Origin of the sequence: Gottfriedia sp. NPDC058432, assembly GCF_042721555.1 — a bacterium.
In the GTDB taxonomy this organism is placed as follows: Bacteria; Bacillota; Bacilli; order Bacillales; family Bacillaceae_G; genus Gottfriedia.
The window spans coordinates 1-57,671 of record NZ_JBHXLC010000026.1; the positions used below are offsets into that span (position 1 = coordinate 1).

43 protein-coding genes, 1 rRNA gene and 1 riboswitch (1 of these 45 running past the window's edge) are annotated in these 57,671 nt (G+C 35.3%); of the genes, 41 read left to right on the top strand and 3 right to left on the bottom strand.

Translation table 11 applies throughout. The features are described 5' to 3' along the window. The 15 genes from rrf to purD all read left to right on the top strand — a co-directional run. Nucleotides 1-93 (top strand): 5S ribosomal RNA (rrf, locus tag ACFWM3_RS20190); the annotation flags it as partial. A gap of 257 nt (nt 94-350) precedes the next feature. Beyond that, nucleotides 351-1,448 carry a PRK06851 family protein gene (locus tag ACFWM3_RS20195; RefSeq protein ID WP_390312713.1) on the top strand — a complete coding sequence of 366 codons (1,098 nt, stop codon included), beginning with the start codon at nt 351-353 and terminating at the stop codon, nt 1,446-1,448. A gap of 177 nt (nt 1,449-1,625) precedes the next feature. Next, nucleotides 1,626-1,751, top strand: a complete 126-nt coding sequence (locus tag ACFWM3_RS20200; protein ID WP_390312715.1) for a hypothetical protein — start codon at nt 1,626-1,628, stop codon at nt 1,749-1,751. A 247-nt stretch (nt 1,752-1,998) separates the two neighbouring features. Next, nucleotides 1,999-2,100, top strand: a riboswitch (purine riboswitch). A gap of 132 nt (nt 2,101-2,232) precedes the next feature. Beyond that, complete coding sequence (purE, locus tag ACFWM3_RS20205) at nt 2,233-2,718, top strand: 5-(carboxyamino)imidazole ribonucleotide mutase (protein ID WP_069032641.1); 486 nt, start codon at nt 2,233-2,235, stop codon at nt 2,716-2,718. Next, complete coding sequence (gene purK / locus ACFWM3_RS20210) at nt 2,715-3,863, top strand: 5-(carboxyamino)imidazole ribonucleotide synthase (RefSeq protein ID WP_390312717.1); 1,149 nt, start codon at nt 2,715-2,717, stop codon at nt 3,861-3,863. The genes purE and purK overlap by 4 nt, the downstream gene beginning before the upstream one ends. Further along, on the top strand, nt 3,860-5,155 hold the full coding sequence (gene purB / locus ACFWM3_RS20215; protein WP_390312719.1) for an adenylosuccinate lyase: 1,296 nt from the start codon (nt 3,860-3,862) through the stop codon (nt 5,153-5,155). Before purK ends, purB begins: the two co-directional genes overlap by 4 nt. Before the next feature lie 115 nt (nt 5,156-5,270). Continuing rightward, complete coding sequence (gene purC / locus ACFWM3_RS20220) at nt 5,271-5,993, top strand: phosphoribosylaminoimidazolesuccinocarboxamide synthase (protein WP_056474748.1); 723 nt, start codon at nt 5,271-5,273, stop codon at nt 5,991-5,993. Further along, complete coding sequence (gene purS / locus ACFWM3_RS20225) at nt 5,981-6,235, top strand: phosphoribosylformylglycinamidine synthase subunit PurS (RefSeq protein WP_056474745.1); 255 nt, start codon at nt 5,981-5,983, stop codon at nt 6,233-6,235. The genes purC and purS overlap by 13 nt, the downstream gene beginning before the upstream one ends. Beyond that, complete coding sequence (purQ, locus tag ACFWM3_RS20230) at nt 6,232-6,915, top strand: phosphoribosylformylglycinamidine synthase subunit PurQ (protein ID WP_331222690.1); 684 nt, start codon at nt 6,232-6,234, stop codon at nt 6,913-6,915. Before purS ends, purQ begins: the two co-directional genes overlap by 4 nt. Then, the gene (gene purL / locus ACFWM3_RS20235) at nt 6,899-9,118 is read left to right on the top strand and encodes a phosphoribosylformylglycinamidine synthase subunit PurL (RefSeq protein ID WP_390312721.1); all 2,220 of its coding nucleotides are present in this window, start codon (nt 6,899-6,901) and stop codon (nt 9,116-9,118) included. The genes purQ and purL overlap by 17 nt, the downstream gene beginning before the upstream one ends. Further along, nucleotides 9,103-10,515, top strand: coding sequence for an amidophosphoribosyltransferase (gene purF / locus ACFWM3_RS20240; RefSeq protein ID WP_056474737.1), 1,413 nt, complete (start codon nt 9,103-9,105; stop codon nt 10,513-10,515). Before purL ends, purF begins: the two co-directional genes overlap by 16 nt. A gap of 85 nt (nt 10,516-10,600) precedes the next feature. After that, nucleotides 10,601-11,638 (top strand): phosphoribosylformylglycinamidine cyclo-ligase, encoded by a 1,038-nt coding sequence (purM, locus tag ACFWM3_RS20245; protein ID WP_056474735.1) that lies wholly within the window; start codon nt 10,601-10,603, stop codon nt 11,636-11,638. Beyond that, nucleotides 11,638-12,201 carry a phosphoribosylglycinamide formyltransferase gene (gene purN / locus ACFWM3_RS20250; RefSeq protein WP_056474733.1) on the top strand — a complete coding sequence of 188 codons (564 nt, stop codon included), beginning with the start codon at nt 11,638-11,640 and terminating at the stop codon, nt 12,199-12,201. Before purM ends, purN begins: the two co-directional genes overlap by 1 nt. Before the next feature lie 47 nt (nt 12,202-12,248). Then, nucleotides 12,249-13,784 (top strand): bifunctional phosphoribosylaminoimidazolecarboxamide formyltransferase/IMP cyclohydrolase, encoded by a 1,536-nt coding sequence (gene purH, locus ACFWM3_RS20255; protein ID WP_056474732.1) that lies wholly within the window; start codon nt 12,249-12,251, stop codon nt 13,782-13,784. Between the two features lie 19 nt (nt 13,785-13,803). Then, nucleotides 13,804-15,069: a phosphoribosylamine--glycine ligase gene (gene purD / locus ACFWM3_RS20260; RefSeq protein WP_390312724.1), complete on the top strand. Its 1,266-nt coding sequence runs from the start codon at nt 13,804-13,806 to the stop codon at nt 15,067-15,069. A gap of 109 nt (nt 15,070-15,178) precedes the next feature. Here purD and ACFWM3_RS20265 read toward each other — a convergent pair whose 3' ends face one another. Next, a complete protein-coding gene (locus tag ACFWM3_RS20265; RefSeq protein ID WP_056474726.1) occupies nt 15,179-15,436 on the bottom strand; it encodes a YgaP family membrane protein in 258 nt (85 codons plus the stop codon). A gap of 221 nt (nt 15,437-15,657) precedes the next feature. Between ACFWM3_RS20265 and pcrB the strand changes: the two genes are divergently transcribed. From pcrB to gatB, 10 genes are all read left to right on the top strand, one after another. Further along, nucleotides 15,658-16,356: a heptaprenylglyceryl phosphate synthase gene (gene pcrB, locus ACFWM3_RS20270; protein ID WP_056474723.1), complete on the top strand. Its 699-nt coding sequence runs from the start codon at nt 15,658-15,660 to the stop codon at nt 16,354-16,356. Beyond that, nucleotides 16,356-18,533 carry a DNA helicase PcrA gene (gene pcrA / locus ACFWM3_RS20275; RefSeq protein WP_056474721.1) on the top strand — a complete coding sequence of 726 codons (2,178 nt, stop codon included), beginning with the start codon at nt 16,356-16,358 and terminating at the stop codon, nt 18,531-18,533. The genes pcrB and pcrA overlap by 1 nt, the downstream gene beginning before the upstream one ends. Before the next feature lie 16 nt (nt 18,534-18,549). Next, nucleotides 18,550-20,550 (top strand): NAD-dependent DNA ligase LigA, encoded by a 2,001-nt coding sequence (gene ligA, locus ACFWM3_RS20280; RefSeq protein WP_390312727.1) that lies wholly within the window; start codon nt 18,550-18,552, stop codon nt 20,548-20,550. A 74-nt stretch (nt 20,551-20,624) separates the two neighbouring features. Next, nucleotides 20,625-21,827 (top strand): CamS family sex pheromone protein, encoded by a 1,203-nt coding sequence (locus tag ACFWM3_RS20285; RefSeq protein ID WP_390312729.1) that lies wholly within the window; start codon nt 20,625-20,627, stop codon nt 21,825-21,827. A 202-nt stretch (nt 21,828-22,029) separates the two neighbouring features. Further along, nucleotides 22,030-23,577 carry an L-glutamate gamma-semialdehyde dehydrogenase gene (gene pruA, locus ACFWM3_RS20290; protein ID WP_056474712.1) on the top strand — a complete coding sequence of 516 codons (1,548 nt, stop codon included), beginning with the start codon at nt 22,030-22,032 and terminating at the stop codon, nt 23,575-23,577. Between the two features lie 249 nt (nt 23,578-23,826). Then, nucleotides 23,827-25,044: an FtsW/RodA/SpoVE family cell cycle protein gene (locus tag ACFWM3_RS20295; protein ID WP_390312732.1), complete on the top strand. Its 1,218-nt coding sequence runs from the start codon at nt 23,827-23,829 to the stop codon at nt 25,042-25,044. Between the two features lie 314 nt (nt 25,045-25,358). Continuing rightward, nucleotides 25,359-25,883 (top strand): deoxycytidylate deaminase, encoded by a 525-nt coding sequence (locus tag ACFWM3_RS20300; RefSeq protein ID WP_056474707.1) that lies wholly within the window; start codon nt 25,359-25,361, stop codon nt 25,881-25,883. A 288-nt stretch (nt 25,884-26,171) separates the two neighbouring features. Then, nucleotides 26,172-26,462: an Asp-tRNA(Asn)/Glu-tRNA(Gln) amidotransferase subunit GatC gene (gene gatC / locus ACFWM3_RS20305; protein ID WP_056474704.1), complete on the top strand. Its 291-nt coding sequence runs from the start codon at nt 26,172-26,174 to the stop codon at nt 26,460-26,462. A gap of 15 nt (nt 26,463-26,477) precedes the next feature. Then, on the top strand, nt 26,478-27,932 hold the full coding sequence (gatA, locus tag ACFWM3_RS20310) for an Asp-tRNA(Asn)/Glu-tRNA(Gln) amidotransferase subunit GatA (protein WP_056474701.1): 1,455 nt from the start codon (nt 26,478-26,480) through the stop codon (nt 27,930-27,932). Between the two features lie 15 nt (nt 27,933-27,947). After that, a complete protein-coding gene (gene gatB / locus ACFWM3_RS20315; protein WP_390312735.1) occupies nt 27,948-29,378 on the top strand; it encodes an Asp-tRNA(Asn)/Glu-tRNA(Gln) amidotransferase subunit GatB in 1,431 nt (476 codons plus the stop codon). 59 nt (nt 29,379-29,437) lie between these two features. On the opposite strand, the gene ACFWM3_RS20320 is transcribed toward gatB, so the two are convergent. Beyond that, complete coding sequence (locus ACFWM3_RS20320; protein WP_335473197.1) at nt 29,438-29,905, bottom strand: formate/nitrite transporter family protein; 468 nt, start codon at nt 29,903-29,905, stop codon at nt 29,438-29,440. A 262-nt stretch (nt 29,906-30,167) separates the two neighbouring features. On the opposite strand from ACFWM3_RS20320, the gene ACFWM3_RS20325 reads away from it, so the two are divergent. The 15 genes from ACFWM3_RS20325 to ACFWM3_RS20395 all read left to right on the top strand — a co-directional run bounded on the left by ACFWM3_RS20325 (nt 30,168) and on the right by ACFWM3_RS20395 (nt 54,375). Next, nucleotides 30,168-31,052: a diacylglycerol kinase gene (locus tag ACFWM3_RS20325; RefSeq protein ID WP_056474693.1), complete on the top strand. Its 885-nt coding sequence runs from the start codon at nt 30,168-30,170 to the stop codon at nt 31,050-31,052. Nucleotides 31,053-31,161: 109 nt separating this feature from the next. Then, nucleotides 31,162-32,535, top strand: coding sequence for a 23S rRNA (uracil(1939)-C(5))-methyltransferase RlmD (gene rlmD / locus ACFWM3_RS20330; protein WP_390312737.1), 1,374 nt, complete (start codon nt 31,162-31,164; stop codon nt 32,533-32,535). Between the two features lie 213 nt (nt 32,536-32,748). Further along, nucleotides 32,749-33,732, top strand: coding sequence for a tRNA dihydrouridine synthase (locus ACFWM3_RS20335; RefSeq protein WP_390312738.1), 984 nt, complete (start codon nt 32,749-32,751; stop codon nt 33,730-33,732). A 354-nt stretch (nt 33,733-34,086) separates the two neighbouring features. Continuing rightward, complete coding sequence (locus tag ACFWM3_RS20340) at nt 34,087-35,004, top strand: N-acetylglucosamine kinase (protein ID WP_056474686.1); 918 nt, start codon at nt 34,087-34,089, stop codon at nt 35,002-35,004. Nucleotides 35,005-35,039: 35 nt separating this feature from the next. Next, nucleotides 35,040-36,167, top strand: a complete 1,128-nt coding sequence (locus tag ACFWM3_RS20345) for a MupG family TIM beta-alpha barrel fold protein (protein WP_390312739.1) — start codon at nt 35,040-35,042, stop codon at nt 36,165-36,167. 26 nt (nt 36,168-36,193) lie between these two features. Beyond that, on the top strand, nt 36,194-37,561 hold the full coding sequence (locus tag ACFWM3_RS20350; protein WP_390312740.1) for a nucleotidyltransferase family protein: 1,368 nt from the start codon (nt 36,194-36,196) through the stop codon (nt 37,559-37,561). A gap of 32 nt (nt 37,562-37,593) precedes the next feature. After that, nucleotides 37,594-38,310, top strand: a complete 717-nt coding sequence (locus ACFWM3_RS20355) for an SIS domain-containing protein (RefSeq protein WP_390312742.1) — start codon at nt 37,594-37,596, stop codon at nt 38,308-38,310. A 442-nt stretch (nt 38,311-38,752) separates the two neighbouring features. Next, entirely contained in the window at nt 38,753-40,693 is a 1,941-nt protein-coding gene (locus tag ACFWM3_RS20360; protein WP_390312743.1) for a BglG family transcription antiterminator, read from the top strand. Nucleotides 40,694-40,861: 168 nt separating this feature from the next. Continuing rightward, nucleotides 40,862-45,184 carry an InlB B-repeat-containing protein gene (locus ACFWM3_RS20365; RefSeq protein ID WP_390312744.1) on the top strand — a complete coding sequence of 1,441 codons (4,323 nt, stop codon included), beginning with the start codon at nt 40,862-40,864 and terminating at the stop codon, nt 45,182-45,184. Nucleotides 45,185-45,284: 100 nt separating this feature from the next. Then, on the top strand, nt 45,285-46,589 hold the full coding sequence (gene celB / locus ACFWM3_RS20370) for a PTS cellobiose transporter subunit IIC (protein ID WP_056474669.1): 1,305 nt from the start codon (nt 45,285-45,287) through the stop codon (nt 46,587-46,589). 51 nt (nt 46,590-46,640) lie between these two features. Further along, a complete protein-coding gene (locus tag ACFWM3_RS20375; protein WP_390312745.1) occupies nt 46,641-47,156 on the top strand; it encodes an RDD family protein in 516 nt (171 codons plus the stop codon). A gap of 29 nt (nt 47,157-47,185) precedes the next feature. After that, nucleotides 47,186-47,494: a PTS sugar transporter subunit IIB gene (locus tag ACFWM3_RS20380; protein ID WP_056474663.1), complete on the top strand. Its 309-nt coding sequence runs from the start codon at nt 47,186-47,188 to the stop codon at nt 47,492-47,494. A 142-nt stretch (nt 47,495-47,636) separates the two neighbouring features. Next, the gene (locus ACFWM3_RS20385) at nt 47,637-47,948 is read left to right on the top strand and encodes a PTS lactose/cellobiose transporter subunit IIA (RefSeq protein ID WP_390312746.1); all 312 of its coding nucleotides are present in this window, start codon (nt 47,637-47,639) and stop codon (nt 47,946-47,948) included. Further along, entirely contained in the window at nt 47,948-49,264 is a 1,317-nt protein-coding gene (locus tag ACFWM3_RS20390; RefSeq protein WP_390312747.1) for a 6-phospho-beta-glucosidase, read from the top strand. Before ACFWM3_RS20385 ends, ACFWM3_RS20390 begins: the two co-directional genes overlap by 1 nt. Nucleotides 49,265-49,878: 614 nt before the next feature. Beyond that, nucleotides 49,879-54,375, top strand: coding sequence for a S8 family serine peptidase (locus tag ACFWM3_RS20395; protein WP_390312748.1), 4,497 nt, complete (start codon nt 49,879-49,881; stop codon nt 54,373-54,375). Nucleotides 54,376-54,527: 152 nt separating this feature from the next. Here the strand turns inward: ACFWM3_RS20395 and ACFWM3_RS20400 are convergent, their stop codons facing one another. Then, nucleotides 54,528-55,946 carry an amino acid permease gene (locus ACFWM3_RS20400; RefSeq protein ID WP_056474653.1) on the bottom strand — a complete coding sequence of 473 codons (1,419 nt, stop codon included), beginning with the start codon at nt 55,944-55,946 and terminating at the stop codon, nt 54,528-54,530. A 672-nt stretch (nt 55,947-56,618) separates the two neighbouring features. Between ACFWM3_RS20400 and ACFWM3_RS20405 the strand changes: the two genes are divergently transcribed. After that, nucleotides 56,619-57,671: the 5' portion of an efflux RND transporter periplasmic adaptor subunit gene (locus ACFWM3_RS20405; protein ID WP_390312749.1), read on the top strand. 222 nt of this gene lie beyond the right edge of the window; only the first 1,053 of its 1,275 coding nucleotides appear in the window; the start codon lies at nt 56,619-56,621; the stop codon falls past the right edge of the window.

Below are 57,671 nucleotides of genomic sequence, written 5' to 3' on the forward strand. Positions count from 1 at the left end.
CACACCCGTTCCCATACCGAACACGGCAGTTAAGCTCTTTTGCGTCGATGGTAGTTGGGGGTTTCCCCCTGTGAGAGTAGAACGTCGCCTGGTAAACAAAAACATCAGCTATTAGGCTGATGTTTTTTTGTGTTCAAATTTGGGAATGTCAGTTCTTATCATGACTTTAAATATGGAGAGAAAATATGTAAGTCTAAAAGATAAGCTTAAGAATCAAAACATGTTCAGATAAAAAATTAAAAAGTTAATTTACTTTTATTAAAAATTAATAAAGTAAATAATAATATTAATGCTGGGCAAACACCCTTAATTATATATCTACATAACTTAGATTGAATGGAGGGAAAAAGATGAGAGGAAAAATACTCAATTACTACGCAGGAGGTAATACTGCAAAAGGGTTTTATAATCTCTATGACTCAGCTTTAGAGGATTTAGATAAACTATTCATTCTAAAAGGTGGTCCAGGTACTGGGAAATCAACATTAATGAAAACAATTGGAGAAATGATTGTAAATAAGGGAATTGATATTGAATATTTACATTGTTCTTCAGACACTAATTCAGTTGATGGCTTAATTGTCCCGAAATTTCAAATAGGTATGGTAGATGGAACAGCTCCACATGTAATTGAACCAAAAGCTCCAGGAGTTATTGAGGAATATGTGAATTTAGGTGTTGCTTGGGATTCTAAGAAATTATCCTTACACAAGGAAGCAATACTATCACTAAATGATGAAATTTCTAAGAAGTTTCAAACCGCTTATGATACATTTGCTGCTTCATTAAAGGCTCATGATGAAATTGAAACAGTTTATATTTCCAATATGGACTTTGTAGAGGCAAATAAACTGACTAACGAGTTGATTGCGCTTTTTTATGGTAGTCACAGCAATACTGAAAAAGTCTCAAAAGTAAAACATAGATTTTTAGGTGCAGCAACTCCAAGTGGCGCGGTTGATTATATTCAAAATTTAACAGAAGATATCGAAAAGAGATATTTTATTAAAGGTAGAGCTGGTTCCGGTAAATCAACAATGTTAAAGAAAATAGCAGCTGCAGGAGAAGAACGAGGATTTGATGTTGAGATTTATCATTGTGGATTTGATCCAAACAGCCTTGATATGGTAATTATTCCGGAACAAGGCATTGCGATTTTTGACAGTACAGCACCCCATGAATATTTTCCTGATCGTGAAAATGATGAGATTATTGATATGTACGAAAGATGCATCACACCGGGAACTGATGAGAAATACGCTGCTGAAATAGATAGAACAACAAAATCATATAAGGATAAAATGAAAGAAGCAATATCTTATCTAGCGGAAGCTAAAGTTCTTAGAGATGAATTAGAAGCGATCTATATTGGAGCTATGGACTTTACAAAAGTTGATAAAATACAGAGTGAATTAATAGAAGAAATTGAAGGTATTATAAAAAATTAGCATTTTTAATTTCGTAAAGGTGTAACCAAATGGGTTCACCTTTTTAATTTTGGAGTAAGAGAATCATTAAAAAATCAATAGTACGTATTTATATATATTTCGTGTTATTATTTAGAATTTTTACGATTAAGAATACCAATAATAAATTTTTCATTTGAATATAAAAATGAAAAAGAAGTGCACACAAAATGGGTTCCAAAAGCAGCTCTACCAAACGGCACGTATTATATCTCTGCTGATGTAGTAACAAAAGATGGGTTTAAAGTAACATCAAATCCAACTAAAGTAACGGTTCATCGATAAAAGTCAAGAATTGAAAAAGCTATCTTACCTATTTATTATAGGGATAGATAGCTTTTTTGTTCTTCATTAATTATTCGCTATTATAAAATGCGAATAAGAATTAAAAAAATTACATTAGCTATGTGTAATTTAATCTAAATAGACAACATAGAATGTGAAAAACTAAGTAAAACACGAACATTAAAATATTTTTTTATAAAATCATTCATATTTTATTGAAATAAATATGATAAATTGATACTATAGAGATAGGAAATTTAGCAAACCTCATATAAGTTTGGGAATATGGCCCAAAAGTTTCTACCTAGTAACCTTAAATTACTGGACTATGAGGGGAAGTTAATCACACGTGTACGTATTTAAGTATACGCCTAAGTAGATTATCTTTCCTCACCATAGAGGGATAAATCTATTTAGGCGTTTTTTGTTTAAAATTTATGATAAACATAAAAAATAGCGAATAAACTTGGGGGATAAGCAGATGAAACCGGTAGTTGGTGTCATTATGGGGAGTACAAGTGATTGGGAAACAATGAAACATGCTTGTGATGTGTTAGAAGAGTTGAATATTAACTATGAGAAACGAGTTGTTTCGGCACATCGTACACCAGATTTAATGTTTGAGTATGCAGAATCAGCTAGAGAACGTGGTATTAAAGTAATTATTGCAGGTGCAGGCGGGGCTGCTCACTTACCAGGAATGGTAGCAGCAAAAACGACACTTCCAGTAATTGGTGTACCAGTACAATCAAAAGCTTTAAATGGATTAGATTCATTATTATCAATTGTACAAATGCCAGGTGGAGTACCTGTTGCAACTGTTGCAATTGGTAAAGCAGGTGCGACGAATGCAGGCTTACTTGCAGCTCAAGTATTAAGTATCCAAGATCAAGAAGTTTATTTAGCATTAGAAACTCGTCGTGAAAACACTACTAAACAAGTTCTAGAAAGCAGTGAATCACTATGAATAGCAAAGTAATTCTACCAGGACAAACAATAGGAATCATCGGAGGCGGCCAACTTGGAAGAATGATGGCGCTTTCAGCGAAAGAGATGGGCTATAAAATAGCTGTTTTAGATCCTACTCCAAACTCGCCTTGTGGGCAAGTATCTGATATAGAGATTACGGCTGAGTATTCAAATATAGAAGCAATTAAACAGCTTGCGAAAGTAAGTGATGTTATAACATATGAATTTGAAAATATTGATGTAAACGCACTTGAGTATTTAGATGAACATTCTTATTTACCTCAAGGCAGTGAGTTATTAAAGTTAACACGAAATAGATTAACTGAAAAAACAGCTATTCAAAATTTAGGCATAAAGGTTGCCCCGTTTCGACTAGTAGAAAATGAAGAGCAATTTTCTGAAGCTGTTACGAAAATAGGTTTACCAGCTGTTTTGAAAACGACAACAGGTGGTTATGATGGAAAAGGGCAAGTTGTTTTAAGATCTGAAGAAGACTTTGTTGAAGCATTAGAACTTGTTAAAAAACAGCAATGTATTCTTGAGGGCTGGGTTCCTTTTGAAAAAGAATTGTCAATAATTGTCGCAAGAAATAGTAATGGAGAGGTAAATACGTTTCCAATAGCAGAGAATGTTCATATAAATCAAATTCTGCATACTTCATCTGTACCAGCAAATACCTCAACATTAGTAATAGAAACAGCAGAGAACTATGCAAAAAAAGTAGCTAGCTCATTTCATCTTGTAGGTGTTTTAGCAATTGAGTTATTTGTAACAGAAGATGAGCAGGTTTATATTAATGAATTAGCTCCGCGTCCACATAATACAGGACACTATACGATGGAGGCAGTTGAAACATCACAGTTTAAGCAGCATATTCGAGCGGTTTGTAATTTACCATTAGGGAATACGGAATTACTAAAACCTGTTGTGATGGTGAATATATTAGGTGAACATGTTGAAGAAGTATTGAATGTAATGCAAAATGATAGTACATTAAATGTCCATCTTTATGGTAAAGAAGAAAGAAAAAAAGGCCGTAAAATGGGACATATTAATATAATGGCAGCATCAACAGAACTAGCGATGCAAAAAGTAAAAGAGTTAGGGATTTGGGAACAAAACCCGGTGGAGGTAAAAATATGATTGAACGTTATTCACGCCCAGAAATGGCAGCAATTTGGACAGAAGAAAACAAATTTAAAGCTTGGTTAGAAGTTGAAATCTTAGCATGTGAAGCATGGGCTGAATTAGGAGATATTCCTAAAGAAGACGTAAAAGTGTTACGCGAAAAAGCTTCTTTCGATATAAACCGAATTTATGAAATTGAAAAAGAAACACGTCATGACGTAGTTGCATTTACTCGTGCAGTTTCTGAAACATTAGGCGACGAACGTAAATGGGTACATTATGGCTTAACTTCAACTGATGTAGTAGACACAGCACTTTCATACTTACTACACCAGGCAAATGATATCTTATTTAGAGACTTAGAGAATTTCATTGGAATTCTTGAAACGAAAGCTAAAGAACATAAGTACACAGTAATGATGGGACGTACTCACGGTGTACATGCAGAACCAACTACTTTTGGTTTAAAACTTGCTTTATGGACAGAAGAAATGAAACGTAACTTAGAGAGATTTAAGAATGCGGTTGAAACAGTTCGTGTAGGTAAAATCTCAGGCGCTGTTGGAACATACGCAAATATTCCTCCATTTGTTGAAGCATATGTTTGTGAAAAGTTAGGAATTCAAGCAGCTCCAATTTCAACTCAAACATTACAACGTGATCGTCATGCTCACTACATGGCAACATTATCTTTAATTGCAACTTCAATTGAGAAGTTTGCAACTGAAGTACGTGGATTACAAAAAAGTGAAACACGTGAAGTTGAAGAATTCTTTGCAAAAGGTCAAAAAGGCTCTTCTGCAATGCCACATAAACGTAATCCAATTGGATCTGAAAACATGACAGGTTTAGCTCGTGTAATTAGAGGTCATATGGTTACAGCTTATGAAAATGTATCACTTTGGCATGAAAGAGATATCTCACATTCATCTGCGGAAAGAATCATCTTACCGGATGCAACAATACTTTTAAATTACATGTTAAATCGATTTGGAAATATTGTTAAAAACCTTACTGTATTTCCTGAGAATATGAAACGTAATATGGACCGTACTTACGGATTAATTTATTCTCAACGTGTACTTCTTGCTTTAATTGAAAAAGGAATGTCACGTGAAGAAGCTTATGACACTGTTCAACCAAAAGCAATGGAAGCTTGGGAAACTCAAGTACAATTTAAAGAGCTTGTAGAAGCAGAGGATAAAATTACTTCTTTATTATCTCAAGAAGAAATTAATGATTGCTTCGACTACAGCTACCACTTAAGTCAAGTCGATACAATTTTTGAACGCTTAGGATTAAATTAATAAATATTGTTTGGCTAAGATTAGAGAAAAAAACTCTTAGCCAAACAATTCAAATAACATATAAAGCATAAATTCTATTGGGTGTTTAAATGAGGATATGGGAGGCATTGTTAGCATGGCAGAGCAAGTAATGTTGTATGAGGGAAAAGCAAAAAGAATTTTCTCAACTGAGAATCCTGAAATTGTAAGAGTTGAGTACAAAGATTCAGCAACTGCATTTAACGGTGAAAAGAAAGCAGAAATTGCTGGTAAAGGTCGCTTGAATAATGCGATTACTAGTTTACTATTTTCAAAGTTAATGGAATCAGGTATTGCATCTCATTTCGTAGAAAAAACATCAGAACTTGAACAACTTGTAAAACGAGTAACAATTGTACCAATTGAAGTAGTTGTTAGAAATATCGTTGCTGGTAGCTTATCGAAACGCATGGGATTAGATGAAGGTGTTAAGTTAGAAAAACCAATCATCGAGTTTTATTACAAACGTGATGATTTAGGTGATCCGATTATTAATGAAGATCATATCGCTGCACTTAAACTAGCAACAACTGAAGATCTTGAAACAATTAAAGAGATTGCTCTCCGTGTTAATGATGTACTAGTAGAACAGTTTAATGCATGTAATGTTCGATTAGTCGATTTTAAATTAGAGTTTGGCAAATTAAATGATGGAACAATTTTGTTAGCTGATGAGATTTCACCAGATACTTGCCGATTATGGGATAAAGATACAAACGCGAAATTTGATAAAGATGTATTCCGTAGAGATTTAGGTAACTTAACAGATGGATACGAAGAAATTTTAAAACGCTTAGGGGGATTATCATGTTCAAAGTAAGAGTATTCGTTACATTAAGAGAAAGTGTTTTAGATCCACAAGGAAATGCAGTTAAAAACGCACTTCATAGCATGAATTTTAGCGAAGTTCAAGATGTTCGTATCGGTAAATATATGGAATTATTGATTGATAAAAATGTTGCAGATTTAGATACTGCTGTAAAAGAAATGTGTGAAAAGTTATTAGCAAACATCGTAATTGAAGATTACCGTTATGAGGTAGAGGAGGTAGTCGCACAGTGAAGTTTGCAGTAATTGTGTTCCCGGGCTCAAATTGTGATGTTGATATGTATCATGCAATCAAAGATGAGTTAGGCGAAGAAGTAGAATACGTATGGCATGATTCAACGAATTTAGATGAATTTGATGGTATCTTATTACCAGGTGGCTTCTCATATGGAGATTACTTACGCTCTGGCGCAATTGCAGGCTTTGCAAACGTGATGGATGCCGTGAAGAAAGCAGCTGCTGAAGGTAAACCAGTATTTGGCGTGTGTAATGGATTCCAAATCCTAACTGAAGCAGGTCTACTACCAGGTACTCTTAGACGTAATGAGAAATTAAAATTTATGTGTAAGCCTGTTGAGCTAGTTGTTGAAAACAATGAATCAATGTTTACAACTGGTTATGAAAAAGGTCAAGTAATTACAGTACCAATCGCACATGGTGAAGGAAATTACTATTGCGATCAAGAAACATACGAATCACTTAAAAGTAATAATCAGATAATTTTCCGTTATCAAAATAATCCAAATGGTAGTTTAGATGATATCGCAGGTATTGTTAATGAAAAAGGAAATGTATTAGGAATGATGCCACACCCTGAGCGTGCAGTTGATGCATTATTAGGCTCAGCAGACGGACTTCAACTATTTCGTTCGATTGTAAGAAACTGGAGGGAAAACCATGTCGTTACTTCTTGAGCCAAATCCAATTCAAATTGAAAATGATAGAATTTATGCCACTATGGGCTTAACTGATGAAGAGTTTCAATTAGTCAAATCAATTATTGGTCGCAATCCGAACTATACAGAGCTTGGATTATTCTCAGTAATGTGGTCTGAACATTGTAGTTATAAAAACTCTAAACCGTTATTACGTAAATTCCCAATAAGCGGTGAGCATGTTTTACAAGGACCAGGTGAAGGAGCAGGTATTGTTGATATTGGCGATGAGCAAGCTGTAGTATTTAAAATCGAAAGCCATAATCACCCTTCTGCAATTGAACCATACCAAGGTGCTGCAACTGGTGTAGGTGGAATTATTCGTGATGTATTTTCAATGGGAGCACGTCCTGTTGCACTTCTAAATTCATTACGATTTGGTGAATTAGAAACTCCAAGAGTTAAATATTTATTTGAAGAAGTTGTTGCAGGTATTGCTGGTTACGGAAACTGTATTGGTATTCCAACAGTTGGTGGGGAAGTAAACTTCGATCCATGTTACGAAGGCAATCCTTTAGTAAACGCAATGTGTGTTGGATTAATCAATCATAAAGATATTAAAAAAGGTCAAGCCCATGGTGCTGGAAATACAGTAATGTACGTTGGTGCTTCAACTGGTCGTGATGGAATTCACGGTGCAACTTTTGCTTCCGAAGAGTTATCTGATGCATCTGATGAAAAACGCCCAGCGGTACAAGTAGGCGATCCATTTATGGAGAAGTTATTACTTGAAGCATGTTTAGAAGTTGTTCAAAATGACGCTCTTGTTGGTATTCAAGATATGGGTGCAGCTGGATTAACATCTTCATCTGCTGAGATGGCTTCAAAAGCAGGAATGGGAATTGAGATGAATCTTGATTTAGTTCCACAACGTGAAGCTGGTATGTCAGCTTACGAAATGATGCTATCAGAATCTCAGGAACGTATGTTACTAGTTGTAGAAAAAGGTAGAGAGCAAGAAATCGTAGACTTATTTGAAAAGTATGATCTACATGCAGTTTCTGTAGGACGTGTTACAGATGATAAGATGCTTCGCTTACTTCATAAAGGTGAGGTTGTAGCAGAATTACCTGTAGATGCTCTTGCTGAGGAAGCTCCAGTATATCATAAACCATCAACTGAACCTGCATATTATGGTGAGTTCCAAGCGATGGAAAACTATATTCCTGAAATTAGTGATTCAAAAGAAACGTTAAAACAATTACTTTCTCAACCTACAATCGCAAGTAAAGAGTGGGTTTACGGTCAGTATGATTATATGGTTCGTACAAATACAGTAGTTGCTCCAGGTTCTGATGCTGCAGTAATCAGAATTCGTGATACAAAAAAAGCTCTAGCAATGACAACTGACTGTAATGCACGCTACTTATATTTAGACCCTGAAGTTGGTGGGAAAATTGCAGTAGCAGAAGCAGCACGTAATGTAATTTGTTCAGGAGCTCGTCCTCTTGCAATTACAGATTGCTTAAACTTCGGAAATCCTGAAAAACCTGAGATTTTCTGGCAGTTAGAAAAAGCAACAGATGGTATGAGTGAAGCTTGTAATGTATTAAGTACTCCAGTAATTGGTGGTAACGTATCATTATATAACGAAACAAATGGTGAAGCAGTTTACCCAACTCCTGTAGTTGGTATGGTAGGTCTAATTGAAGATGTCGAGCATATCACGACTCAAAACTTTAAAACAGCTGGCGATTTAATTTATGTAATCGGCGGAGCAGAAGCTGAATTCGGTGGAAGTGAGCTTCAAAAATTATTAAATGGCAAAATCTTTGGTAAAGCACCAAGTATTGATTTAGCTGTTGAATCTAGTCGCCAAGAGCAAATTCTTGCTGCTATTCAAGCGGGTGTAGTTGCTTCAGCTCACGATATTTCTGAGGGTGGTTTAGCTGTAGCGATTGCAGAAAGCACATTTGGTCCGTCAGAAGTTGGTGCAACTATTACGATTGAAGGAAATGAGGTTGTTTCATTATTTAGCGAAACTCAATCACGTTTCTTACTTTCAGTAAAACCTGAACATAAAGAACAATTCGAAGCATTAGTAGATGCAAAGTTAATCGGTACAGTTACAGAAGAAAAATCAGTAACAGTTCGTAATGAAAATAATGAAACAGTTCTTCATGCTTCAGTTGAGGAACTGAAACAAGCTTGGAAAGAGGCGATCCCATGCTTGCTGAAATAAAAGGACTAAACGAAGAGTGTGGAATATTTGGAATTTGGGGGCATACTGATGCTGCCCAAATCTCCTACTATGGTCTTCATAGCTTACAACACAGAGGCCAAGAAGGAGCTGGAATTGTTGTAACGAATGGGGATGAGCTTGAAGGTGCAAAAGGACTCGGCTTAATAACAGAAGTTTTCAGTAAAGGTCAATTAAATGATTTACACGGAAAAGCTGCTATTGGTCATGTTCGTTATGCAACTGCAGGCGGAGGCGGTTATGAAAATGTTCAGCCTCTATTATTCCAATCGCATACAGGAAGCATTGCTCTTGCCCATAACGGTAATTTAGTAAATGCTTCAAGATTACGTAAAGATTTAGAGATGCAAGGTAGTATTTTTCAAACTACTTCTGATACTGAAGTACTTGCTCATTTAATTAAACGTAATGGCTCTGCTCCAATCAAAGATAGCATTAAAGCATCTTTAAATATGATCAAAGGAGCTTTCGCTTACTTAGTTCTAACAAAAGATGCAATGTATGTAGCGCTAGATCCTAATGGTTTTAGACCATTGGCATTAGCTAAACTAGGTGACGCTTATGTTGTAGCTTCAGAGACATGTGCATTCGATGTAGTCGGAGCGAAATATATTCGAGATATTAATCCGGGAGAATTACTTATTATTTCAGATAATGGAGTCGAAACTGATCAATTTACTTCATCAGTTAATCACACTATTTGTAGTATGGAATATATTTATTTCTCTCGTCCTGATAGCAATATTGATAATATCAATGTTCATGCTGCACGTAAAAATATGGGGCGTGTATTAGCTAAAGAAGCTCCTGTTGAAGCAGACGTAGTAATCGGTGTTCCTGATTCAAGTATTTCAGCAGCAGTTGGTTATGCAGAAGAGTCTGGCATTCCATATGAACTTGGATTGATTAAAAATCGTTATGTAGCTCGAACATTTATTCAACCTTCTCAAGAACTTAGAGAGCAAGGGGTTAAAATGAAACTTTCTCCAGTTCGTTCGATCGTTGAGGGGAAACGAGTAGTAATGGTAGATGATTCAATCGTTCGTGGAACTACAAGCCGCCGAATCGTACAAATGTTACGTGATGCAGGTGCAAGTGAAGTTCATGTCCGTATTGGCGCACCACCATTGAAAAATCCTTGCTATTACGGTATTGACACTTCAACAAGAGAAGAGTTAATTGCTGCAACTAATACAATAGAAGAAATTTGCGAAGAAATTGGCGCAGATTCATTAGAATTTATTAGTCTAGAAGGATTACTAAATGCTATTGGTAGAAATCATGAAGGACCAAATAGAGGTCAATGTACTGCTTGCTTTACAGGGAAGTATCCAACAGTGATCTATGATGAAAATGAATTAGTACATTCTCATAATTAATATTAAAAAACAGAGGCGGTGAGCAAAGTCGCCGCCTCTTTTCAATTGAATCTATTCATAAGGAACTGAAAGGGGAAATCATCACATGGCGAATGCATATAAACAAGCTGGAGTAGATATCGAAGCTGGCTATGAAGCAGTGAACAGAATGAAGAAACACGTTCAAAAAACAATGCGTCAAGAAGTTCTTGGTGGATTAGGAGGATTTGGAGGAATGTTTGATCTTTCCAAATTCAACCTTAAAGAACCAGTTCTTGTATCAGGGACAGATGGAGTAGGAACAAAATTAAAATTAGCTTTCCAAATGGACCGTCACGATACGATTGGCATTGATGCAGTCGCGATGTGTGTGAATGATATTGTGGTTCAAGGAGCGGAGCCTTTATTTTTCCTAGATTACTTAGCAGTTGGAAAGGCTGTACCTGAACGAATTGAGCAAATTGTAAAAGGTGTATCTGATGGTTGCGTACAAGCAGGCTGCGCTTTAGTCGGAGGAGAAACTGCTGAAATGCCTGGTATGTATCCAGAAGATGAATATGACGTTGCTGGTTTTGCGGTAGGAATTGCTGACAAGTCGAAGCTTGTAACAGGTCAAAACATTAAAGCAGGAGATATCTTATTAGGAATCTCATCAAACGGGATCCATAGTAATGGATATTCTCTAGTTCGTAAGGTTTTATTAGAAAAAGGTGGCTTAACGCTTGATCAACACATTGATAAATTAGGTCATACTTTAGGCGAAGAACTACTACGCCCAACTAAAATTTATGTAAAACCAATTTTAAATGTCCTGAAAAAATTTGAAGTAAAAGGTATGGCACATATTACTGGTGGTGGGTTTATTGAAAATATCCCTAGAATGCTTCCAGAAGGAATCGGAGCAGAAATTGATTACGGTTCATGGCCAATTCAACCAATCTTTGATTTATTAGAAGAGACTGGTGAATTGAAGCGCGAAGAAATGTTTAATATTTTTAATATGGGTATTGGTATGGTTCTTGCGGTTAATGAAGAGAACTTACATGACACTATTAAACTATTAGAAGAAGACGGAGAAAAAGTATTTATTATCGGAAGAACAAAAGCAGGTGAAGGTGTTACCTTTGGCGGAGGTTCTCTGTAATGAAGAAGATTGCCGTATTTGCATCAGGAAATGGCAGTAACTTTCAAGCCATTCTTGACGCAACTCTAAGCGGAGAAGTGAATGCTGAAGTGAAATTACTTGTTTGTGATCGTCCAAATGCATTTTGTATCGAACGAGCAAAGCAAGCAAATATTCCATCATTTATATTTTCAGCGAAAAACTATGAATCAAAAGAGCAGTATGAAGGTGAAATTATTGCCCATCTTAAAGAGTTAAATGTCGAATTTATTGTATTAGCTGGCTATATGAGATTAATTGGTCCGACAATTTTAGACTCATTTCCTGGGAAAATTGTAAATATTCATCCTTCATTTCTACCATTATTTCCTGGAAAAGACGCAATTGGTCAAGCTCTCCTAGCTGGTGTCGAATCGACTGGAGTAACGGTTCATTATGTCGATGAAGGAATGGATACTGGTCCAATTATTGCGCAAGAAGAAATTCTAATTGAAAAGGGAGATTCTAAGGAATCACTTGAGCAGAAGGTTCATAGTGTCGAGCATGTTTTATATGTGCAAACACTAAAAAAATTGTTTAGTTAACTAGATTAGATATAGAGCATGAAATCGATTAGATAGGGGAATGTATCATGAAAAAACGAGCTTTAGTTAGCGTTTCAGATAAACAAGGTATTATTGAATTTGTAAGTGGATTAATTAAACATGATTTTGAAGTTATTTCAACAGGTGGAACTTTTAATTTATTAAAAGATGCTGGATTAAATGTAATTGGTATTTCAGAAGTAACTAACTTTCCAGAAATTATGGATGGTCGTGTAAAAACATTACATCCTTCAATTCACGGAGGTTTACTAGGCGTTCGTTCAAATGAAGAACATATGCGTCAAATGAACGAGTTAGGTATTCAGCCAATTGATTTAGTTTGTGTAAATTTATATCCGTTTAAAGAAACAATTATGAAGCCTGATGTTACATTTGAAGATGCAATTGAAAATATCGATATCGGTGGCCCTACAATGCTTCGTTCAGCAGCTAAAAATCATGAGTTTGTATCTGTAGTAGTTGATCCAACAGATTATGAAGTAATTTTAGCTGAGTTAGCTGAAAATAATTCGGTTTCTATTGAAACGAACCGTCGATTAGCTGCTAAAGTTTTCCGTCATACTGCAGCTTATGATTCATTAATTTCTAATTATTTAACAGAGCAAGTAGGAGAAGAAAATCCTGAAAGCTATACTGTTACTTACGAATTAAAACAATCTTTACGATATGGTGAAAATCCTCACCAAAAAGCGACATTCTATCGTGCTCCAATGCCAACAGTTTCATCAATTGCTTATGCAGAACAATTACATGGTAAAGAGCTTTCTTATAACAATATTAACGATGCAAATGAAGCATTAAATATTGTACGCGAATTCTCTAATCCAGCTGTTGTCGCTGTAAAACACATGAATCCATGTGGAGTAGGCGAAGGCACTTCAATTGAAGAAGCTTATGATCGTGCTTATACTGCTGACCCAGTTTCAATTTTTGGAGGAATTATTGCGACAAACCGTGAAGTTGATGCTGCAACAGCTAAGAAAATGCATGAATTATTCTTAGAAATTATTATCGCTCCTTCATTCAGTGAAGAGGCTTTAGAAATCTTAACTAGTAAAAAGAACTTACGTTTATTAACATTGGACTTAGAAACTAAGCCTACGTTTGCACCTAAATTAACGACAGTTCATGGTGGCTTATTACGTCAAGATATGGATACATTTGGATTAGATGAAGCAACAATTACAGTCCCTACAAAACGTCAACCGACTGAAGAAGAGTGGGAGAATTTAAAATTAGGTTGGAAAGTTGTAAAGCATGTTAAATCAAATGCGATTGTTTTAGCAAAAGATCATATGACAATCGGTGTTGGTGCAGGTCAAATGAATCGCGTTGGAGCTGCAAAAATTGCGATTGAACAAGCTGGTGAAAAATCAAATGGCGCGGCATTAGCTTCAGATGCATTTTTCCCTATGAATGATACAGTAGAAGCAGCGGCTAAAGCTGGTATTACAGCAATTATTCAACCAGGCGGATCAATCAAAGATGAAGATTCAATTAAAAAAGCTGATGAATATGGAATTGCAATGGTCTTTACAGGGGTTCGTCACTTTAAACATTAAGAAATAAGGAGATGACAAGATGAAAGTATTAGTCATTGGTCGCGGAGGCCGTGAGCATACAATTGCTTGGAAGGTAAATCAATCGGAGAATGTAACAGACGTATTTGTTGCTCCAGGAAACGATGGAATGATTGATGTTGCAACACTTGTCAATATTGATGAAAGTGACCATGAAGCACTTATTGCATTTGCAAAAAATGAAGAAATTGATTTAACAATCGTTGGTCCTGAAGTTCCTTTAATGAACGGAATTGTAAATGATTTTCGAGCTGCTAATTTAAAGATTTTTGGTCCAACTAAAGAAGCGGCAATTATTGAAGGAAGTAAAAGCTTTACAAAGGATTTAATGAAAAAATATGCGATCCCGACTGCAGCTTATGAAACGTTTACTAATTTTGAAGAAGCAAAAGCATATGTTGAAAAAGTTGGTGCACCGATCGTTATTAAAGCTGATGGATTAGCAGCTGGTAAAGGTGTAGTTGTAGCGATGACAATTGAAGAAGCAATCATCAGCCTTCATGACATGCTACTTGATGAAAAGTACGGCGATGCAAGTGCATCTGTAGTAATTGAAGAATATTTAGAGGGTGAAGAGTTCTCGCTAATGTCGTTTGTTAATGGGAATAAGGTTTATCCTATGGTAATCGCACAAGACCATAAACGTGCTTATGATGGAGACAAAGGACCTAATACTGGTGGTATGGGTGCGTATTCGCCAGTACCACAAATCTCAGAGTCAGTTGTTGAACAATCTTTAAAAGAAATAGTAGTACCAGTCGCAGAAGCAATGATTTCTGAAGGAAGACATTTTACTGGAATACTATATGCGGGTTTAATGTTAACAATCCAGGGACCTAAAGTAATCGAGTTTAATGCAAGATTTGGGGATCCGGAGACTGAAGTTGTATTACCTCGTTTAGAGAGCGAGTTAGCTGAAGTATTGTTAGGAATATTAAATGAAGAAGAGATCCATTTAGAATGGTCAGAGGATGCTGTTGTTGGAGTAGTGCTTGCTGCAAATGGATATCCTGAAGTTCCTGAAAAAGGTGCTGTCATAACTGGATTAAATAATGTAAGTAATGAAACGATGGTTTTCCACGCAGGTACAAAACTTGAAAATAATGAATTTGTTACAAATGGTGGAAGGGTATTAATTATTGCACATAAAGGAAGCTCCATTAATGAAGCTTGCGAAAATGTATATAAGCAAATTGATACGATTCAATCAACAGGCTTATTCTATCGCCACGATATAGGTCATAAAGCAATTAAAGTAAATAATTAGAAAGAAAGGGTCGTCATTAATCATCAATGACGACCCTATTTCTTGTTAAAATAAGAACTAGTGTTCTATTTTTATCTATACAATCTACTCCATTTTTGATAAACTACTTTTATGAAGGTTGAATGCAATCTTCAAATGTATCTCCCTCGTCGTGTTTATCTGCCATAATCTTACATTTCTTACCTAGAGCAGTCATTGGGCAAAAACGTAATACTCCCTCTGCAACTTTCATGGCACCGATTATGATCAAAATGATTACAGAATTACTACATCTTCTGCGTGTAAGCTTTGCTGTGCCGTAAGCTAAAATTGTTAAGCCAGCAGTTATACGTATAAGTGCATTTATTATGCTAATATTTGGTCTCAACAGTAACTCCCCTTATAATAAGTATCAGTGATTAAATCACTCTTTACCATTTTTCCCTTTAATTGTTTCAATATCATAGGAAACAATTAGTATTAATTACTTAAAATGGCGACGTAGGGTTACTTTTCCTTTTTTATAAGATACAATACATTTATATTTTTGATAAAAAGTACTTAATAAAATAGATAAATTAATGTTAAAAAACAATTCCGGAGGACAAAATGTACGATTATTCACAATGGAATCACATATTTAAATTAGATCCAAACAAAGAAATCTCTGATGATGAATTAGAAAAAATTTGTGAGTCAGGAACGGATGCAATATTAGTTGGTGGAACGGACGATGTAACGTTAGATGCTACGATATCTCTACTAGTTAGAATAAGACGTTATGCAGTACCATGTATTTTGGAGGTATCAAATCTTGAAGCCGTAACCCCAGGTTATGATTTTTATTTTATCCCGACAGTTTTAAATAGTAATGATCCAAAGTGGATTATTGGAATGCATCAACAAGCAATGAAAGAATTCGCACATTTAGTTCATGCTGAAGAATTGGTGATGGAAGGTTATTGTATATTAAATAAAGATTGCAAGGCTGCAAAGCTGACAAGTGCAGTGACAGATCTTTCAGTAGAAGATGTTGTAGCTTATGCGGAAGTTTCTGAGCAATTATTAAAATTACCGATTTTTTATTTAGAATATAGCGGCACATATGGTTCACCCCAAGTGGTAGAAGAAGTATCAAAAGTATTAAACAAAACGAAATTATTCTATGGTGGTGGAATTACATCAACTCAACAAGCAATTGAGATGAAGCAATTTGCTGATACGATTGTTGTTGGGAACATTATATATGAGAACTTACAAGAAGCTTTACTTACCGTGAAAGCTGTGAAAGAAGGAGCGACGAAGTAATGAAAACAGCAGAAGAATTATTGCAAGGTTTAAATCCAATGCAAAAAGAAGCCGTTAAAACGGTTGATGGTCCTTTATTAATTATGGCTGGAGCAGGTTCAGGTAAGACTCGAGTACTAACACATCGAATTGCGTATTTATTAGGTGAAAAAGGTGTTGCTCCTTGGAATATACTTGCGATCACCTTTACAAATAAAGCAGCTAGAGAGATGCGAGAGCGTATATTTAATTTAGTTGGAAAAGATGCAGAAGATATTTGGGTTTCAACATTCCACTCAATGTGTGTTCGCATTCTTCGTAGAGATATTGATCGTATTGGCTTTAATAGAAGTTTTTCTATCTTAGATACAACTGACCAATTAACAGTCATAAAAAATATTCTGAAAGAGAAAAACTTAGATTCAAAGAAATTTGATCCTCGTAGTATTCTAGGTTCTATTAGTAGTGCAAAAAATGAACTGCAAACTGCTGCAGATTATTCACGAGATGCTTTTACTCCATTTGAAAAAGTTGTTGGTGAAATTTATGCATCTTATCAAGACCGATTACGTAAAAATCATTCATTAGACTTTGACGATTTAATAATGATGACAATTAATTTATTTGAACGTGTTCCAGAAGTACTACAATATTATCAACGAAAATTTCAATATATTCACGTGGATGAGTATCAAGATACCAACCATGCTCAGTATAAAATTGTAAAATTGCTTGCCGAGCAATTTAAAAATATTTGTGTAGTTGGTGATTCAGATCAATCAATTTATCGCTGGCGTGGAGCAGATATTTCTAATATTCTTTCATTCGAAAAAGATTATGATAAAGCACAAGTAATTCTGTTAGAACAAAATTACCGTTCGACTCAAACGATTCTTGATGCTGCTAACGCGGTTATTACGAACAATTCAAACCGTAAAGCGAAAAAGCTTTGGACAGAAAATGGACAAGGTACACCGATACATTATTTTAGAGCTGCCTCAGAACAGGACGAAGGATATTTTGTAGCTGGAAAGCTAGCCGAGTGGAAAAAAGAAGGAGTTCATCAATATGGTGATGTTGCTATTCTTTATCGTACGAATGCGCAATCACGTGCAATGGAGGAAGTTTTAGTTAAGTCTAATATTCCTTATAAAATGGTCGGCGGAGTAAAGTTCTATGATCGTAAAGAGATTAAAGATTTACTTGCTTACTTAAGATTTATTGCCAATCCAAATGACGAGATCAGTTTTTCAAGAATAATTAATGTGCCAAAACGCGGTGTAGGCGCAGCGTCTGTAGATAAAATTATTAACTATAGCATAATGAATGACTTATCTTTATCTGATACTTTAGAGCAAATTGATTTCGTTGGATTAAGTGGAAAAATTACGAAAGCAGTCGGAGATTTCCATGCTATGGCGAAAAACTGGCAGCAAATGTTGGATTATTTATCAGTTACTGAGCTTGTTGAGGAAGTTCTTGATAAAACAGGTTATATCCAAGTGTTAAAAGATGAAAATACTATTGAATCTGCTTCTAGAATCGAAAATATTGAAGAGTTTTTAACAGTTACAAATGCTTTTGAAGAAAGCAGTGAGGATAAAAGTTTAGTATCATTTTTAACTGATTTAGCATTAGTTTCTGATATCGATCAAGCGGATAAAGAGGAGTCACAAGCAGATGAGGTTATACTTATGACGCTTCACTCTGCAAAAGGATTAGAGTTCCCAGTAGTCTTTTTAATCGGTTTGGAAGAAGGTATATTCCCACATAGCCGTTCTTTAATGGATGAAGAAGAAATGGAAGAAGAAAGAAGATTAGCATATGTAGGGATAACACGTGCGGAAAAGGATTTATACATTACAAATGCTCAAACACGTACACTTTATGGTCGCACTAGTGTAAACCAAGAATCTCGTTTTATAAATGAAATTCCTGATGAACTATTAGATCGTGCAAATAAGAAGGTTGTAACTGAGCGCCGTGCTGTTTCAAGACCAGCAGTGGCTATGAGAACAACAGGTGGCGAGTCACACGGTTGGCGAGTTGGAGATAAAGCTTCTCATGGTAAATGGGGAATTGGTACAGTCGTAAGTGTAAAAGGAGAAGGTGAAGCAATGGAGTTAGATATTGCATTCCCGAGTCCTGTCGGTATTAAGCGTTTATTAGCAAAATTTGCTCCAATTACGAAAGCATAGAAGGGATGGAGAGCTCATGGATCAAAAAATCATTGATAAAGTTGAAGAACTAAGAACAAAATTAAATCAATACAACTATGAGTATTATGTACTTGATCAACCTTCAGTGCCAGATGCCGAGTTTGACTCACTATTACATGAATTAATTAGTTTAGAAGAACAGTATCCAAACATTTTAACACCAGATTCTCCATCTCAACGTATAGGTGGACAGGCAATCGATTTATTCGAAAAAGTCGTTCACAGTCATCCAATGTTAAGCCTTGGAAATGCGTTTAATGAAGGTGATTTAAGAGATTTCGACCAAAGAATTAGACAGGATTCAGCGCAAGCTTCTTATGTTTGTGAACTTAAAATTGACGGCTTAGCCGTTTCACTTCAATATGAAAATGGATTGTTTGTCAAAGGTGCAACTCGTGGTGATGGTACAGTTGGTGAAGATATTACGCATAATTTAAAGACGATTAAAGCAATTCCATTAAGACTTTCTGAGCCAATTACAATAGAAGCTCGTGGTGAAGCATTCATGCCAAAAGCTAGCTTCGAAAAGGTTAATGAAGCGCGTGAAAAGAATGGGGAAGAATTATTTGCAAATCCAAGAAATGCAGCGGCTGGTTCATTACGCCAACTTGACCCAAAAATTGTTGCAAAGAGAGATTTATCGTTCTTTGTTTATGGATTCCCTACAGCTGAAGAATTTTCAATTGAAAAGCATAGCGAAGCCTTAGACTATCTTCACAAACTTGGATTTAAAACAAATACGTTCCGCAAATCATGCCATACAATTGAAGAAGTAATTGCATACGTTGAGGAATGGAAAGAAAAACGCCCATCATTGCCTTATGAGATTGATGGAATTGTCATAAAAGTGGATGAATACAGTACTCAGAAAAAGTTAGGATCAACAGCTAAAGTACCAAGATGGGCTATTGCATATAAGTTCCCAGCTGAAGAGGTAGTTACAAAATTAGTAGATATCGAATTAAGTGTTGGTCGTACAGGAGTGGTAACTCCAACTGCAATTCTAGAACCTGTTCGTGTTGCAGGTACAGTAGTAAAACGTGCATCACTTCATAATGAAGATTTAATTAAAGAAAAAGACATTCGAATTGGTGACTCAGTCGTTATTCGCAAGGCTGGAGATATTATTCCTGAAGTTGTAAATGTACTATTAGATCGTCGTACTGGTGATGAGCAGCCTTTTGCAATGCCAACTCACTGCCCTTCATGTGATCATGAGTTAATAAGAGTGGCAGGTGAAGTGGCACTACGTTGTGTAAATCCTTTCTGTCCATCTCAAATTCGTGAAGGATTAATTCATTTTGCGTCTCGTGATGCAATGAATATCGATGGTTTAGGAGAAAGAGTGGTATCACAATTATTCGATGCTAATTTGATTAAGACATTTACAGATCTTTACCTTCTAACGAAAGAACAATTATTATCACTTGAACGATTTGGAGAAAAGTCAGCAGATAAATTAATTTCTGCAATTCAAACTTCTAAAGAAAATTCACTAGAAAAATTATTGTTTGGTTTAGGGATTCGTCATGTTGGTGCTAAAGCAGCAAAAACATTAGCACAGCATTTCCAAACAATTGATCGACTGATGGAGGCATCTGTTGAGGAAATTACCGGAATTAATGAAATTGGTTCTAAAATGGCCCAGTCAATCAATGATTATTTTTCACAGGACGAAGTAAAAGTACTTATTTCAACGTTTAAAACTGTTGGAGTAAATACTGAATATAAAGGGATTCAAGTAGAAAATATTAATATGGATTCTCTTTTTGCTGGTAAAACGGTAGTATTAACTGGTAAGCTAGAACAGATGACTAGAAGTGAGGCTAAGAAGCAGTTAGAAGCACTTGGAGCAAAAGTAGCTGGAAGTGTTAGTAAGAGTACTGATTTAGTCATTGCAGGTGAGGCTGCTGGATCGAAATTAGATGCTGCACGTAAATTAAATATCGAAGTTTGGGATGAAGAGAGAATGATTAAAGAGCTTCAACCACAATAACTATTTCAATCAACTAGAGGGCGGATTAATGAGGTATTAGTTCGTTCACTTAATAAGTAGAAGGTGTGAGTTAGATGAAAAAACGTATAGGAATGCTCCTATGTTGTTTTTCGCTCATCTTATCTGGGTGTTCATTATCAATAAAGAATGAAGATAAGGTTGTACAAGAGAGCAATAACAAAAAAGGGGAAGACGCAATCATACCCCGTTACTCAATTTCAAATGATTACTACAAGACAATACTTCCATTTAAGCCAAGCAAAACAAGAGGTGCTGTCGTTGCAAATATCGATAATAGACTTGATATTAGTGAATTTGAATTAGGTTTAATGCGAATTGTACAAGAGCAATATTCAACAAAAGATTACTTGTATCAAGAAGGACAATTATTAAGTAAAAAAACAGTGGAATCTTGGCTAAAAAGGAAGTATACTCCTTCACAATTTAAACAAAAACAAGATGCACTTAAGAACGCAAATTTAAAACCGAGTTCGATTACAAACGATGGATTGAATCCAATTCAAACGGACACAAAAAATCTTACCGAAGATCAAAAAGCTAAACAAGCTCCGATTTTTTTAAATTCTATTTTAGAGCAGGATTATCTAAAAAAGAATGGGAAAGAAGTTAAAGTTGAGGGAGTAGCAATTGGTTTAGCAATGAACTCTGTTTATTATTATCAAGAGGAACATGGCTACCCAAGAGAGCTTAAAATACCTCAAGATGAAATGATTAAACAAGGTAAAGCAATCGCTCAAGAAATTTTGACGCGAGTGCGAAAAATGGACGAATTTAAAGATATACCAATCACATTTGCTATTTTCCGTCAGCAAAGCCAGTCATCTGTAGTACCTGGAAACTATGTTGCTATGACTTCAGTTTCTGGAAATGACTTCTCGATTAGTAATTGGGATAAAATAAATGAGAAGTATTATTTATTCCCTTCAGCTGCTGCGACTGCTGATTACCGAGATGATGCAATGAAAATGGTTAATTTTAAATCAGATATAGAAAATTATTTTCCGAATTATACTGGTGTTGTAGGCACTGGTTTTTATAAGGATAATGAATTAATACAACTAAAAATTGATATACCTATGCAATTTTATGGTAAGGCAGAAGTCATAGCTTTTACCCAATATGTAGCGGGACTTATGATGGACCATTTCCCTTCATACTTAAAGGTTGAGACGAATATATTCTCATCTAATGGACAGGAAGCACTCATCGTAAAAGAAGTAAATGCTAAGGAACCAAGTGTGCATATTTATAACTAATAGGAAGAGGACTACTCTTCCTTTTTTTTTATTTAAGGGAAGAATCTGTAAGCGTTTCATATTTGAAGAATACATAGGAATATTGTATTATGTAAATGTGAGTTTTTTATACAGTAGTTATTCTACTAGCAATTTACTGAAAAAACTGATAGAAAAACGGTTACAGTTATTGCTATTTTCAAACTAAAGGGGGATTTATTCAATGGTTATACCTTACAAACATGAGCCATTTACTAACTTTGGCTTAGAGGAAAATCAAGAACAATACAATCAAGGATTAGCAAAAGTTTCATCTTATTTAGGTGAAAAATATCCACTAATCATTGGTGGAGAGCGTATCTTTACAGACGAACAGATCGTATCTGTAAATCCTTCGAATCATAAAGAAGTTATTGGTTCTGTATCTAAAGCAAGCCGTGACTTAGCTGAAAAAGCTATGCAAATTGCTGATACAACTTTTAATACATGGAAAAAAGTTAAACCTGAAGTTCGTGCTGACATCTTATTCCGTGCGGCTGCAATTATTCGTCGCCGTAAACACGAATTCTCAGCTTTATTAACTAAAGAAGCTGGTAAACCTTGGAATGAGGCAGATGCTGATACAGCTGAAGCAATTGATTTCTTAGAGTTCTATGCTCGTCAAATGTTACAATTAAAAGACGGAATTCCTGTTGAAAGCCGTCCTGGTGAATATAACCGTTTCAACTACATTCCATTAGGAGTTGGTGTTGTAATCTCTCCTTGGAACTTCCCATTTGCAATCATGGCTGGAACAACTGTAGCTGCTGTAGTAACTGGTAACACAGTTCTATTAAAACCAGCAAGTACAACTCCAGTAGTTGCTTACAAATTCTTAGAAGTATTAGAAGAAGCTGGATTACCTGCAGGCGTAGTAAACTTCGTACCAGGTAGTGGTGCTGAAGTAGGAGATTACTTAGTTGATCACCCTCGCACTCGTTTCATCAGCTTTACTGGCTCTAAAGAAGTAGGTATCCGTATTTATGAGCGCGCTGCAAAAGTAAACCCAGGTCAAATCTGGTTAAAACGTGTTATCGCTGAAATGGGCGGTAAAGACACAATGGTAATTGATAAAGAAGCTGATTTAGAATTAGCTGCTAAATCAATCGTTTCATCTGCATTCGGATTCTCTGGTCAAAAATGTTCAGCATGTTCTCGTGCGGTAATTCACCAAGATGTGTATGATCAAGTTCTTGCTCGTGCAATTGAATTAACAAACGAATTAACTGTTGGAAACCCAGAAGACCGTTCAACTTACATGGGTCCAGTTAATGACCAAGCTGCTTTCAATAAAGTAATGAGCTACGTACAAATCGGACGTGAAGAAGGCCGTGTAGTAACAGGTGGAGAAGGAGACGACTCTACTGGTTGGTTCATCAAACCAACAATCGTTGCTGACGTTGCTGAAGACGCTCGTTTAATGAAAGAAGAAATCTTTGGACCAGTTGTAGCATTCTGCAAAGCTAAAGACTTTGATCACGCTTTAGAAATTGCTAACAACACTGAATACGGTTTAACAGGTGCTGTAATCTCTAACAACCGTGCAAACATCGAAAAAGCACGTGAAGACTTCCACGCTGGTAACTTATACTTCAACCGTGGATGTACTGGTGCAATCGTTGGTTACCAACCATTTGGTGGATTCAACATGTCAGGTACTGACTCAAAAGCAGGCGGACCAGACTACCTAGTTCTTCACATGCAAGGTAAAACAACTTCAGAAATGCTTTAATAAATAGAGTAAAGGTTTGTTTTATAAACATCCTTTAATAGAAGAAACCCCACGAAGAAATTAATTCTTTGTGGGGTTTTCTTTGTATTACATTTCATTTCTTATTTATCATCAAAAGATAAAGATTACTTTTGTCTATAGTATGTCTAAAAATAGAACGTTTTCCGAAACATCAGCTTGTTCCGTAGTAAATGGAATCAAGCAATTAGTATAATGGTTAAAAGAAATGAAAGTTAGAGGACTTTGAGTATGAATCCTAAAAAAGATCTTTACAAATCCTATGACTTTATAATGCTAATTTTAATGTTTTGTTTAATGTTTATTAGTATAATTGCAATCTATTCGGCTAGTAAAAGTGGTCAGTATCAGGGAAGTTTTGTAGTAAGGCAAAGTGTTTTTTATTTCATTGGACTTACAGTATCTCTATTAGTTGCGAAAATTGATCTTAATCGAATCAAAAGGATAAACTGGATTATTTATGGAACAAGTATTGTATTTTTAATTGTTTTAATGTTTGCTCCTGAAAGTATTGCGAGACCAGTTAACGGGGCAAAAGCATGGTTTCAGCTACCGTTTATTGGTTCATTTCAACCTTCAGAATTTATGAAGATAAGTTTGCTTATCAGTATTAGTGCCTTGGTAGATAAACATAATAAGATATTTAAAATAAATAATGTAAAAACGGATTTAATATTGTTATGTAAAATTCTACTTATTTCGTTGCCACCTTCTTTAATTGTTCTTAAACAACCCGACACTGGAATGACTATGATTTTTCTAGTCATTATTTTCTCCATCATATTGTGTTCTAAGATTAAAACATCAATTGTGTTATTTTTAATATCAATTCCTACACTTATGATCTCTACTCTTTTAGTTATTTTAACTAAATTTCCGAATTACTTTGAAGTAAGAATATTATCTTTATTAATGCCTCATCAGAGAAGTAGAATTGAAGGCTGGTTAGATCCATTTGAGCATAGTGATGCTGGATTTCAAACAAAACAGGGCTTACTTGCAATTGGTACTGGCCAACTTTCTGGAAAAGGATACTTAAATGGAGTTGTCTACATCCCAGAAGAACATACTGATTTTATTTTTGCCAATATAGGTGAAGAGTTTGGATTTGTTGGGGGTGCTTTATGCATAGCTTTGTTTTTTCTATTGCTAAGTAGAATAGTGAATATTTCTTTAGATGCATTGAAAAATGCCAATAATTTGTTTGGAACTTTGATTTGTGTAGGTACGGTATCGGTATTAGCTTTTCAAATCTTTCAAAACATAGGAATGACAATAGGTTTGCTACCTGTAACAGGTATTACGCTACCATTTTTAAGTTATGGTGGGAGTTCACTGTTATCAAATATGATATTAATAGGATTAACACAATCAGTTAGGAATTCTTATAATGGATACATTTTCTATAGTTTAGAAAGAGGGGAGTATGGAAAAAGAAATATTCGGTAAGAGAATGAAAGTTTTACTATACATAGTCGCTAGTTTGTTTTTGATTATCATTTTAAAATTGTTATACATTATAATAATTTAGAAAATTTTTTAATTTAGTGTTTTTTTAATTATTATTTGTGAATCATTTCATAAAAAGTACTAAATAATAAATTTACCAAATTCAGAATCATTATATATTAAGTACCTTGAAGGGTGTAAATAAATTTACGCTCTTTTTGTTATGCCCAATACTTTACTTCCAACTAAACCCTTCCCCATATTATTATGCTATAATTTTAAATAAACAATAGTGAACAGAGAGAAGGGATACCATGCAAATTTTACAGAGAATTATTCAATTAGTAGATTCAATTCCTTTAGGAACTCGTGATGATTGGGACTCTTATTTTTTAGGACAGGCATTTATAACTTCTCTTCGTTCAACTTGTGGAAGTCGAAGGGTTGGAGCAGTTATTGTAAGTGATAATAGAATAATTGCTTCTGGGTATAATGGATATCCAAAGGGAGCTAAGCATTGTATTGATGGGGGATGCCCGCGATTTGCTGCTCGTCAAGAAGGGTTATTAGATAGTGGTAAATACTCAGATCAATACCCTTGTGATGCTTTCCATGCTGAAGAAAATGCAATTTATCAACTAGTACAATCAGGGATTCAAAAAACAAAAGGTGATAATTGGACAATCTATTGTACAACTGCACCATGTCGAGCTTGTGCGAAAATGATAAATGGAGCGGGGATTACCAGAGTTGTTTATAATGTGGGCTATCCGGATGATTATTCAATTGAGTATTTTAAAAAATATGGAATTGAGCTAACAAGAATCCCTACCGAATAAACTTTAATCCATATTTAAACAAACGTTTGATTAATTTTTATAAGTAGGTAAATCCTGTACAGACTGTTTGAAAGCGTAAGTCTTTCGAGGTTCGTGATCCTACTGAGAAGCGGAGTTGTCCAATCCGATAATGAGCTTCAGTTAGGTGAAGAAACGAAGAAAGCGAGCGTATGACGGGCAGTCTGTAATTATTTTACTTGGATTTAAGTGGAATGTTGCCCGACACATGGGAAATTTGGTATTATCAGTATATTGTATGTTGTGCGAATAATATGGAGGTGCATATAAATGTCAAAAATTACAATGGAGCAAGTTAAGCACGTTGCTCATTTAGCGCGTTTAGCGGTGACTGAGGAAGAAGCAGAGAAGTTTTCAAAACAACTTGGAGCAATTTTAGATTTTGCTGAGCAGTTAGGTGAACTTGATACAACAAATGTGAAACCAACTACGCATGTTCTAAAAATGCGTAATGTATTACGTAAAGATGAGCCAGGTCAAGGTTTACCAATTGAAGAGGTACTGAAAAATGCACCAGACCACAAAGATGGACAAGTTAAAGTACCGTCAATATTGGATTAAGGGGGGGGAATTAGAATGTCATTATTTGAATATACAGTTTCAGAATTACATAGCAAATTAAAATCAAAAGAGATTAAAGTAGAAGAATTAGTAAATGAATCATATGAGCGAATCTCTGCAGTTGATGGTGAAGTAAAATCATTTTTAACTTTAAATGAAGAGCAAGCGCGTCAACAAGCGAAAGCACTTGATGAAAAGCCTTGGGATGAGTCTCGTGGAATTCTTTCTGGTATGCCAATTGGTGTAAAAGATAATATCGTTACAAAGGGTCTTCGTACTACTTGTGCGAGTAAAATTCTTGAGAACTTCAATCCAATTTATGATGCGACAGTTGTAACGAAATTAGCACAAGCTGAAAGCATTACGATCGGTAAATTAAATATGGATGAATTTGCAATGGGTTCATCTAATGAAAATTCTGCGTTCGGTGGTACTCGTAATCCTTGGAATACTGAATATGTACCAGGCGGAAGTAGCGGTGGGTCTGCAGCTTCAGTTGCTGCTGGAGAAGTATTATTTTCTTTAGGTTCTGATACAGGTGGATCAATCCGTCAACCAGCTTCATTCTGTGGAGTTGTTGGTTTAAAACCTACATATGGTCGTGTATCTCGTTCTGGTTTAGTAGCATTTGCTTCTTCTCTAGATCAAATTGGCCCAATTACTAGAAATGTAGAAGATAATGCACTATTATTACAAGCAATTTCAGGATTAGATGCAAGTGACTCAACTTCAGCAAATGTAGAAGTTCCTTCATTTACTAAGGCGTTAACAGGTGATGTAAAAGGTCTTCGTATCGCTGTACCTAAAGAATATTTAGGAGAAGGTGTTGGTGAAGAAGCTCGTGCATCTGTTATGGCTGCTTTAAATTTATTAGAAAGCTTAGGTGCTACTTGGGAAGAGGTTTCATTACCACATTCTAAATATGCATTAGCTACATATTATTTAATTTCTTCATCTGAAGCATCTGCTAACTTAGCTCGTTTCGATGGTATTCGCTACGGTCATCGTGCAGTTGATGTAGAAAACTTAATTGATCTTTATAAGAAAACTAGAGCTGAAGGCTTTGGTGATGAAGTAAAACGCCGTATCATGTTAGGTACTTATGCATTAAGTTCTGGTTACTATGATGCTTACTATAAAAAAGCTCAACAAGTACGTACATTAATAAAAGAAGATTTCGAGAAAGTATTTGAAAACTATGATGTTATTATTGGACCAACTACACCAACTCCTGCATTTAAAGTAGGCGAAAAAGTAAGTGATCCAATGACAATGTACGCAAATGATATTTTAACGATTCCAATTAACTTAGCGGGTGTACCTGCGATTTCTGTTCCTTGTGGTTTCCACAATGGTCTTCCATTAGGATTACAAATTATTGGTAAACATTTTGATGAGTCTACAATTTATAGAGTTGCCCATGCATACGAGCAAGCAACTGACTTTACAAAACAAAGACCACAACTATAAGGAGGCGCGGGAAAGATGAATTTTGAAACGATAATCGGTTTAGAAGTACACGTAGAATTAAAAACAAAATCAAAAATCTTCTCACCAAGCCCTAATGCGTTTGGTGCAGAACCAAATACAAACACTGGTGTAATCGATTTAGGTTATCCAGGTGTGTTACCAGTATTAAATGAAGAAGCTGTAAACTTTGGTATGAGGGCAGCAATGGCATTAAATTGTGAAATTGCAACTGAAACAAAGTTTGACCGTAAAAACTATTTCTATCCTGATAATCCAAAAGCTTACCAAATCTCTCAATTTGATAAGCCGATTGGTGAAAATGGATGGATTGAAATTGAAGTTGGTGGCAAAAAGAAACGGATCGGCATTACTCGCGTTCACTTAGAAGAGGATGCTGGAAAGTTAAATCATACAGATGAAGGTTATTCATTAGTAGACTTTAACCGTCAAGGAACTCCATTAATTGAAATCGTTTCTGAGCCGGATATGAGAACACCTGAAGAGGCTTATGCATATTTAGAAAAACTTAAGTCAATTATTCAATTCAGTGGTGTATCAGATGTAAAAATGGAAGAAGGCTCACTTCGTTGTGATGCTAATATTTCTTTACGTCCATTTGGACAAGAGAAATTCGGTACAAAAGCAGAATTAAAGAACTTAAACTCATTTGCTTTCGTTCAAAAAGGACTAGAGCACGAGCAAGTTCGCCAAGAAAAAGTATTATTATCTGGTGGAGTAATCCAACAAGAAACACGTCGTTACGATGAAGCTACAAAGACTACAATCTTAATGCGTGTAAAAGAAGGATCGGATGATTACCGTTACTTCCCAGAACCAGACTTAGTTGAACTATACATTGATGATGAGTGGAAAGAACGTGTTCGCAACAGTATTCCCGAGCTTCCAGATGCTCGTCAAAAACGCTATGTAGAGCAATTAGGTTTACCAGCATACGATGCAATGGTATTAACTTTAACAAAAGAAATGTCTGATTTCTTCGATGAAACTGTTAACAATGGTGCAGATGCAAAATTAGCATCTAACTGGTTAATGGGCGAAGTTTCAGCATACTTAAATAAATCACAAAAAGAACTACATGAAGTTGCTTTAACGCCTGAAAACTTATCTAGTATGCTTAAGTTAATTACAGACGGTACAATCTCTTCTAAGATTGCGAAAAAAGTATTCACTGAGTTAATCGAAAACGGCGGAGACGCAAACGAAATTGTAAAAGCGAAAGGCTTAGTACAATTATCTGATGAAGGCGCACTTCGTAAAATCGTTATTGAAACTCTTGATGCTAACCCACAATCAATTGAAGACTTTAAAAATGGTAAGGACCGAGCTATTGGTTTCCTTGTTGGTCAAATGATGAAAGCGACTAAAGGCCAAGCGAATCCACCACTATTAAATAAGATCTTAATGGAAGAAATTCAAAAAAGATAATTCTTTCAATAAAAAAACTACGAGCTTATTTGCTCGTAGTTTTTTTGCATTGTTTAGTGTCAAAATGATTCAATAATATGGTTGGCTTGTTGATGCATACAAAAGGATATCCACTTTACTGTTGGATCGTTATATAATCCTGTTATATGTATTAATAAAGAAAAACAACCAGCACCTAGTATATTTCCAATGTAAGATATAAGCCATAAATGTAACACCTCTGGCCATTTCATTTTTCCTCTTATGGCAGTATAGGCAAAATAAAATATGTTTCCTATAAATAGGTCAGCACCGCCATATGCAATTAGAAGAATGGCGACGGTAATTGTTATAGCAGCCATTGGGTAGGCAAAAGGTGTATACGCAGCATGAAAGAAATGACCTGATTTAAATGCTACTATAACTCCGAAGCCTAAAAACATACTAGCCATTATTGCTCTTAATAAAAAACGCAAAACACTATCACGGTAAATTTTTAACTTTTTTAGTGCAAAATACTCAACATTCACAAACGGTTTGTTTTCCATCTCATTATCAATCCTTAATTCTACTTTAATGTATTTATCATCAATATGTACTATAATAGTTAAGTTGTTCAAAATGGTTGAAAAATATAGCAAAGAAACCAATGTAATATAAATTTAATATAATATAATTATGCTTTTTAATCTGGGTTTGAACATGCTTTATAAAGGTAAAAATAGATAAGTAAATGGAAAAAGTTTACTACAAAAACTTTTTAGGTTAGGATATAAGTTAGAGAACTTAAATAAATAAGTAGGATGGTTAATGATGAAACGTGCTAGAATTATCTACAACCCTACTTCTGGTCGTGAAATTTTTAAGAAAAAGCTTCCCGATGTGTTGCAATTGTTCGAGCAAGCGGGTTATGAAACCTCTTGTCATGCAACAACCGGTGCAGGAGATGCGACAATCGCAGCAAGAGAAGCATGTGAAAGAAAATTTGATTTAGTTGTAGCTTGCGGTGGAGACGGAACACTTAATGAAGTCATTAGTGGTATGGCAGAACAAGAATATCGACCAAAGTTAGGATTAATCCCGGTTGGGACAACAAATGATTTTGCTAGAGCAATTGGTGTGAATGTTTCAATTATGGAAGCGGCTGAAGTCATAACAAATGGGCAAACTGTACCCCTTGATATTGGAAGAGTTGATGATAAATATTTTGTAAATATTTTAGCTGCCGGTAAAATTACAGAATTAACATATGAAGTACCTAGTAAACTAAAAACAATGTTAGGACAGCTAGCATATTATTTAAAAGGTATTGAAATGTTACCAAGAGTTAAGCCTACACGATTAAAAATTGAGTATGACGGAAAAGTATTTGATGAAGAAGCATTTTTGTTCTTATTATCGAATACTAATTCGGTTGGTGGATTTGAAAAAATCGCTCCTGAGGCAAGCATTAATGATGGTCAATTTGACTTATTAGTCTTAAAGAAATCAAATATTGCCGAAATCATCAGAGTATGTGCTCAGTTATTAAAAGGTCAGCATGTACAAAATGAATTTGTTCTTTATACTAGAGCAAGCCATTTGAAAATTATGTCTGATGAAAAACTACTATTAAATATTGATGGTGAGTTAGGTGGAGAAACACCATGTACTGTCGATATGCTTTACAATCATCTAGAAATCTATGTACCATAATAAGTGAAATAGTAGTAAATACTAGAAAAAGTAACCACGGTAGTTAACGTGGTTATTTATTTTGTATAATGAAATGGTTTAATAAAAGGTTGAAAGGTAGGTAAGGGACTTGTCGAAAAGAGTGTTACCTGTAGAAAAGAATCAATTCATAGATGTTGAATTTATCGATTTAACTCATGAGGGGCATGGAGTTGCAAAGGTGGATGGATATCCGATCTTTGTACCAAATGCACTTCCTGGTGAAAAAGCACAAATTAAGGTGCTAAAAACAAGCAAAGGCTTTGGGTTCGGTAAAATTATTGAATTCCAAAAAGAAAGTGATGTTCGAGTTGAACCAATTTGTTCGATTTACGATCAATGTGGTGGTTGTCAAACTCAACATATGAGCTATGAAGGCCAACTTGAAGCGAAACATAAACAAGTAGTAGAAGTTGTAAAACGAATTGGGAAACTTGATGACGTAGTAATCCATCCAGTGCTAGGAATGGAAAATCCATGGAGTTATCGTAACAAAGCACAAGTTCCAGTAGGGGAACTAGAAGGTGGACTAGTTGTTGGTTTCTATCAAAAGAGAAGCCATGAAATTATTCCAATGAATGAATGCTACATTCAAGGAAAAGAAAATGATGAAATGATACAAGCTGTAAAAGATCTTTGTGAGGAATTAAAAATTGAGCCATACGATGAAGTTGGCCATAAAGGACTATTGCGTCATATTATGGCACGCTATGGATACTATACAAATGAATCAATGCTAGTCCTTGTTACAAATAAAAAGAACTTTGCCCAAAAAGACGAATTAATAGCTAGAATTGTTGAGAAATATCCAACAATTACAAGTATTATTCAAAACGTAAATAATGAAAAAACAAATGTGATTCTTGGAAATCAAACAATTGTATTATACGGAAGTGAAACAATTAAAGATAAAATTGGTGATATTACTTTCGAAATTTCAGCTCGATCATTTTATCAAGTAAACCCTACACAAACGAAGGTTTTATATGATAAAGCACTCGAGTATACAAGCTTAAACGGAAGTGAAACAGTTATTGATGCATACTGTGGAATCGGATCAATCTCCTTATTTTTAGCTCAAAAGGCTAAAAAGGTTTATGGTGTTGAAATTGTACCAGAAGCGATTGAAGATGCGAAACGAAATGCAAGAATTAATGAGATGACAAATGTTGAATTTGAAGTAGGGAAAGCTGAAGAAGTTATACCTAATTGGTACAAGCAAGGTATTACAGCGGAAGTATTAGTTGTAGACCCTCCAAGAAAAGGTTGTGACGAGGCTTTATTAAATACAATCATTGAGATGAAACCGAGCAAAGTAGTTTATGTATCATGTAATCCTGCTACATTAGCAAGAGATTTACGAGTACTTGAAGACGGTGGTTATAAAACAGTAGAAATTCAGCCAGTGGATATGTTCCCACATACTAGTCACGTAGAAGCTGTCGCGAAATTAGTACTTAAGTAAGAGAACTGACACTAATCCTTTTCAACCAAGTGTTCTACAAGGTACTTTAGTTTTTAGCAAAACCTTTATGAATTATGAACATAGGTTTGCTGGTTGATGGCGTGGAAATAATAAGTGAATAAAGGTATAAGTGTAAGCAAGGACATCTTGCTTTTTAATTTTGGGATATGAGAATTGACTGGAATCCCATAATGAGAGGATTTGAAAATTAAGATGAAAGATAATTTTTGGCGTGATTTACCGCGACCATTTTTTATACTGGCACCAATGGAAGAAGTGACGGATGTTGTTTTTCGCCACGTTGTAAGTGAAGCAGCCAGACCAGATGTGTTTTTCACAGAGTTTACAAACAGTGAGAGTTATTGTCACCCAGAAGGAAATAAAAGTGTGCGTGGGCGTTTGGCTTTTACAGAGGATGAACAGCCAATGGTAGCTCATATTTGGGGAGATAAGCCTGAATTTTTTCGTCAAATGAGTATTGGTATGGCAGAACTTGGTTTTCGTGGTGTGGATATTAATATGGGCTGTCCTGTACCTAATGTGGCAGGGCACGGAAAGGGAAGCGGCCTGATCCGACGTCCAGAAGTTGCAGCAGAATTAATACAAGCAGCAAAAGCAGGAGGATTACCTGTAAGTGTAAAGACAAGGATTGGTTTCTCTGAGGTAGACGAATGGCGTGACTGGCTAACTCATATTTTGAAACAAGACATTGCCAATCTGTCCATCCATCTTCGTACAAGAGATGAAATGAGCAAAGTGGATGCACATTGGGAACTAATACCGGAGATAAAGAAACTTCGCGACGAAGTGGCACCAGATACACTCTTAACGATCAATGGGGATATCACTGACCGTCAAGTTGGCTTAAAGCTCGCTCATCAATACGGTATTGATGGGGTTATGATTGGGCGTGGTATTTTCCATAATCCATTTGCTTTTGAAAAGGTGCCGACAGAACATAGCAGTAAGGAACTACTTGATCTCTTAAGATTGCATATGGATCTCCATGATAAATATTCATATTTAGAGCTGCGTTCGTTTAAGGCTTTACATCGCTTTTTTAAGATATATGTTCGTGGGTTTAGAGGGGCAAGTGAATTAAGAAATCAATTAATGAGTACATCATCAACAGATGAAGTACGTGCAATGCTTAATAACTTTGAGTCAAAGAATCTTGATGGAATATTAGAACTGTAAAAGTGTCAGCCATTGTGTTGTCGATTACAGTCTACACATATAAATACAATTAAAAAGTACTCTCTAGAGTAGACACTTTAAAAGTCTAGCTATAGGGTACTTTTTTTGTTTTTATTATACAATCTAGAACTTTGACAAGTTGTTAACATTGAATAAGTGGTTTTTTTCCTTTACATGAAGAAAATATCCACCTAGTAAATGAGAAATGTTTACTTTACAATTAATGCAACTATACATTCATAATAAATTTTGAAATTTAAGATGAAATAAAACGATAAAAAGAATGAATTAAAAGCTAAATATATTAAGTAGATTGATACTTATTAGCCTAACGAAAGGACGGATCAACACATAATGAATAGATTGATAATCGGAATGGATGGCGGAGGAACGAAAACGAGAGTTATGGTGAAAGAACGACTAGATGGAGAAACGTTATTTGATCAAAATTTTGGAATGTCAAATTATAACAACATTGGTGTAGAAGGTCTTAGACCAGTATTTAGTGAAATATATGAATCACTTATTCTTCATTTTGGAGAGCGTTTACAAAATGCAATTCTTGTACTAGGCTCTGCGGGAGTTGATCGACCGAAGGATATAGATATTTATTTGAATGCATTAAAAGAAAGTGGGTTTACTTGCCAGTTAGAAGTAGTGAATGATGCAGAAATTGCTCTTGTTGGTGGGAACGGAGACCGAAAAGATGCTTTGATGATTGCTGGAACAGGCTCCATTGTTATGGGAGTAGACTCAAAAGGAAATACAATACGCTCAGGCGGATGGGGCGGTTTAATAAGTGATGAGGGTGGAGGTTTCCAAATTGGTTTACATGCAATCGCGACTGTTATGAATGAGTATGACAAAGTGATTGCTCCTACATCATTTACCGAAAAGTTACTCGCACACTTTAAGTTGAATTCTCCAGAAGATTTTATGGACTTATTATACATGGAAGATACAATTCCGGTAGATAAGGTAGCTTCATGTACGCCAATCATTATAGAAGCATGGGTAAAAGGTGACGAAGCTGCTCGTACGATTGTCGAAGGAGAACTAGATAAATTGGTTCGTTTAGTGATTGGAATCAGCCGACAAATGGGATCAGTTAATTTCCGCCTATCTGTGGCAGGAAGTTTGTTAACGAAATCAACTGAGTATTTCGATACGCTAAAAGAGAAGTTAAATGTGGCTTTACCACAAGTTGAACTTTCTGCACCTCTTTATGATCCAGTTTTCGGTGCCATCATTATTGGTGAGAAATACAAGTAATTCAAAATAAAAATAGTAAGGAATGGCGAGCGAATATGCGTGAAATAGGAATTAGTGTGTATCCCAACTTTTATCCATTGGATCAAATCAAAGTTTATTTAGAAAAGGCTAATTCATTTGGTTTTAAAAAGGTATTTGTTTCACTGATTTTAAATAACCATGGTTTTGAAGGTGCACTAAATGTAAATTCAGACACTTGGAATGAATTATTTAGTTATTGCAAAGAACTTAATATGACTGTGTCAGCTGATATGAATGATGAAGTTTTCAGTGAGTTGGGTTGTACATTAACTGACCTTACAGCGTTGCAAAATATGGGTATCACAAGACTTCGGATCGATGGCGGATTTACGAGTGAAGAAGTTGCACTTCTTTCAATAAATAAACAGGGAATTCAAATAGAAGTAAATGCTTCAATGTCATCGTCTAGTAATCAAGGCGGAAACGCTTTACGCGAATGTCGTGAGTTTTTAGAAACAATAGAAAGAGAAGGAAATATTGGACAACTAACAGCTTGTCATAATTTCTTTCCTCTACCAGATACAGCATTGTTTTTAGAAGACATCCGCTCAATTAACAATATGTTTGCTTTATTCGGTGTGCCAGTTGGAGGATTTGTTGCATCTCAGCTTTCGCCTAAAGATTTACACCATTTAGGTCATGGAGTTTGTACAATTGAAAAACACCGCTTCTTGCCTAGCCATATTGCCATGCTAGAATTATTTGCAAATGGATTTAATGATGTGTTAATTGGTGACTCTTTTGCAGATTTTTCAGAGCTCAAAGAAATGGCTAGATGTTACAAACAAGAATATATAGAAATTCCAGTTGTTTTTAATCAGTTTGTGCCGGAGCAGACAAAGCTGAAAATTAGCGAGCAGATTCTTATTTCAAGAGTAGATCAACCAGCAAATCTCATTCGTGCAACTGATACAAGGGGAATGGAAGTACCCCATTGCTATTGTGCACCAAGAGGGAAGTATTCAGTTTCTATTTTAAATAATCGAAGTGCACAATATGAGGGAGAAGTGCAAATTTCATTAAAAGATATAGGGCAATCCGTTGAACATAATGTCATTGGATTTGTTCATCCTTTTGCATACGATTTAATGCCTTATTTATTAGCGGGCAAAAATAAATTTCGATTAGTTGAATATAAATAAAAAAAATTTATAGTCGAGGTATTAGAATGGTAAAAAGTGCAGTAATTCTTGCGGCAGGCAAAGGGAGTAAAATGATTCCTTTCAACGCAGTTCGCTCAAAAACAGCAATAAAAATCGCTGGTAAACCATTAATACGTTATAATATTGAATCCATTGTTGCAATGGGAATAGAAGAGATTGTTGTTGTCGTTAATGAAGAACATCATAGAGAGATTGAGAATCTTCTATTCGACATAGATAATATTAAATTTGTAGTTGATCAATCAAATTTAGGAAGTGCAGAAAGTTTAGTAAAGGGAGTTGAGAAACTTTCAAGTACTAAGGAGTTTCTCGTTCTTTACGGTGATACGATCGTCGAACAAAAGGATCTCGAGCAATTAGCTATTTCCAACAAACCTACCGTTTTGTTGAAAAAATTAGAAGAGTCATCAAGAAATTGGATTGGTGCGAGTATAAAGGATGGATTTGTTCAGTCAATCGGTGCTCATTACCGTGGTGACAGTATTACTCATCAATTCGCAGGATTTCTTTTTGATGAGTCAATTCTAGATGAAGTGAGAAGAACGCCCGATTATTTTCCGAATGTAAAAGTAGGAGTGGGTGCTCCGAAAGAACGATACATCGAAGCTGCACTTCTAATATCACTAGAGAAAACAAAACTTCAAGCAGTTGAGTGTAATGGCCATTTCTTTGATATAGATAAGCCTTGGCATATGCTAGAAGCGAATGAATACATGGTGAATTATTTTTGTAATGCAATAAAAGAAAATGAACTAGCTGAAGGTGCGGCGATTTCTGAAAATGCGACCATTCGTGGTCACGTAAAGCTTGGTAAGAATTCTTCAATTGGTGATCGAGTTGTCATTCACGGTAACCTAATTGTGGGTGATAATACAATCATTGATAATGGTGCAATTTTCAATGGCAATGCCGTTATTGGCGATAATACTGCCATTCGTAATTATTGTATTATTTATGATGGAGTTTCAATTGGATCGCATTGTATATTCGACCATTGTGCAGAGTTCCTTGGCGGAATGGTAATGGATAAGGTATATCTTTACCACTATGGCGAGTTTTATGGCGCAATTGGCAGTCATACGGATATTGGTGCTGCAACGGTTTGTGGAACATTACGCTTTGATGACGGTGAAACTGAGCACGTTGTGAATGGACGGAAAGAAATACCTTTACATTTTTCAAATGCAGCTTATATTGGTGACTATTGTAGAACTGGTGTGAATACGATTATTATGCCTGGTTGTAAAATAGGGGCTTATAGTGTGTTAGGAGCAGGTGCAATCATCGATAAAGATATCGAACAAAATAGCCTAGTTTTCGTAAAACAAGACTTGGTTATTAAAAAGTGGAGTGAAAAGAAGTACGGCTGGTAATTTTATTAAATCAATAAAAGAAGGTATGAATAATGGAGAATTATTTTAAATACGTGATGGCAAATCTCGAAAAATTATATACGACACAGAATCAAAAAATGGACGAAGCGGCAACATGTATTTTTGAAGCCATTCAAAATGGTGGTCGCTTCCTTGTTACTGGTTCAGGTCATTCACATATGTTTGCAGAAGAATTTTATGTAAGAGCGGGTGGATTTGCGGGGGTCTCTCCGATTTTGCCGAATGAGTTTTTTTTACATGACCATCCATTAAAAAGTACTGTGATCGAACGAATAGAAGCTTATGCAAAGGTAATTTTTGATTTATATAAAATCAGCTCAAAGGATATTCTTGTGATTGCTTCCAATTCGGGAAGAAATGGAATGACTGTTGAACTTGCAAAAATGACACAGGAATGCTGTGCAAAAGTAATTGCATTTACAAATCCTAATCAACCAGAAGGCTCAAAATCAAGACATAGTAGCGGAAAATATCTTTGCGATTTCAGTGATGTAGTCATAGATAATTGCACCGGGCCTGGAGATGCCCACTTTTATGTAGAAGAAGCCAATACAGGTATGGGGGCAACCTCTACAATGGCTGGAGCATTTGTTGCTCAAACAATTTCTATATTATTAGCAAAAAAATATCATCAAGCTGGATTAAAACCACCTGTGTTTAAAAGCTCTAATTTAGATGGTGGGGATGAATGGAATAAAGAGTTGTTTGCGAAGTATTATGGTGTTTAATTATTAATTGAATATCTATTATAAGACCTAAAAAGATTGATTTTACTTTATTGACTCGCTTTTGCGTTCCTAGTTTATGGGAGCGCTTTTCGTGATTGAACAAATTAAAGTGTTAACCTCATCTTACAGAATTTCTAATACGTTGTTAAGAAATGCTTAAAACAACAAAAAGCCAAAATCCTTGATCCTATTGCTTTTATGCTAAGATAAGGATTTTTTTTGTATACAAAAGAAATAGAATCAGTTGGTGTTAGTAAAATGTACCTGTATTTTGTTGTAGGACGTAGGTCGTATTATTGCATTAGTATGTAGTGTGACATATGAACTAGACTTATTTGTTTTAAATTGCGAACTATTTTGGAAAAATTCAAACTGTTAAATAGATTTGTTGGAAAGTAAACTTAAAATACTAGATTAGGCATCTAGGGTGGTGAGGTAATGTATGCGAAGAGATTTAATATTGCAATATTTGTATCAAAAAGGAAAATCACTAACTTCACAGGAACTCGAATCAGAATTCGCTATTTCAAATCGTACACTGCGAAATGAATTAAAAGAATTAAACACGATTGGAGAAAAGTCAGGTTTTGTGATTCAGAAAAAACGTGGTGAGGGCTATTTGCTTCATATAGAAAACCAAGAGTTGGTTCAAACGTATATGAACGAAATAGACGGGGCATTAGCACCAGATTTACCTCGTGTCCGAGTGAATAATATTATTATGCTTTTGCTTCAAACGACTGAGTTTCAAACGATTGATATGTTTGCTGATAGTTTAATGATCAGCAGATCAACAGTTTTTACCGACATGATTGAAGTTGAAAAGCAAGTAAGGATTTTTGATTTAAAAGTGGAAACAAAATCACGCTACGGGGTTCGGTTACTTGGTGATGAAACGAATTTTAGAAGAGCGTTTTCCTACTTCTTAAGTCAAAAAGAAACAGGGCTGTTAAAGAAGTCAAATTATCAAACTTTTGAGAAAGCTTTTCCTTTTGCGGAAATTCGAGCTGTTTTGAGTGAAGAAGTACAGAATAATCAACTGAAATTAAGTTATTTTGCACTTGAGAATATTTTAGTGCACATCCAAGTACTCTCGTTTCGAGTAACTCAACACAACTTTATCTTGCCTAATCAAGAAAAAAAGTTAGATGTTTCTCTAATCAAACCATCGTTTATGAATATAGCAAAGAGAATTTGTGAAATTCTTTCTGAACTATATCATGTCGTATTACCAGAGAGTGAAATTATCTATTTAGCTGCTCATGTAAGTGGTAAATCGAGTGTAGACGATATTGAGGAACATGAAAAAAATGACTTAAAACAAAAACTAAAGAATTGTTTAGAAAGATTAGATCAAACATTCTTAACTCAGTTTTCAGGTGATCAGCAGCTTTTAAATACGATGATCATGCATATGTATCCACTGTTAAGAAGATTATATTTCAATTTAAAGCTTACGAATCCATTGATTGATGATGTATATAGTAGGTATTCAGATGTGTTTATGATTGCTTTAAACTTTTCTGAAATGATAAAGGAAATTTGGGGATTCGAACTTTCTAGTGACGAAATGGGTTACATCACAATGCATTTAGCAGCTCATGTAGAAAGGGAGAAGCAAAAACAATTAAGTTCCTTCAAAAAGATTCTACTATCTTACGGATTAGGTGCAGGATCGGCCGATTTAATGAAAATGAAACTTGAGACACTTTTCCAAGGGGCAATAATTGACGTTGTTTTGTATAGCGAGCTTCAATTATTAAATTTAGAAGATTATGACTTATTAGTTTCATCTACTTCGATTCCCTTTGACAATATTTCGATTCCGTATATTCAAGTAGCACCAATACTAACTGAAACGGATGTTCAAAGAATTCGACGTACCCTTACTAGATACCCGGCTAATAAAGTTAAAGAAGATGTACCAACACTTTTATCTTTATTTCATACAGAGTTGTTTTATATAGAAGAAAGCAAAGAGTCGTTTGACTACAAAGCCTTCATTAAAGAAAAGGCAAAAAGCGTTGTTGAACTAGGATTTGCAGCACCTAATTATCCCGCTTTAGTTGTCGACCGTGAAGAAAAAATATCGACGATACTGCAATATGGAATTGCTGCGCCACATGCATTAAAAATGGTTGCGATTCAGGATTCAATCAGTGTGGTAATCTTTAAAAATCCACCAACGATCGATGGAAAAGTCGTACAAATACTATTTTTAATTAATCTTCGTGCTGGAGACTTGTTTTTACACAAGGAGTTAAGTCGATTATTTTTACATTTAATGGATCATCCCGAGACCAAACAAAAAGTTTTGAAATCAAATAATTTCAATGATTTTCAATATGAAATTTCTAAAATCTTGTTTCAATATGGTTCGTAACGATTTAGCGATCATTCTATCAAGCATTAGAAGGGTGATCGCTAATCGAAACGGATCAGCTTCATGTTATCATTTGTCCTTTTTAGATAATCTTGAAAACGGTTACTTGTTAAAAAAGGGTTCTTCGATTAGAAAATTAATTAAAAAAATTATTTTGGAGGAAGATAAATGAAAAGAAATAAATGGTTTTTAGGTAGGGCACTTCCAGCTTCTGTACTAGCAGCAACAATGTTTGCAAGTCCTTTAAGTGGAGTTGTTGCAAAGGCTGCACCAACTGTTACAACACAATCTGTAGCGCCGATTTCAACTGGCACTAAGATTTTTATGAATACTACACAAATTACTCATGCAAAACCAAGTGGTTTAGATACAACAAAGCCAGTAAAATGGACAACCTCTGATCCATACGTTGCATATGTTGATACAATCGGTAACGCAAAAGGTGATTACAGCGGAAAGGTTTTAGGTGTATCTGGTGGTTCAGCGATTATCACAGGTACACAAATAGATGCAAGGGGTAATCCTGTAATTGTAGATGGTAAGCCTGTAACTGCCAATATTACGGTTTCTGTAATTGAGACGCAGGCATCTACTAATCTAGAAAAGCTAGTTTACTATTACAATGCAGGCGATGCGAGAATTCCTGCTACTCTTTCTTCAACTAATTGGCAAACAACGCATATTCCAACTGCTCCATCTGGAACAAAGTTTCCTTCTAAAAACTATGTTGGCTTTGTTAATGGAGAAAATGGCGTAAAATGGTTAGTTTCAAAGGATACGTTAATTAAGTCAAATGGTAATGTTAACTTTGGCGATGAAAAGGATCATCCAGTAACTACTGGTATCGTATCAGATGCAGTTACACTATATGATCCAAACTTAGCTTCAGCTGATCAAATTCAATATTTACAAGGTGGAAGATATGTTCCTCAAACTGGTGAAAATTCAGGCTCAGGAGTAGATAAAAACGGAAACCCAACTCAATTTAATGTTAAAGAAGTAATTACAAACATTATGCCTGATGGTAATAATGGACTTTGGATTCTAGGGGAAAAAGGAAACGCTACTCATATTGTTAGAAAGCAAATGTCACTAATGGGCAAATCATTAGTTCAAGAAGAAATTTCTAGAAACTACGCAGATCGATTTGGATTCCAATCTGGTTCTATGAGCTTTGGTAATAAGGATAATATGATTAAAGCTCTTATGACGGCAGATAAAGATGCTATAAGCTCAATTTCTGATACGGACAATGATGGATTATGGACTACAATGTACGCTTCAGGTGAAATCTGGAGATACAACTATATGAAAGAAAACTTTGGTGAAAAAGATGCTAGAACAATAGATGCTAAAGCTTCTGCTGTTCGTGCTGTTGAAGCCATCGTAACACTTGGTTATGTATCTGGAATGCAGTTAAAAGTACCTTCAAAAGACAATGTTAACGATGTTGTTTATATTGTTAACTCACTTGGTGGAAAGGTTACGACGATTGAAGAAGGTAAGAAATGTCTTGCAGACAACGAAGGTAAACCAGTATTCGTTGATAATGGTGGAAAGTATACATTAACTGATACAGGAAAACCTGCTTCTGATGGCTTCTTTGCTAGATCATACAAAGTAGAGGGAAGCAACAATGGTTCTACGACTGCAGAGAGCAAATCATGGGATCAAGCTTGGCTTCAAAAGGATGCAGGAAAAACTACTGATTTAAATGGGAAAGAGGTTAAATATTCTGTTCCAGGTAAAATCAGTGGAGGAACTGCTGGAATCAAAGCATATGACACTGTTGCAGTACCACAGCGTTTAACGAATATTGTAAATGAGCAAAACCCTAATTTAGATGATGCAACAAAAGCATTAGACTCAAACAAAGTCTATTACAAAGCGACAACATCTACAGACGAATTAGTAGGTCATTACTTTACATTAGACCTAGCTTATAACACGTTTAAAGATAGTGATCCTGAATTAGCAGCTCTAGTGAAAAATGATTTAATTAATCATACAAATGCAATGGTTTTAAACAACTATTATCAAGTAAGTGTTACTGGAGAGAACCCAATTGAATCTCGTTTCAATGGAACAGCTCCTGGAAATGGATTAAATGCTCCTTCAGCTCCAACTAAATGGGCTAATTTAAATCCAGAATTCCTTGACGGTGTATCTAATGCATGGGATCGAAATGACTACGAAGATGGTCCATTAAATGCAACATTGGCATTACAAATGCTAGTAGCTGCAAGAGATATGGGCGGTTATACGCCAGTAGAAAAGGCTGCACTTGAAGCACAAGGTGTTGCAGTAATTTCTCCACTTGATTTTGCAAACGAATACAAAGTAATGAATGGTGTAAAAGCGTCTACAACAGCTTCAGAGCACAATGATTATGAAACAAGATATCCAAAGTCTTATAACTCAACTTCATTACTTGATATGTCATTACAGTACCACTCTAGATACTTTGGTATCTCTGCTCATAACGGAAACGATATTGGAGAAAATGGTGTATCTTACGAATCATACATGAACTATTCTGATGAAGAAGAAGCTGCACTAGCATATTACACATTATCTCACCATGCAGAAAAAATGAATGCTGAAGGGATCTTAGATGGTATGAACCAATGGTGGTTCAATGAAAAGAGAGAGAAAAATCCATTTATGTCAACTTTCTACGCAGCTTCTCTAGGTGCAATGAAAGAAAAAGGATTTAGTATCGGAAGTTCAACGGTTGACCTTGAAGGTTCAACATGGCAAATGACACGTATACCAAATAACTTCATGAACTGGGATTCTCTTTCTGCAAACAGAAATGACGTAACGCACGTGACACCTGATTTAATGGTTGATCAATTAATTCCACGTGATGAAGTGATGATGTCTAAATACAATACAAATATTTTCGGAACAATGGACAGAAGAACAATTGATTCTGGAAGCAGTTTATCAATGGAATCTTCAACTGTAACATCTATGCCTTATTGGTTAACTCAAAACCCTGAGGATGCTGCATATGTAGAAGATTTAGGATCAAAAGTTACTGCACCAGTAAATAATGGTACAGAAAGCATTGCTTATCCAACGAATGTAGCAGCTATGAATCCGAATGCTAAATATAACGAAGACACACACACATTTACGATTAATGTTGGTGACTCTGTTAAATTGGATGCTAAAACAACAGGATACACAAAAAATGTAGCTTGGTTAACGAATTCTTGGGATTTAGCTGGATATAGCAATGGACTACCAACGCAAATCAATGCTGATTCAAATGTATCTCAAGTTCTAGATTTAAGAACTTTAGCAGCTTACGGTGAAGTTGGTAATGTTAGTGCAGCAGGTATTAGTGAAGATGGTGTGCACTATGGTTCATACGCAACTGCTTTAAGACCAGGAACAAGTACAGTTACGGGTTATGTGATAGACGGATTCTTTAAAGCTCCGAAAAAAATCACTTACACAATCAAAGTTGTTGATCCGATGAAATCAGCTGAAAAAATTGCTCCTACTGAGCTTGACAAGAACTCATTTGCATACCCAACTTGGTTAAAAGATGCAATGGCTGAAAAAGGATTAAATACAGATGGAAACAAATATGTAGATGTTAGTTACGAATCATCTTCACCAGACGATGTTGCTGTTGATGCGGATGGAAAAGTAACGTTCAAAACTGATAAACCAGCTAACATCACTGCGACGGTTGTATACTCTGGAATGACATTGAACGGAGAAGCACAATTTGCAAATGATAGCCACGTGATGACTTTTGTACGCACAGTATCTAAGGATGCAAAACAAACAGTTTCATTTAATTCACAAGGTGGATCTGCAGTAGCTCCAATAACTGCAACTTACAATCAAGCGATTACAGCTCCAACACCAACAAAAACAGGTTATACATTCCTTGGTTGGTATAAAGATTCTTCATGTACTCAAGCATGGAACTTTGCAACTGATAGAGTAACAGCATCTACTACTCTTTACGCTAAGTGGGGTATTGGTAAATACACAGTTACATTTAACAGTAAAGGTGGATCTAACGTAGCTACTATAACAGGAAACTATGATTCTATCATTGCGAAACCAGCTAACCCAACGAAAAAAGGATTTGTTTTTGCTGGATGGTACAAAGATGCAGGACTTAAAACTGCTTGGAACTTTACTACTGATAAAGTAAAACAAAATACAACACTTTACGCAAAATGGGATGTTGCTAAAGCAGCAGGGCTAAAAGCAACAAAAGCAAGTACTACTTCAATTAAACTGAATTGGACTGGAGTAAGTGGTGTTTCTGGTTATGAAATCGTTCGTGCTACAAAAAGCGATTTCTCTGATCAAACAACAAAAACAACTACAACTGGAACATATACTTCAACAGGATTAGTTAAAGGTAAAACGTACTACTTTAAAGTTCGTGCCTTCACTCTTGATGGAAAAGTTAAAGTTTACGGTAGTTACACAACTGTTATTAAATTCACACTTTAAATCTTAATTACTAAATGAAATAAAAACTAAAAGGATCTTGGTATATGGGGAAATTCTTGATTTGCCAAGATCCTTTACCCTTAAAAGAGGTGAAAACGAAATGAATACTAAATTTTTTGAGAGAAAATTCTTACCGATTGCTTCGAAAATAGGCAATCAAAGACACTTACTTGCCTTACGTGACGGTATTATGTTTGCTATGCCACTAATGATCATAGGTTCATTTTTCATTATCGTAGCTTGGTTAGAAGCAGATTGGTATCAAAACTTCATGTCAAAAGTATTTGGCGAAAATTGGAATGCTTTTGGAGATATTGTTTATAACGGTTCAATGGGGATTATCGCATTAGTTGCAGTATTTGGCGTAGCGTATTCCTTAGCAAGTAGTTATAAGGTCGACAAAAAGAATATTGATGGAGTTCCAGCTGGCGTATTAGCATTAGCAAGTTATTTAATTGTTAACATTATGAGCACTTTCAAAGATGGTAAAGAAAGCGTATCGGCTTGGTCACCTGATCTATTTGGTGCACAATACCTGTTTGTTGGTTTAATCGTCGCTATTGTTACTGCTGAAATTTATCGTTACTTCTTACAAAAAAAGATTATCATCACGTTACCAGATACAGTACCGCCAACAGTTTCTCGTTCATTTACGGCTCTTATTCCTGGTTTTGTGATTATCCTTTTCTTCTTACTAGTTCGATACGGATTTAGTCATACTGGTTGGGGAGATTTTGCAACGTTTGTTCATAAGGTTGTAACACAACCATTTACGATTTTAGGATCAACTTATATTGGTACGCTTGTAGCGTGTTTAATGGAACATCTTTTATGGAGCTTTGGTATCCACGGTTCTTCGATTATCACGTCTGTTATGGAACCAATTTGGCTTACAAATGCTGATGCAAACTTAACAGCAGTAAAAGCAGGTAAAGAGTTACCACATATCATTACGTATACATTCTATGAGAATGGTATCTGGATGGGTGGATCTGGAGCTACTTTACCAGTTGCGATCTATATGACGTTTTTAGCAAAGTCAAAACTTCTTAAGAAGGTAGGACGTCTAGCAATTGGGCCATCTATATTTAACGTAAATGAGCCAATTATGTTTGGTGTTCCGATTGTTTTAAACCCATTTTTAATGATTCCTTATATTCTAGCGCCAGTAGCAGTATTAACAGTAACGTACTTTGGTACGGCAATGGGAATTTTCCCACATACGACTGGTACGATCATCCCATGGACAACCCCTTATTTCATAAGTGGTTATCTAATGACGGGTGGTAAGATTATGGGGGTGGTCATGCAATTAGTAGCTTTTGCAGTGGCTTCAATCATTTGGTTCCCATTCATTCGAATGTGGGATAAGAAAAATTTAGAACTGGAGAAAGCTAGTAAATAATTCTCCGAAGCAAATAGATGGATAATTGATTAGAAGAAGGGACTACAACTTATGGAAAATCGACAAAAAATTATTACTTCGTTTCGATTAAAAAGAATCGGTGCCTTTGCCATTGATGCAATAATTGTTTCAATCATCTTGTCAATTGTGTATCGAATCACGGGACTTCCAAACTTTCCGGGGGTCTTGGCAAATATGATTGAGCTTCAGAAGTCAGCTGCTAATCAAGAGGCAGCTGTAAAGGTAATGGCTCTTTTTAATGAAGCATTTCTACAGTCGCTTATAATCTATTTTTGTTATGACGTTTTAACAACTCTATTATTGAGAGGATCAACAATTGGAAAGATGATTTTTCGATTGAAGGTAACTCGTATTAATAACAAAAAGGGAATGCTACCTTATATATTACTAGTGATTGTTAGAAGTTTCTTTAAATTTTTGACGATGTTTATTTTTCAAGGTCTCCTGTTCTTCTTATCTGTTATTAGCATGTTTGCTAATCAAAAATCATTAGCTGTACATGATCGAATCGGTCGATTTGTGGTTATTAATAAGAACGAAGCATAAAAAACTTACTAAAGAAAGAGGAAATCATAATGAATATCTTACTTTGCTGCGCTGCAGGTATGTCAACAAGTCTAATCGTTTCTAAAATGGAAAAAGTTGCTGAATCAAAAGGGATTTCAGCACGTATATGGGCAGTTTCTGAATCAGTTGTTCGTTCAGAAATCGAAGAAGCTGATGTATTATTGCTAGGTCCACAAGTACGTTTTCTTTTAGAAGAAATGGAAGAAATCTGTGAAGAGAAAAACATTCCAGTTGAAGTAATTAATATGATGAATTATGGCATGTGCGATGGTGAAGCTATTTTAGAGCAAGCTATCAATTTAATTGAAAATAAGTAATAACTTTTGAGAAGTGACTTTTCTGATCTTTGCTCAAGAAAAATACGATGAATACCTTAAAGGTTTATAACTTTGAAATTTAATAAACGTAGGGTTAAGACGATAAAAAAATTTTATTAATAAAGAGAGGAGGTCAGTTTTTATGGTAAAAAATGAAATGGAAATTTTCACACTGATTCTTCATGGTGGAAATGGTCGAAGTGCTGCAATGGAAGCGATTCAAGCAGCAAAAAAACAAGACTTTGAATTAGCTCGCAAGAAATTAAAAGAATCAGGTGATGCTTTAAATGAGGCACACCATATTCAAACAACTCTTATTCAATCAGAGATAGGTGGCACTCCAACGGAGATATCACTATTAATGATTCATGCTCAAGATCACTTAATGAATGCGATGACTGTAAAAGACTTGGCAAAAGAGTTCGTTGATATGTATGAAAGGGGCCAAAAATAATGTCAAAGAAATTTAAAATCGTGACAATAGGTGGAGGCTCAAGTTATACGCCAGAATTGGTTGAAGGAATTATTAAGCGCTATGAACAAATCCCAGTAACTGAGCTGTGGCTTGTTGATGTCGAAGCTGGACGCGAAAAATTAGAAATAGTTGGTGCACTAGCAAAGCGCATGGTCAAAAAAGCTGGAGTACCAATGGAGATTCATCTATCGTATGATCGTCGTGAGGCTTTAAAAGATGCTGATTTTGTTACAACACAGCTTCGTGTTGGACAACTAGCTGCACGCGCACTTGATGAAAGAATTCCACTTAAACATGGGGTAATCGGTCAAGAAACAAACGGTGCAGGTGGATTGTTTAAAGCCCTACGTACAATTCCTGTTATTTTGGATATTTGTAAAGAAGTCGAAGAGCTATGTCCAAATGCTTGGATCCTTAACTTTACAAACCCAGCCGGAATGGTAACAGAAGCAGCATTAAGATATTCAAATATTAAGAGATTCATTGGTCTTTGTAATATACCGATCGGAATGGAAATGGGTGTTGCAAAACTATTAAATGTAGATCATTCACGTGTACGGATTGATTTTGCAGGTCTAAATCATATGGTATATGGCACAGAGGTTTATTTAGATGGAGTTAGTGTAAAAGAGCAAGTACTTGAAATGATTATGGATCCTGCTAATGCTAGCTTTGTAAAAAATATAGATGCTGAAGAATGGGCACCTGAATTCCTAAAAGCGGTCAATGTCATTCCTTGTTCATATCACCATTACTATTACAAAACGTCTGAAATGCTTGAAAGAGCATTAAAAGATTTTGAATCGAATGAAACACGTGCAGAAGTCGTGCAAAAAATTGAAGCATCTCTTTTTGAAAAATATAAAGATGAATCGCTAGATGTAAAACCACCAGAGTTAGAAAAACGTGGTGGAGCTTACTATTCTGATGCGGCTTGTCGTTTAATTTCATCTATTTATAATGATACAAGAGATATCCAACCATTAAATACGATGAACAAGGGAGCTATTTCAGGCTTACCATATGACAGTGCAGTGGAAGTTAGCTGTGTCATCACAAAAGATGGGCCAATTCCACTGACGATTGGGGAATTACCAGTTCCAGTTCGAGGATTAATTCAAACGATAAAATCTTTCGAACAGACAGCAATCGAGGCTGCTGTTGAAGGAAATCGCGAAAAAGCAATTCTTGCATTGACGATTAATCCGCTTGTAGCAAACGATAAAGTAGCTGTAGCAATCGTTGATGAAATGCTAGAAGCGCATAAAGAATATTTACCGAGGTTTTTTAAATAAAGTATTAAGGCAGCAAACCTGATGGGGGTGCTGTCTTTTTTTTGGTCCTTTTTGTATTGATAATCTAATCTTATTGCCATCCTCGGCCTGCAAAAGTTACTTTTTTTTTGAAATTCTTACTCATTAATTCACCTCGAAAGTCCTACAATATCCTTTTGCATTTTTTTGAATATGTGAATATTTATCTAGAAGAATAAACGAATCTAGCACTTTGAATCTATAAAATTCAGCTCCAAAACGATAATATAATACAAAAATTTACATAATTTTATTAAAAATGTAAAAAATTTCAAATTTTTTAAAAATATTAGTAATTTAATAAAGGAGTTTTGACTCAAAAAAAGAATAATTTAATTTATCTATTATTCCTTAAAAACTTTATTAAAAATTATAAAAGTATAGGTATTAATAGGATCAATAGCGATGAAAGGAGATATTAGGGGGCTATCTGGAAGAAAATTTTAGAGGTAATTTGGCATATTCTTTATTGAGAAATAAGTAAATGAACTGTCGATATTCCTCGAATGACCTTAAAAATCAGGGGAAGTTTTTTAGGAAGGTTTTGTACTAATCTGTTTTATTTTTCAATTAAAATTTTTGAGAGGAAATGAAAAATGAATAACAAAAAGAATCGTAAAATAACTACATATGCATTAGCATCTGCTCTTGCTCTTTCAAATTTAGCATTTGTTTCACCAACTTCAGCTGAATCTTACCGACCAGGTGATTTAGCATCAAAGTTGGAACAAATTAAACAATCACAGGAATCAAAAGAACTACAAAATAAAAACAAAGTATCTGAAGCGAAAGCAAATTTAAAAGCATCAGATAAAGTACGTGTCATCGTTGAATTGGATGGACAGTCACCAATTGAATACGCAACAAAACAAGGCAAATTGTTTAAGGACTTATCTGAAAGTCAAAAGTCTAGTCTTTATGCAAAAGTAGATAGTCAACAAAGTTCGGTAAAATCAAAGTTACAATCAAAAGGAATCAACATTAATTATAAAAAACAATTTACAACTGCATTTAACGGTTTCAGTGGTGTAGTTGAATTTGGTGATGTAGCAAAAATTGAAGCTACTTCAGGTGTAAAAAATGTATTTTTAGCGAATGAATATAACCGCCCTACAGCTGAACCATCTACGCCAGATATGACGAAGAGTCATCAATTTATCCAGTCTAAAGAAACTTGGAAAGATACTGGTTACGATGGTAAAGGCATGGTTATCTCCATTATCGATACAGGAATTGACCCTACACACCGTGACTTTAAATTAACTGATCCCTCAAAAGAGGACTTAACAAAAGATTCAGTAGCTCAAATTGTAAAGGATAAAGCTTTACCAGGTAAATTCTATACTGACAAGGTTCCTTATGGTTATAACTATTATGACCAAAACAGTATCGTAACGGATCTTGGACCTGGTGCTTCAATGCATGGTATGCACGTAGCAGGTATTACGGCTGCTAACGGTGACGAAGCAAACGGTGGTATTAAAGGGGTTGCACTAGAAGCGCAAGTTCTTGCGATGAAAGTATTTAGTAATGACCCAAGCTATCCATCTACATGGTCTGATATTTATCTTGCAGCAATCGACGATTCTATTAAACTAGGTGCAGATGTACTAAACATGAGTCTTGGTTCTGTAGCATCTTCTTATGAGCCAAATAGCGCAGAAGATCTTGCAATTACTCGTGCAGTTGACAATGGTATTGTGTGTGCTGTTTCTTCAGGTAACTCGAATCACATTGGTGATGGATGGGGGGATCCTCTATCACAAAACCCTGATATTGGTGTAACAGGTGCGCCTGGTCTTAATAAAGATACAATCTCAGTAGCTGCTTCTGGAAATGAAGCTTATCTTTATGAACATGCGATCACTGTTGATGGAAATAATAGTTTAAGTGTCTTAGGTAAAGGTATTGATAGTTGGAAAGATCTATCAGATAAATTTGGTGGAAATATTCCAGTTGTAAACCTTGGTAAAAACGCCGCTGATGGAAGTTACAAATTAGGTGGACCGGATGATTATAAAGGTGTAGATGTAAAAGGTAAAATCGTATTAGTAGCTCGTGGAACATATACTTTTGCTGATAAGACGAAGTATGCTGCTCAAGCAGGTGCTGCTGGGATTATCGTATGGAATGCAAATAATGGGGCTCAGTTCGATAACCAAGGCGGATGGGATGTCCCAATGATGCTTGTTAACTCAAAAGCAGATGGTCAAGCGTTAGCGAATTCGATAAATGGTTCAGGAACAATACATGTTGCTCAAACTGCGAAAAATGAAAGTCCTGAAATGGGTCGCATGACAAGCTTTACTTCATGGGGAGTTACACCTAGCCTTGAGCTAAAGCCTGAAATCACTGCTCCTGGTGGAAATATCTATTCAACAGTTAATAATAACCAATATGAAGTGATGAGCGGTACTTCAATGGCAGCTCCACACGTTGCTGGTGGTTCTGCATTAGTACAAGAGTACTTGAAAAATGATAAACGTTTCAGTTCTTTAAACTTAAGTCAACGTACTCACTTAGCTAAAGTATTATTAATGAATACTGCGAAAGTTATTAATGACTTAGATGGTCATCCATTCTCACCACGCCGTCAAGGTGCAGGTATGATGCAAATTGAAAATGCTGTTACAACACCAGTTTACTTTTATAGTAAGGCAACAGGTGAAGCGAAATACGAATTGAAGGATTTCCAATCTAAGCAAGTATCAATGACTTTCACAGCTAAAAATATTTCTGATAAAGATGCTGAATATAAAGTTGACACAAATGCGTTAACAGATGAATTCTATCAAACTGATGATGTTGATCGTAATGCACTTCAAACAGGTGAATTAGATGGTGCAAAAATTGATGCTCCTGAAACGATTAAAGTTCCAGCGGGTCAATCTGTTGATTTCACTGTGAAAATTGATTTAACTGATGCAAAAATTCCTGGATTCGATAAAGATGGTAAAGAAATTCTAGCAAATCTTCATGACAACATTTTCGTTGAAGGTTCTGTAAATCTTATCGGAACAAATGGTCATCCAAATTTAACGGCTCCATACGTAGGCTTCTACGGTAAATGGGACAGTTTACCAATCGTTGACGGATTCAAAGACCTTGGTGAAACTCGTTATTTTGATTTACAACCGTATTTTAAACAGAAATATAAAATTGATGATGCACATGACATGAAAACTGATGGCGATAGTACATTCTGGGAAGCTGCTCCTGGAAAGGATGGAGAGAAGTATTACGCGTTTTCACCAAACGGCGATAACAGTGGCGATGATATCAATGCTCTTCCATCATTCTTAAGAAATGCATCAGAAGTACAATATAACATCCTTGACAAAGGCGGTAAATTCCTTCGCCGTTTAAGTTCTCAATCTAATGTTAGCAAAAATGCTTATGACGGTGGTAAAGGCACGCCGTTTGAGGATAGCGAGTCAACTATTTGGGATGGTAAAGTAAATGGTGAAGTTATGCCAGACGGTAAATACTATTACGAGATTAAATCCGTAATTGGCTACGATAATGCACAATGGCAATCTAAGAAGATTCCAGTTTATATTGATACTCATGCTCCAACTATTCAAGCAACTTATGATCCAGATAAGAAAGTTATTGCTTGGGATGCTTCAGACGATGAAACTGGAGTTAAAGATTATTATATTTTCGTTAATGGTGAAAAGAAGGCTGTAGTTGATAATAATACATCCGCATATGATTTATCAGCATACCCAGATAAATCATATGTAGAAGTAGTTGCTGAAGACTATGCAGGTAACTTAGCAGTAGACACTGCAGCAAAAGGAGACGTAGATCTTCCATTAGTCTATATCACAGATGGTCAAAAAGATAAAACTGGAGCTTATATTCCGAACTCACCGGAGCCATGGGGAGCTTATAGTGACAAGAATATCCCAGTAAAAGGGTTCGTAACAGATGATACTCGTATTAAAACGATTAAGGTTAATGGAAAAGAAGTTCCAGTTGATTATGATGCAAAAACTGGACACTACAATTATTCAACTACTGTAACGTTTGACCAAGATGGTCCTTACACTGTACAAGTTGAAGCAACAGACTATGCTAATAAGAAATTCTCAATTGCTCGACATATCTATGTTGATACTCACGCAGCGGGAATAACTGTATTAGATGCTCCTACAAGAGTGGACAAAAATAAAGAGACAGCTTCATTTACTGTAAAATTAACAGATAACTATAGCTACTTAAACTTCTTCGTTGGTGAAAACCACGAATTTGAAGTTCCATTAATTAGCCCAGTGGATGTTGTAAAACCACTAAGCAAAAATTATAAAGTAACTGTACCATTAAAAGAAGGACAAAATAAAATTACGTTAAGAGCGACTGACCTTGCTGGTAATGAAACAGTGAAGGAAGTAGTAATTAATCGTGCAGATGCTCCGATTAAAACTGGTTGGGTAGTAGAAAATGGCAAAAAATACTACTACAATAGCAAAGGTGTTAAAGTAACTGGATGGGCTACAATCAGTGGTAAAAACTATTACTTCGACAAATCTGGCGTAATGAAAACTGGTTGGTTAACAGTAAGTGGTAAGAAGTATTACTTAACCAGCGATGGATCAAGATTTAGTAATGGCTGGAAATCAATTAGCGGTAAATACTACTACTTTGATAAAAACGGTGTAGTAAAAACTGGATGGTTAACAGTAAGTGGTAAAAAGTATTACTTAAACAACGATGGCTCAAGAGTTAGCAATGGCTGGAAATCAATCAGTGGTAAATACTACTATTTCGATAAAAACGGTGTAGTAAAAACTGGTTGGTTAACAGTAAGTGGTAAGAAGTATTACTTAAACAGTGATGGATCAAGATTTAGCAATGGCTGGAAATCAATCAGTGGTAAATACTACTACTTCGATAAAAATGGTGTAGTGAAAACTGGATGGTTAACAGTAAGTGGTAAGAAGTACTACTTAAACAGCGATGGATCAAGATTTAACAATGGCTGGAAAAAAATCAGTGGTAAATACTATTACTTCAACAAATCTGGCGTAATGGCTGTTAATACTAAAGTAGGTAAATATAAAGTTGGAAAAGACGGAGCAAGAAAGTAAGTTTTGACCTTCTAAAAGCCTATTAGACATAGGAAACTGTGGGCATGTATTCGATACAAAATCGGATACATGCTTTTTTGTTTAGAATAAGGATAACTAACGTAGAAAAGCCACAAAGAAAATCAATTTCCTTGTGACTTTTTAATGCTAATTTAGCTTATTTTAGTTTTGTTATTGTTATTTGCTGTATTTAGTGCACTTCTTTTCTTACCATATAATCCATAAACAACAAGTCCTATAGCCATCCAGACAATAAAACGAATAAATGTAATACCTGGAAGACTAGCAATTAAATAAGCAGAAAATCCAATCCCGATTAATGGAATAATTGGAACTAATGGTGTTTTAAATCCTCTTTTTAATTCAGGACGTTTTACACGTAATACAATGATAGAAGAACAAATTAAGATAAATGCTGTTAACGTTCCAATATTAACTAATTCTGCAACTTCGTTAATTGGTGTAACACCTGCTACAAATGCCGTAATTAAACCAATTAATAAAGTAGGACGATAAGGTGTTTTATATTTAGGATGTAATTTTGTAAACCATTTTGGTAATAGACCATCTCTACTCATTGAGAACCAAATACGTGATCCGGCAAGCATAAATGAGAACAATACTGATAGAATCCCTGTAATTGCAGCAGCAGAAATGATTAATGTAATCCACTTCATTCCAATATTACTAAAAGCTTTTGCTACAGGTGCTGCGTTATTAAGTGTTTCATACGGAGCCATACCAGTAATAATAAGTGACATTGCAACATACAAACATAAAGCGACAGCTAATGATATGATAACTGCAAGTGGTAAATCACGTTGCGGTCTTTTTGCTTCTTCAGCTGCTGTCGTTAATGTGTCATATCCGAATACAGCAAAGAATACTAGAGCCGCTCCACTCATAACGCCATGAAAACCAAAAGGCATGAATGGGTGCCAGTTAGCTGTATTAAGATGAAAACTTCCAACGCCAATAACTAAAAGAATAATACCTAATTTGATTATAACCATTAATGAATTAAATTTAGAACCCATTTCAGTTCCTAATGTAAGTAAGCCCGCAATCCCAAGACTAACTAAAACGGCGATTAAGTCAACTTTGTGACCTGCTCCAGTACCAGGCGCGCCTTGTGCCCATACAGGAATGTGAACTCCCATTTGTGTTAAAAACTCTTGCATGTAGCCAGACCATCCAATGGCTACTACTGCAACAACTAAGGCATACTCGAGTAACAAATCCCACCCGATTAACCAAGCTGTACCTTCTCCTAAAACAGCATAGCTATAAGTATAAGCACTTCCGGCTACCGGTATTAATCCAGCAAATTCTGCATAACACAAAGCTGCTGCTGCGCTAGCTAAACCAGCAATAATAAACGATAAGAGAACTGCCGGACCAGCGTGTTCAGCCGCTGCTACACCGGTTAATACAAAAATACCTACACCTATGATACCGCCTAAACCAATAGCAGTCAGTTGCCATAAACCTAGAACGCGGTTAAGTCCGGTATTTTTAGCCCCATCCTGTTGAAGCTGTTCAATCGACTTTTTCCTGAAAAAAGCATTCATCCAAAGACTCCCCCTTTTTGTGAATAATCTGTATTTTTAGTAAATAAATACACACTGCTTAAAAGAGTGCGCAATAACTAATCAATTTGCAACGGGAGATTTATATTGAATTCCCAAAATTGAAGGAGGAAGACTGATAATTCCTCATAAATTTCGTAAGCGTTTTCTAATGCGTATAAGAAATAATTTTAGTAGATTTGAATATTGGAAGAATTATCCTTTCCTACAAAGATATTTTTTGTATTGTAACATAGTTCAATAATACTACGCAATAATAGTATGAATGTTTTAAATATTATATTTTAATCTAATAGAGTATAAATTTTAACTAAATTAATGAAAGTATGTGCGAAAATTCATAGATGTATCAAGGGGTTCTGTGACTTTTTTAGTAGACTCTACTTATTCGTTCTTTCTGATGAAAATTAAAACATAAACGATAAAATTATTTTTTTAGAATTAAAATTAGAATATTCTGAAATAATATAAATCTGCCGAAATTAACCTAATACCCCACTCAAATAGACAAATAAAAAACATATTAAAAAAAACATAGCAAATATTTATGATTTTCTAAAAAATCTCCTTGAAACGCTTTTTAAAACAATAGACAATAGATATAGGAGAAGTCGTATTAAGTTTTTGGCAAGATAAGGAAGGGGCAAGAGTTTTATGGAAACGGCGAAAAGAATTGACGAAGAAAAAGAACAACCAAAAGTAATAACGCCACGCCAGAAAAAATTTATTTTAATGGGGATCATTGTTCTTTTATTCGTTTCTGTGGTTCTTAGCGTAGCGGTGATCGAAGTTAAAAAAAGTAAATCTAAAACATTACAGTTTATCAGTCCAACGGTAAAAAGTTTTACGAAAACTGAAACTGTGTCAGGTCGTGTAGTACAAAGTCATACTGAAACAATTTACGTAAATCCAACTAAAGGTTCTATAAATGAGATTTTTGTTAAAGAAGGAGACACTGTCACTAAAGGGCAAAAACTTTTTTCTTATGAAGATACAACTATAGCAGCTGAACTAGGACAAGCAGAAGCAAATAAGAAGCTAGCAGAAACGACTGTTACGCAGAAAAACGACCAAATTGCATCATTAGAAAAAGACATTCAAAATGCTATTTCAGCGTCACAATCTAATACAACTGATGCAAATAATACAGATAAAAATGCAACGAATACAACAAACTCAACAAACTCAACAAATACACCAGAGATTCAATCGCTACAAGCTGAACTTAATACTGCAAAAGAAGAGCTTAATGCTGCACAGCTAAAAGTAGAACAAAATACACTTGAAGCGGAAAAGTTGAAAGCACAACAAGAATCATTAACTGTTAACAGTAATAATGATGGAGTAGTACTTAACTTGAACAAAAGTATCGGTCAAGGTTATAAAGCAACAGATAAACAGCAAATCTCAATTATGCAAATTGCTTCAAACGAACCATTTCAAATTGAAGGAAAGCTAACAGAAGAAGAGAAAGCAAAAGTTGAGCCTGGCCAAGCAATTAAAGTCAGTTCAAAGGTTGTTGCCGATAAGAGCTGGAAAGGAAGTATTTCAGAGGTAAGCAACTACCCAACGAACGATCCATCCACAAATCAAGATAAAAATGCCAAAAAAGAAGCTATACCACATTACACTTTTAGAGCAACGCTAGATTCACAAGAGAACCTATATCCTGGCTACGAAACAAATCTGGAAGTAATAGTACAATCA

Coding starts and splice junctions, on each gene's coding strand:
- purE (WP_069032641.1), top strand. CDS start 2,233: ATGAAACCGGTAGTTGGTGTCATTATGGGGAGTACAAGTGATTGGGAA.
- ACFWM3_RS20340 (WP_056474686.1), top strand. CDS start 34,087: ATGAATAGATTGATAATCGGAATGGATGGCGGAGGAACGAAAACGAGA.
- ACFWM3_RS20345 (WP_390312739.1), top strand. CDS start 35,040: ATGCGTGAAATAGGAATTAGTGTGTATCCCAACTTTTATCCATTGGAT.
- ACFWM3_RS20400 (WP_056474653.1), bottom strand. CDS start 55,946: ATGAATGCTTTTTTCAGGAAAAAGTCGATTGAACAGCTTCAACAGGAT.
- pcrB (WP_056474723.1), top strand. CDS start 15,658: ATGTACGATTATTCACAATGGAATCACATATTTAAATTAGATCCAAAC.
- ACFWM3_RS20285 (WP_390312729.1), top strand. CDS start 20,625: ATGAAAAAACGTATAGGAATGCTCCTATGTTGTTTTTCGCTCATCTTA.
- ACFWM3_RS20360 (WP_390312743.1), top strand. CDS start 38,753: ATGCGAAGAGATTTAATATTGCAATATTTGTATCAAAAAGGAAAATCA.
- purB (WP_390312719.1), top strand. CDS start 3,860: ATGATTGAACGTTATTCACGCCCAGAAATGGCAGCAATTTGGACAGAA.
- pcrA (WP_056474721.1), top strand. CDS start 16,356: ATGAAAACAGCAGAAGAATTATTGCAAGGTTTAAATCCAATGCAAAAA.
- ACFWM3_RS20300 (WP_056474707.1), top strand. CDS start 25,359: ATGCAAATTTTACAGAGAATTATTCAATTAGTAGATTCAATTCCTTTA.
- gatA (WP_056474701.1), top strand. CDS start 26,478: ATGTCATTATTTGAATATACAGTTTCAGAATTACATAGCAAATTAAAA.
- ACFWM3_RS20385 (WP_390312746.1), top strand. CDS start 47,637: ATGGTAAAAAATGAAATGGAAATTTTCACACTGATTCTTCATGGTGGA.
- ACFWM3_RS20335 (WP_390312738.1), top strand. CDS start 32,749: ATGAAAGATAATTTTTGGCGTGATTTACCGCGACCATTTTTTATACTG.
- gatC (WP_056474704.1), top strand. CDS start 26,172: ATGTCAAAAATTACAATGGAGCAAGTTAAGCACGTTGCTCATTTAGCG.
- purD (WP_390312724.1), top strand. CDS start 13,804: ATGAAAGTATTAGTCATTGGTCGCGGAGGCCGTGAGCATACAATTGCT.
- purH (WP_056474732.1), top strand. CDS start 12,249: ATGAAAAAACGAGCTTTAGTTAGCGTTTCAGATAAACAAGGTATTATT.
- ACFWM3_RS20195 (WP_390312713.1), top strand. CDS start 351: ATGAGAGGAAAAATACTCAATTACTACGCAGGAGGTAATACTGCAAAA.
- purN (WP_056474733.1), top strand. CDS start 11,638: ATGAAGAAGATTGCCGTATTTGCATCAGGAAATGGCAGTAACTTTCAA.
- purS (WP_056474745.1), top strand. CDS start 5,981: ATGTTCAAAGTAAGAGTATTCGTTACATTAAGAGAAAGTGTTTTAGAT.
- ligA (WP_390312727.1), top strand. CDS start 18,550: ATGGATCAAAAAATCATTGATAAAGTTGAAGAACTAAGAACAAAATTA.
- ACFWM3_RS20350 (WP_390312740.1), top strand. CDS start 36,194: ATGGTAAAAAGTGCAGTAATTCTTGCGGCAGGCAAAGGGAGTAAAATG.
- purM (WP_056474735.1), top strand. CDS start 10,601: ATGGCGAATGCATATAAACAAGCTGGAGTAGATATCGAAGCTGGCTAT.
- celB (WP_056474669.1), top strand. CDS start 45,285: ATGAATACTAAATTTTTTGAGAGAAAATTCTTACCGATTGCTTCGAAA.
- ACFWM3_RS20375 (WP_390312745.1), top strand. CDS start 46,641: ATGGAAAATCGACAAAAAATTATTACTTCGTTTCGATTAAAAAGAATC.
- purC (WP_056474748.1), top strand. CDS start 5,271: ATGGCAGAGCAAGTAATGTTGTATGAGGGAAAAGCAAAAAGAATTTTC.
- ACFWM3_RS20325 (WP_056474693.1), top strand. CDS start 30,168: ATGATGAAACGTGCTAGAATTATCTACAACCCTACTTCTGGTCGTGAA.
- ACFWM3_RS20355 (WP_390312742.1), top strand. CDS start 37,594: ATGGAGAATTATTTTAAATACGTGATGGCAAATCTCGAAAAATTATAT.
- purF (WP_056474737.1), top strand. CDS start 9,103: ATGCTTGCTGAAATAAAAGGACTAAACGAAGAGTGTGGAATATTTGGA.
- ACFWM3_RS20320 (WP_335473197.1), bottom strand. CDS start 29,905: ATGGAAAACAAACCGTTTGTGAATGTTGAGTATTTTGCACTAAAAAAG.
- purL (WP_390312721.1), top strand. CDS start 6,899: ATGTCGTTACTTCTTGAGCCAAATCCAATTCAAATTGAAAATGATAGA.
- pruA (WP_056474712.1), top strand. CDS start 22,030: ATGGTTATACCTTACAAACATGAGCCATTTACTAACTTTGGCTTAGAG.
- purK (WP_390312717.1), top strand. CDS start 2,715: ATGAATAGCAAAGTAATTCTACCAGGACAAACAATAGGAATCATCGGA.
- ACFWM3_RS20380 (WP_056474663.1), top strand. CDS start 47,186: ATGAATATCTTACTTTGCTGCGCTGCAGGTATGTCAACAAGTCTAATC.
- ACFWM3_RS20365 (WP_390312744.1), top strand. CDS start 40,862: ATGAAAAGAAATAAATGGTTTTTAGGTAGGGCACTTCCAGCTTCTGTA.
- ACFWM3_RS20395 (WP_390312748.1), top strand. CDS start 49,879: ATGAATAACAAAAAGAATCGTAAAATAACTACATATGCATTAGCATCT.
- ACFWM3_RS20295 (WP_390312732.1), top strand. CDS start 23,827: ATGAATCCTAAAAAAGATCTTTACAAATCCTATGACTTTATAATGCTA.
- gatB (WP_390312735.1), top strand. CDS start 27,948: ATGAATTTTGAAACGATAATCGGTTTAGAAGTACACGTAGAATTAAAA.
- ACFWM3_RS20390 (WP_390312747.1), top strand. CDS start 47,948: ATGTCAAAGAAATTTAAAATCGTGACAATAGGTGGAGGCTCAAGTTAT.